We start from the raw sequence: 46,407 nt of genomic DNA on the forward strand, positions 1-46,407 counted from the left end.
ATAAAAAATCAAAGGTTCGGAAATAGATAGTTTCGGGTAAAGGGGAGTTGATAGTGATGGAAGCGAGGGCAGTTGCGCGATATGTTAGGGTTTCGCCACAAAAGGCGCGACTCGTGATAGACTTGATTAGGGGTAAGCGGGTTGAGGAGGCCCAGCGGATACTTACCTTTACCAGAAAACGGGTAGCACCGATTATAAAGAAACTGTTAAATTCTGCTGTTTCTAATGCTAAGCAGAACCCTAACATAGACAAGGATATACTGTTTGTTAAGGAGGCTTATGTTGATCAAGGTCCTACTCTTAAAAGATGGAGAGCTAGGGCTCTTGGAAGGGCAGTGGCTATTAGAAAGAGGACAAGTCACATCACAATAGTGTTGGACGAGTTGCAATAACAGCGGAGGTGAGAGGTTGGGTCAGAAGGTTCATCCCATTGGTTTTCGATTGGGTTTTATAAAACGATGGCAGTCGTTGTGGTATGCGGAACGAAATTATGCTGATTTGCTGCACGAGGATATTAGGATAAGGTCTCATCTGAAACAAAAACTCTATCATGCTGGTATTTCTAGGATTGAAATAGAGAGGGCTGCCAATAAGGCTAAGGTAAACATATATACTGCTCGTCCGGGTATCATAATTGGAAGGAAAGGTGCGGAGATTGAAAGAATAAAAAAGGAATTGGAAAGGATAAGCCAAAGCGAAATTATAATTAACATATTGGAAGTTAGAAAACCTGAAGTAGATGCACAGTTGGTGGCAGAGAACGTAGCCATGCAGTTGGAACGGCGAATCTCGTTTCGAAGGGCAATGAAGAAGTGTGTAAGCGCTGCGCTTAAATTCGGTGCTAAAGGTATAAAGATCTGTTGTTCGGGGCGACTTGGTGGTGCGGAAATCGCTCGGTCGGAGTGGTATCGGGAAGGACGCGTACCTCTTCATACTTTGAGAGCGGATATCGATTACGGATTTGCGGAAGCGAGGACAACATACGGACAAATTGGGGTTAAAGTTTGGATTTTCCACGGGGAAGTGTTGCCTTCAAGGGCTGAAGCAGTAATTAAACAGCGTTAGCGAGGAATTTAGCTATGTTGGCTCCAAAAAGGGTTAAGTATAGGAAAGTACAGCGGGGTCGAATGGGAGGAAAAGCCATTCGTGGTAGTACTATTGCCTTTGGTGAGTATGGTCTTCAGGCGTTAGAATGCGGATGGATCACATCTCAGCAGATAGAGGCGGCCCGTATTGCGATAACCCGGCACATGAAGAGGGGTGGAAAGGTGTGGATTAGAATATTTCCTCACAAGCCAATCACAAGAAAACCTGCGGAAACCCGTATGGGTAAAGGAAAGGGTTCTCCTGAGGGTTGGGTGGCTGTAGTGAGACCAGGAACCGTTCTTTATGAGGTTAAAGGGGTGCCTAAGGATGTCGCACAGGAGGCTTTACGCTTGGCGTCTCATAAACTGCCGATTAAAACTCGTTTCATGACGAGAGGTTTGTCCGATGAAGGCTGATGAGTTGAGGGAACTCGCTAACGATGAGCTCCAGCGCAAAGAACGGGAGCTCAGGGAAGAGTTATTCAGACTTCGTTTACGTAAACACACTGGTCAACTTACCTCTCCGGCCCTCATTGGCAAGATCCGTCGGGATATTGCGCGGATCAAAACGGTGTTACGGGAAAGGGGGATAAAGTAGAGCGTGGAAACAAGGGGTAAGCGAAAAACATTGCAGGGTGTGGTTGTTAGCAACAAGATGGATAAGACCATTGTGGTGAAAGTTGAACGGCTTACGAAGCACCCTGTATTTCATAAATACGTTCGACGTTATAAGAAGTATAAGGCCCATGATGAGAAAAATGAGTGTAACATTGGGGATAGGGTGCTCATTGTGGAATCGCGACCCTTAAGTAAAGAGAAACGTTGGCGACTCCGTGCTATTCTCGAAAAAGCGAAGTAAAAGTGAGGTGAGGTTCCTATGATTCAAATGCAGACTATTCTCAACGTTGCTGATAATTCTGGTGCCACGAAGGTAATGTGTATTAAGGTGCTTGGTGGGACCAGGAGAAGATATGCTCGTGTGGGAGATGTTATCGTGGTATCAGTTAAGGAGGCGCTTCCTAATTCGAAGGTAAAAAAGGGTGATGTAATGAAAGCAGTTGTGGTACGCACAGTTAAGGAAGTTCGCCGTGCTGATGGTACTTATCTCAAGTTTGACGATAATTCCGCGGTATTGATATCGAATCAATTGGATCCAATTGGTACGAGGATTTTTGGACCGGTGGCGCGGGAGCTTAGGGCCAAGCAATTTATGAAGATAGTTTCTTTAGCTCCAGAGGTGATATGAGATGCGTGTGACAAAGTTGAAGAAAGGGGATATGGTGAAGGTTCTCGCTGGTAAGGAAAAGGGTAAAACGGGAAAAATTCTAAAGGTGATACCGGAGAAGTGCCGAGTGATAGTGGAAAAGGTAAATATTGTTAAGAAGCACAAACGTCCGGATGTTCATGGAAAAGGCGGGATTTTGGAGAAGGAGGCATCTATTCACCTGTCGAATGTGGCCTACTTGTGTAGTAAGTGTAATACAGGAGTTCGTATAGGGTATAAGGTACTGGAGGACGGCAAAAAGGTTCGTATCTGTAAAAAATGTAACGAAGTTTTGGATACATAGGCTTGAGCAATGGCGAGATTAAAAGAGTATTACAGAAGAGAAGTGGTTCCAGCTCTTATAAAAAAGTTTGGTTATAAGAACCCCATGGAGGTTCCTCGTTTGGAGAAAATAGTGATCAACATGGGGTTAGGTGAGGCAATCCAAAATCCTAAGGTGCTGGACATAGCATCTCAAGAATTGGCAAGTATAACTGGGCAAAAGCCGATCATTACGAAAGCCAAAAAATCGATATCAACTTTTAAGCTTCGGAAAGGTATGTCAATTGGATGCTGTGTTACATTGAGGCGCGACAGGATGTATGAATTTTTCGACCGTCTTGTTAACTTTAGTCTGCCACGGGTTAGGGACTTCAGGGGTATTTCTCCTCGTTCCTTTGATGGGAGAGGTAGTTTCGCAATGGGAATCAGGGAGCAGATAATTTTCCCAGAAATTGACTATGATAAGGTCGACAAAATCAGGGGTATGAATATAGTGGTTGTTACTACGGCTAAAACAGACGAGGAGGCACGAGAGTTACTCCGTCTGTTGGGTATGCCTTTCAGAGGCATGTGAGCATCTCTTTTGTGAGGGGAGGCTTTAAACTGTGGCGAAAAAATCATTGATAGCAAAGGCAAAGAGAAAACCTAAGTTTTCGGTTCGAGCTTATAATAGATGTCCTTTGTGTGGAAGACCTCGGGCTTACTACAGGAAGTTTAAGATGTGTCGAATTTGTCTTAGGCAACGTGCACTAAAAGGTGAAATACCTGGGGTAATTAAGGCTAGTTGGTGATTAAGTGGGGGTTTACGTATGGCAGTTACTGATCCTATCGCGGATATGTTGACAAGAATTCGCAATGCGAATCGGGCGTTTTTTAAGAGTGTGGATGTGCAAATGTCGAGAATGAATTGTTCAATTGCTGATGCTCTGAAACGTAGTGGTTTCATTGACGGTTATGAAAAATGCCTGGACGAAAAGAAACACGAGATGCTTAGGATATATCTCAGGTACTATAATGGTAAAAAGCAGGTTATCAGTGGTCTGAAGCGCATAAGCAAACCTGGTAGAAGAATCTACGTGAGATGTGATGAGATTCCGAGGGTCATGAACGGCTTAGGCATAGCTATATTGTCTACATCCAAAGGGATTTTGACCGATGATGAGGCTAGAAAGGCACGCGTAGGTGGTGAGCTCTTATGCCAGGTTTGGTGATGGAGGAAATTTGATATGTCCAGAATTGGTAAAAAACCAATTGAGTTACCACCGGGAGTTCAAGTTACTAGACAGAATGGATGTATAAAGGTAGCGGGGCCTAAAGGTACTTTGCACTATAATATTCCCCGTGGCATAGAAGTTAGACAGGAGGATAACAAACTTGTGGTGGAATGTGTCACCTCGGACAGGAAGGGAAAGGCGCTACACGGGCTAGCTAGAACCTTGATTGCAAATATGGTTACCGGAGTGACTGTGGGTTATGAGAAGGCTTTGGAAATTTCAGGGGTGGGGTACAGAGCTGAACTGGGGCAAGGTGTGTTGAAGTTGAGCCTGGGTTATTCCCATCCTATTGAGTACCGGATCCCCGAGGGAATTAGTATTCGTATTGATAGACAGGTAAATATTGTCGTCTCGGGGATTGACAAGGAGCTGGTTGGGCGTGTAGCTGCAGAAATACGGGCTTTTAAGGAGCCTGAGCCTTACAAAGGTAAGGGTATAAAGTATGTAGGTGAAAAGATAATACGCAAGGCAGGAAAAACTGCGGGCTCGAGGTAATTTTTTAAAAAGAGGGTGTAAGGTTGGCAACGAAAAGGTTGGAAAAGGTTAGAAAGATTAGAGAAAAGAGAGAAGCGCGAGTTAGAAGTAAAATACGGGGAACTGTTTTGCGTCCAAGATTATCTGTTTTTCGGAGTGCGAAACATATTTATGTTCAGGCTATTGCGGATGATATAGGCAATACACTTGCCGCGGCTTCCACCCTCAGCAAGGAGTTGAGGGATAGGATTGTGGGTTTGAAGAAAACTGAAGCGGCGAGGGAAGTGGGACGCCTGGTAGCGGAGAAGTTATTGGCACGGGGTATTGAAAAGGTGGTTTTTGACAGAGGTCGTTTTAAGTATCACGGAAGAGTAAAGGCCTTAGCTGAGGGAGCACGACAAGGAGGGCTTAAATTTTGAGGTGTGGTTCTGACAATGGAAATAAGAGACTTTGAAGAGAGCATACTGATCGATAGGGTGATCGCCATAAAGAGGACTGCGAAGGTTGTGAAGGGAGGTCGCAGATTCCGTTTCAGTGCAGTCGTTGTGGTGGGCGATGGTAAGGGTTCGGTTGGAATTGGTTTGGGTAAAGCTCATGAGGTACCGGAGGCTATTCGCAAGGGTATGGAAAAGGCCAAGAGGAGTATGCGGAAAGTTGCGATAGTGAACCGTACAATTCCTCATGAGATAATCGGTGAATGGGGAGCTGGTAAAGTTCTTTTGAAACCTGCCTCGGAAGGCACGGGCTTGATAGCAGGTGGTGCGGTGCGGGCTGTACTTGAAGCTGCTGGGATTCAAAATGTTCTTACTAAGTGTCTTGGTTCTCATAACCCCCACAATCTGGTGAAGGCAACACTAGATGGTCTTATGAAATTGAGGGATCCCGACGAGGTTGCGATGCTGCGTGGTTTAAAGAAGACAACGAGTCTCGACTAAGGGGGGACGAGAGGGTGAGTAAAATTAGGATAACTCTTATAAGAAGTTATATTGGTAGACCGGAGAAACAGAGGAGGATTCTTCGGGGATTAGGTTTGTTACGCAGAGAGCGGTCAGTTGTCCTGCCTGATACACCTGAGATACGGGGTATGGCGGAGAAGGTTGCCCATCTTGTTAAAGTTGAAAGGGTTGAGGAATAAGGATATGGATCTTTCTTCATTGAGATGTCCCTTGGGTGCCAAAAAGAAGAAGAAACGTGTCGGTAGAGGGGATGGCTCTGGCCATGGGGGAACAGCTTGTCGTGGACATAAGGGTCAAAATGCGCGATCAGGTGGGGGTGTTTCCCCTGGATTTGAAGGTGGTCAGATGCCTCTCGTTCGGCGAGTACCTAAGAGAGGTTTTCGCAATCCGTTCCGCAAGAAGATCCTTATAGTGAATCTTGAACAGTTGAAAGATTTTGAGGCACACAGTGTAGTGGATGAAAACTCCCTGAGGGCAAAGGGAATTGTCAGTAAAAAAGGAGACGTTATAAAACTCCTTGGCCGGGGTGAAGTTAAGGTTCCGCTAAAAGTGAGATTGCAACATGTAAGCGAAGGTGCTCGTCGAAAGATAGAGTCTGCTGGCGGTACCGTGGAGTAAGGTGAGGAACATTGCTGGACGGCGTATCCAATATACCGAAGATTCCCGAACTTCAAAAACGGATATTGATGACCTTTTTGTTGTTAGTGGTGTACCGTATCGGTGCCCACATACCTACACCTGGTATAGATGCCCATGCGTTAGCAGCGTATTTTGATCAGGCACGGGGATCGCTCCTCGGGTTATTCGACATGTTTGCTGGGGGAGCACTGAGTAATCTATCAGTGTTTGCTCTGGGTATAATGCCATACATAAGTGCTTCCATTATTCTGCAGTTGCTAACCATAGCGGTTCCTTATTTGGAACAGCTGTCCAAAGAGGGAGAGCTAGGGCGGAGGAAAATTACTCAGTACACAAGATATGGTACAGTGATTCTGAGTCTTATTCAGGGTTTCGGAATAGCTGTGGGAATGGAGAATATGGCAGGACCGACGGGTGCACCCATTGTAATCGAAGGGGGATGGAGTTTCCGCTTTATGACGATGATTACCCTCGCAGCAGGGACGGCGTTTTTAATGTGGTTAGGAGAGCAGATAACAGAGAGAGGTATAGGAAACGGAATATCTTTGATTATATTTGCTGGTATTGTGTCTAGGGCACCGGAAGCCATATTCAATACATTTAGGTTACTCTCCGCAGGAGAAATGGGTATATTCTTTATTTTGATTCTTTCTATCATGATGGTCGCTGTGGTGGGTATTATAGTATTTGTTGAGGGAGCTCAGAGGAGAATTCCGGTGCAGTATGCTAAACGTATTGTGGGACGGCGAATTTATGGTGGTCAGACTACGCATTTACCGTTGAAGATAAACACCGCGGGGGTGATACCACCTATCTTTGCCTCGTCTATAATAATGTTCCCTGCAACCATCGCTAATTTTATTCCTCATCCATGGATGAAAGGAGTAGCCGATGTTCTGGTTCCGGGGCGATTGATTTATGAAGTTCTTTATGTTATTTTTATCATTTTCTTCTGTTATTTTTACACCGCTGTTGTTTTTAACCCTGTAGATGTAGCGGATAACATGAGAAAATACGGAGGTTATGTGCCAGGGATCAGACCGGGGAGGAAAACTGCGGAATACATTGACACTGTTCTTTCGCGGTTAACATTCAGTGGAGCTATCTACGTTTCCGCTATTTGTGTTTTGCCGAGTATTCTTATAAGTTACTTTAATGTACCATTTTATTTTGGGGGTACTGCTCTTCTGATTGTTGTGGGTGTTGCATTGGATACAGCGGCACAGATAGAAACTCATCTTCTGGCTAGGCAATATGAAGGCTTTATGAAAAAAGGAAAAATTGCAAGAAGACGGTAATGGTTGCCGAGAGTAACGGGAGCTATGATTTTTCTTAGGCAGCCAGACGAAATAGAGAAAATTAGGGCTAGTAATATAATAGTGGCGGAAATCCTGCAGGAACTTAGAGGAATGGTAGTTGAGGGAATTCAGACAAGGGAACTGGATCGTATTTCTGAGGAGTTGGCGGTAAAAAAAGGGGCAAAACCAGCTTTTAAGGGATATCGTGGTTATCCATTTTCGCTGTGTGTATCTGTTAATGAAGAAGTTGTCCACGGTTTGCCTTCGTCTCGTGTGCTAACCAGTGGGGATATAGTTAGTCTTGATTTCGGAATTCTCTATCGAGGATATTATGGCGATGCTGCTATTACTGTGGGGGTGGGGACAATATCTGAAGAGGCTTCTCGCTTGATCAAAGTGACGGAGGAAGCGCTGTATATTGGTATAGAAGAGGCAAGAGTTGGAAATCGATTGGGAGATATATCTGCGGCCATCCAGGAACATGTGGAGAGTGCAGGATTTTCTGTGGTAAGGGAATTTGTAGGGCATGGGATAGGTCGTAGTATGCATGAGGATCCGCAGATACCAAACCATGGCACAAGGGGTAGGGGCATACTGCTAAAAGCGGGTATGGTATTTGCGATTGAGCCAATGGTGAATGCGGGTACGTATCATGTAAAGGTGTTGCCCGACGGTTGGACTGTGGTTACCGCCGATGGCAAACTATCGGCTCATTTTGAGCATACCATTGCCATTACAGAAAATGGACCTGTCATTTTGAGTAAATGCTGATTATTGGAAGAGTAAGTTTTTATGCCGAAAGAAGCACCTATTGAAGTAGAAGGCACGGTAATTGAGCCTTTACCGAATGCAATGTTTCGTGTTGAACTTCCCAATGGCCATAGGGTACTTGCCCACATTTCTGGGAAGATGAGAATGCATTATATTAAAATTTTGCCTGGTGATAAAGTGATCGTTGAGCTCTCGCCATATGATTTGACAAGAGGGAGAATTGTCTACAGAGAGAGTAAATAGCTGAGGAAGAGTGTTATGAAGGTCAGGGCATCTGTGAAGAAGATATGTGATAAGTGTAAGATTATAAAAAGAAAAGGGGTATTGCGGGTCATCTGTGAAAACCCAAAGCATAAACAGCGTCAGGGATAATAAGATCTTTGTTTGAACATAGGGAGGTAAAAAGTGGCCAGGATTGCGGGGGTTGATTTGCCCAAAAACAAGAGGATGGAAATAGCTCTTACGTATATTTATGGTATTGGACGTTCCAAAGCTCGGCAGATTCTCACTGAGGCTGGGGTGAGTTTTGATAAAAAAACGGATGATCTGACGGATGAAGAGATCTCTACCATAAGGGATATTATTGACAAGAAGCATAAAGTGGAGGGTGATCTGCGCAGAGAAGTGGCTATGTCTATAAAGAGGCTTATGGACATGGGATGTTACCGCGGGTTGCGTCATAGAAGAGGTCTTCCCGTAAGGGGTCAGAGAACCCATACCAACGCTAGGACGAGAAAGGGACCCAGAAGGGCGATTGGTCGTAAGAAGTAGATCGGTTAGGAGGAATGAATGGCAAAAAGGGTTAGCAGGACGGGTAAAAAGAAGGAGAGGAAAAATGTGCCGGAGGGTATTGCCCACATACAGTCCACGTTTAACAATACAATAGTTACAATTACCGATTTAAGTGGTAATGTTATAGCATGGTCATCTGCTGGTGTTCAGGGGTTCAAGGGTTCGAGGAAGGGAACCCCATTTGCAGCGCAGATGGCAGCAGAAGATGCAGTGAAAAAAGCAAAAGAACATGGTATGCGCAGTGTTCAGGTTTATATAAAAGGTCCTGGTGCCGGCAGGGAGTCAGCTCTGCGGGCTCTGCAGGCTGCAGGGTTAACAATCACGCTAATAAGGGATGTGACACCCATACCGCACGATGGTTGTCGTCCCCCTAAACGTAGACGGGTTTAACATATAACAAAACGTAAGGAGGCGATTTTTTGGCAAGTTATCGTGGTCCAGTTTGTAGGATTTGTCGTAGAGAGGGTTTAAAACTCTTCTTGAAAGGTGAGCGTTGCTATACAGACAAATGCTCATTTGAGCGACGGGATTATGTTCCCGGTGATCATGGGCACGTAAGAAGGAAATTGTCTGATTACGGAGTCCAGCTCAGGGAAAAGCAAAAGCTGAAGAGAATTTACGGTTTGCAGGAAAGGCAATTCCGGAGATATTTTGAGGAAGCTGATCGCCAGAAAGGTATAACGGGAACGAATCTTTTACTCCTTTTGGAGCGTAGGCTCGACAACATAGTGTTTCGTTTGGGTTTTGCCACTTCCAGGAGGGAGGCACGACAGTTGGTGAGACATAACCATTTCCTGGTCAATGGCAAGAAGGTTAATATTCCATCATACCTAATTAAGGTGGGTGATGAAATACAGGTACGTGAGCGGAGCAGGTCTATCGCCAGAATTAGTGAAGCTATGGAGGCAGTTGAACGAAGAGGTATTCCTCATTGGTTGGAGTTGGACAGAGATAATTTCCGGGGGTATGTTAGATCGTTGCCCACTCGTGAAGATTTGACAATGCCCGTTAAGGAGCAGCTTGTCGTAGAGTTCTATTCAAAGTAAATTTTTAGCAAATCAGAGGAAAATTAGAATATGCAGAGAAATTGGCGTAGTTTGATACGACCTAAACGCATAGAAATTAATGAGAGCACACGCACACGGTTTTACGGGGAATTTGTTTGTCAGCCCCTGGAGCGAGGAATGGGTATAACGCTGGGAAATGCTCTAAGAAGAATACTCCTCTCCTCCATACCTGGTGCTGCTATAGTATCAGTTCGTTTTGATGGGGCGCTTCATGAATTTACTTATTTGCCAGGCGTTAAAGAAGACATAACCGACATAATCCTTAACCTTAAGGGTGTGCGTATAAAACTACATCAGGGTGGACCGAGGACGTTGAGGCTGGATGTGGCCCGCGAAGGAGAGGTGAAGGCGGGGGATATTATTGCTGATCCTACGGTGGAGATCTTAAATCCCGATCACCACATTGCGACTCTTTCCGCTCATGGAGTGCTTAGGGCGGAGATGCAGGTTCGCATGGAGAGGGGATATGTGCCGGCAAAGCGGGAAAGGGACCCTGACCAGCCAGAAGGTACTATAAATATAGATGCCCTTTTTTCGCCCATCAAGAAGGTTAATTATACGGTTACATATGCCCGTGTAGGCCAGATAACTGATTACGACCGCCTCGTCCTTGAGGTGTGGACCGATGGGAGTATTAAGCCGGAGGAGGCTGTATCGTATGCTGCGAAAATATTGAAGGATCAACTGGAGATATTTGTAAACTTTACTCATGTTGATGTTGGGGAGGAGGCAGAAGAGGAGGTCAAACCCAAAGTGGATACAATTAGTGCGTTAAATGAGATACTGTTGAGACATGTTGATGATCTAGAGTTATCGGTGAGGTCTGCGAATTGCCTGAAGAATGCAGGCATCAATCTCATAGGTGAGTTGGTCCAAAAAACAGAGGCGGATATGTTGAAGACGAAGAATTTTGGGCGCAAATCTCTTAATGAAATCAAAGAGGTTCTTGCAGAACAAGGACTCAGTTTAGGTATGAAACTTGACTTCCCTCCCTGGAACACGAAATCTCAAGGGGAAGGGTGAAAATAATGAGATCTACTTGAACGTTTTGGAAGAGAGGTATTTTTTATGCGACACTTAAAGGCGACATGCAAGCTGGGGAGAACGACGAGTCATAGAATAGCGATGTTCCGTAATATGGTAACATCTCTGTTAATGACGGAACGGATAAAGACAACAGATGCGAAGGCTAAAGAATTGCGCCGGATTGCAGATCGTATGGTTACTCTAGGTAAGCGGGGAGATCTTCACGCGAGGAGGATTGCACTGTCATACGTGCGTAATAAAAGAGCTGTGAAGAAACTTTTTGAAGAACTGGCAGTGAGGTATAAGGATCGGGCTGGTGGTTATACCCGCGTTGTGAAGCTTGGATACCGTCGGGGGGACAACGCTCCAATATCAATTGTGGAATTCATTCAGGAAGGTGCCGAGAAGAAGATTAAGAAAAAGACCCCCGTGACTAAATAGAGAAAATTTTTTCAGAGGGAGGCCGACGTTTTAAGTCGGCCTTTTTTTATTCTTGAGTTTTTCCGGAAAAGAGAGTAAATTCGCGTTGAAAGTGTAACTCCAATGAGGAGGTTGGATTATGGCTGAACAGAAGGTAGGTGAGGTTGTAAAGTTTTTTGCAAAACCAAGTGTTGCAGCTGTCAAGATCACAGAGGGTGAACTAAGTCTCGGGGATACAATAAAAATAACAGGACATACAACGGATTTCACACTGAAGATCGAGTCGATGGAAATAAACAACGCTAAAGTGGAAAAGGCAGTAGTGGGAGATTATGTGGGAATAAAGGTGTCAGATCGAGTCCGTCCCGGGGATGAAGTATTCAAAGTAATTCCGGATTAATCTGTAAGAGTTGATGGTTGATTTTGGCCATGGATCCAGCAGTGATAGGGCCCATGGCTTTTTTGTGTTAAGAGAAATGGATTACAGGGGAGCGCTTGCTTATCTGGATCGTCTTGAGAGGAAAGGTATTCATCTAGGTCTCTCCGAGTTGATGCAAGTATTGGCAAGGCTGGGAAATCCTCAGGAGGGTTTTCCCTCCGTTTTAATTGGTGGTACAAATGGCAAGGGGTCCATCGCCTCGCTAATGACTTCAGTTTTACGGCAGGAAGGATATCAAGTGGGGTTGTATACATCCCCTCATCTGGAAGATATTCGGGAACGTATAAAGATCAACGGTGAGGATATCTCTCAGGATGATTTTACGGCATGCGTTGAGCTTGTTTGTGACGCTGACTCAGAGAGAAGTCTGAGTTACTTTGAATTTCTCACCGCCTGTGCTTTTGTTCATTTTTTCCATGAAAAGGTGGACATTGCCGTCGTTGAGGTAGGAATGGGAGGGCGTTTTGATGCCACCAATGTGTTGAATCCATTGGTCTCAGTTATATCGAATGTATTTTCTGAACACCGTGAATTTCTAGGTCGAACCATTGCTCAGATAGCGAGAGAGAAGGCGGGTATAATCAAACAAGGGGGTGTTTGTGTAACATCTACTAATCAGAGACAGGTGGTGGAAATTTTCGAAAGGATTTGCAGAGAAAAGGATTCATCTTTTTTTCGTGTGGGTCGTGACTTTAAGTATCGGTGCTTTAAAGATGGTTCATTTCATTATTGGGGTTTACATAGAAGCTTCAAAAATTTGTACTGTTCCCTAACTGGGGATCATCAGGTGAGAAATGCCGTTACCGCTTTAGGAGCCTTGGAGATTCTTGCTGAGCGTGAGGGGTTTGTGCTTAGCGAACGGGGAATACGGGAAGGTTTGATTGGGACTTTTTGGCCGGGCAGACTGGAATCATTCCAGACTGATCTATCCTTCATTCTCGATGGAGCACATAATCCTGCAGGTATCCGTGCACTCTGTCGTTATTTAAAAAAAGCTTATCCGGAAAAGAATATAGTCATGGTGTTTGGAGTGCTTTCCGATAAAGACTACAAGGCAATGCTTAGGTCTATTAGGACTGTGACAAAAAGTATAGTGCTTACGAAACCGGAAGTTGAAAGGGCCCGGGATCCTGAGGAGATGGTATCGACGGCTCGTTTGCTTTTTCCCATGGTTCAATTAACACGCACCCCTGAGGAGGCCCTCAATGTCGTGAGAGAAGTTGCTGCGCCTGAAGACATAGTTGTCGTAACTGGGTCTCTTTATCTTGTAGGAAAGATGCGTGGCATACTTAGAGAAACATGAAGAGATATTTTTTGCAAATGTTCTTCTTAGTTTTTCTGTTTTTTCCCGGAAATATCCTCTCCGCTGAGAAGGGTGAAGTAAGGGGTCGTGTTGTTGATCCTTCAGGTAAAGGACTCGCTGGTGTGGAGTTGTTACTTGTTGAGGATCAACCTCTCACAAGCGAGACAGATTCAGAGGGGTTTTTCACCATTCATGTATTTCGGGAAGGCACGTTTAATCTGCTGATTAATAAAGTAGGATACTTTCCTCTTTTTAGGGAAGTTCGTCCTACACCCGAAGGAGAGTTACCTCTTTATGTGCTTTCTCCCCTTCCCATGGAACCTGTTGAGGTAGGAAAAGGGGATAGAGTACCGGTTATGGTTGAGGCTCTTGTTCTTATGTCCGAGCAGGATTCAGATACATATTATGGAGAGGGGCAGGTTAAGGTCATCTATGAGGATGCTGTGTTAACAGCGGATAAGGCAAAGCTTAATTTACAAACAAACAGAGGGGAAGCATCGGGAAATGTTGTTTTTAAAAGTGGTGGTGATTTCCTCGAGGGTGAAAGTCTTGTGTGGAATATCAAAGAGAAAACAGGGGTGGTGGAAAATGGAAAGGTGTTTGTGTTGCGTACCCATGTCTATGTTCGGGGAGATAGGATTGAAAAACTCTCAGGGGATACGTATCATGTGATTAATCCTAAACTGACTACTTGCGACGGGGAAAAACCTGATTGGAAGGTGAAAGGTGATGAATTGAAGGTAACCCTTGAGGGATACGGTATATTGAAGAAAGGGGTTTTCTGTGCGGCGGATATTCCCATTTTGTACAGTCCATATTTAGTGTTCCCGGTTAAAACTAAAAGACAGTCAGGGTTTCTCTTACCGCGTTTTTCTTACTCCCGTGATAAACTGGGGTTTGACGTTACTGTCCCATATTTTTTCGCAATATCGGAGGATAAAGATGCTACACTCTATCCCCGGTATATGAGTCAACGGGGATTTCAAACCGGGCTTGAGTTCAGATATGCCCCTTCCGAAACAGTTAAAGGGGTGATCTATGGAGATTTTTTGAACGATAGAAAGAAGGTGAAGGAGGAGGTAGGAGATATTTCAAGGAATTGGCAAGATCCTCATAGGCGTTGGTCCTTTTATTTTCATCACGAGCAGCAGTTTGACCCTTCCCTCGGGTTGAGAGTAGATGTCGTGCGAGTTTCCGACCCGTTCTATTTCCGTGATTTCTCGTCGTACAACTACTTTTTGGAGAATTACTCGAAAGATAAACAGCAACCCTTCAAAAACATATCCTTTCTAGCTGACGAGACTTTGCGGTTAATCGATTCTACAGTGCGACTTGTTAAGGTAAATCCGTTTGTAAATTCAACGATATTGATTAAACGAACGGAAAATCTCATGGCGAATTCCAATGAGAATACTTTACAACGCTATCCTGAGGTAAAGATAACAGCGTCGAAAACCCCTCTTTTTTCTTCGTTTTTATTCGGTGAGGGCACAGTAACGTATGATTATTTTTACAGACAAAAGGGGCAGAAGGGACACTATCTGGATGTCAATCCTACGATTTCTCTACCTTTTGATGTGGGAGATATTGGCAGTGCAATAGCGTATGCGGGTTTCAGAGCTTCGTTATGGAGTAGGGATGACTCGGATAAGTCGGAAAATTCAAGGAGTGGTGAGAGGGAGGTGTATTCCACTGGTATTTCTATTTACAGAGACATGTGCAGGGTATTCGATATTGATGGCAAGGAGATTAAGAAACTTTTTCATGTTATAAGACCAGAGTTGACCTATGAGTACACCCAGCATTTTCATCAACGCACTTCTCTTCCCGATTATGTTGAGCGTGTTCAGAATACGAACTTAATAAAATACGGGATATCAAACACATTGAATGCAAAGATAATCGATGGAAAAGATCGGTTCCGATATGATGAGATTTTTCGACTGAAAATAACGCAGACGTACGATGTTAAAGAGGCGCAACGGGATAACGGAGAAGAGAAGCCTAAACGGCCTTTTGGAGAGATAGTAATGGAAATGGATGCCCATCCTTTTAAATACGTTTCTTTCTCTGCAAGGAACAATTTTAATGTTTATGAAAAAAACTTATCTCAAGCGAATTACGATGCTTCGGTTCAGGATAACAGAGGAGATCTTGTAAAAATCTCCTACCGGTACACGAAAGACAAGGTTGAGCAAACCAACCTTTCTGTTAAGGCGGTTATGACAAAAGAACTTAACTTCAACTTCTCCGCAAGATGGGACCATCTAAACGACCGCTCTGTGGAGAAGATTTACGGGATTATGTATTCCAGGCAGTGTTGGTCATTGGGTATAGATGTGGCGGATCGCCACAACGATAGGGCCTTTTCTCTGAAATTTTCAATCTTTGGACTGTAATGGGTACAGGGTTTGATGCCTAAATGATTCTTTATTTCTGTTCTATTGAGAAGTTGAACTTCGTAAGTTCTCTAGTAATTTCAATTGCTTTGGCAGTATTCATCGCTGAAATAACGGCGCCTGCTTTGTCTCTCTTCATGTTCATTGCAATACCTGCCGCTGTTTTAGTGTCGAGTTTTTCTAGAATTGCGGCGGCTTTTACTGGTGATGCTGATTCGTATATTTTGGCAAGTTGCTTGTACCGTTTAGTTTCCTCTTCTTTTTCAACCTCTAATTTTTGTTCAATGCGTTTTTCTAAATTCATAAGCTGGTCAATTTTCCCCTCAATTTCCCTTTTTAAGGCCAAAAGTGCTTGTTCTTGAGCTCTAAGGTTAGCTTCCCTATCTTCAACCTCTTTTAATTTCTTCTCAAGAACGTTGTAAAGTTCCCGTTCCTTCGTGATATTGATGTCTAGCAGGTCTTTAGGTTGTTCCGCAGAGAAACCTTTATGCTCCGTAGATTTCAAGCCCTTGGACTCGTTCATTGAAGAGAGTGTTTTGCCAAATAGATGTCCCCCGATGGCTACTTTGAGGATTAAAAGGGTGATTAAAGCTATCTGAATGATTAAAAGACGCTTATTCATGCTCATTTTTTGTAAATCTTAGAATAGCTGATTCGTCAAAGAAGTTTTTTTCTTTTGTCTCATGGTGTTGTTTGAATTCCTTAAAATGTTTTTCTTTAAGTTTCTCCAGCATCTTTCGTTCTTTCATTACAGAAAGTAGATCCTTGCGTTTTTTTTCAGCGAGTGCTTTCATCTCCTCAATTTGTCTTTCTTTCTCTCTTATCTCTCTGCTTAATTGTCTTATAAATTTGTAACTGATAGCAATTTCGTCCGTTGTAATCGGACAACTCTGGAGTTTGCGTAGTTTGTCAATCATCCCCTTTTTCTCCTCTTTCATCTCATTCAGGGTATACTGTGCTTTCTGTATTTCCTGGAGGTAGCTGTGGTACTCCATAAGAACCTTTTCTTCTTTCGCTTTTTTCGCGTTTAGAACTGACTGCAATTTAAATACAAACATTGAAACTATTCTTCAAAAATTTCGAAAAGATTTTTCTTTGTTGTTTCAAAATCAATTTTTTCATCGATGTCCTGTCTGAGGAAGTCGTTAACCTTATCTATCATTGCGATTGCGTAGTCTATTTCGGGATTTGAACCTTTTACGTAAGCTCCAATGTTTATAAGGTCCTCTGCTTTTCTGTAAGTGGCAAGGATATTTTGAAGTTTCGTCGCTTTTTTCATGTGTTCTTCATCCACTATGTCTATCATTACTCGACTTACACTCTGGAGGACATCAATAGCGGGATAGTGCCCTCTGTTAGCCAGTTCTCTGCTCAGGACAACATGTCCGTCTAGAATTGATCTGGTAGCATCGGATATGGGTTCGTTGAAGTCATCTCCCTCAACGAGGATAGTGTAAAGACCTGTAATGCTGCCTTTGCCCTCAATCCTCCCTGTTCTCTCCAGAAGCTTTGGAAGTAGACTGAAGACCGAGGGTGTATATCCCTTTGTAGTGGGTGGTTCACCCACGGAAAGACCTACCTCCCTTTGGGCCATAGCGAATCGGGTTAGGGAGTCTACCATTAGAAGAACATCTTTCCCCAAATCTCGGAAGTATTCAGAGATGGTCGTTGCCACGTATGCAGCCCTCATTCTTATCAGTGGGTGACGATCCGAAGTTGCAACAACTACAATAGATCGTTTGAGACCTTCCTTACCAAGATTTTTCTCGAGGAATTCTCTGACCTCTCTACCCCGCTCTCCGATTAGTCCGATTACGTTTACATCCGCCTGCGAATTTCTAGCCATCATTCCCAAAAGGACGCTTTTCCCTACGCCGGTTCCTGCGAAGATTCCCATACGTTGTCCTTTTCCACATGTAAGCACTCCATTTATAGAACGTATACCCAGGTCAATTGGCTCGGTTATCCTGGCCCTTTTCAGAGGGTTTATAGGGTCAGCGTATATTGGGTATTCTTTCTCAGCGGATATTGTTCCTTTTTCATCAAGTGGGTGCCCAAGACCATCTATAATTCTCCCCAATAGTTGGGGTCCTACGCCGATACTGGCTTTTTTTCCTAGAGAGACAATGCGGCACCCCGGACCGAGCCCCTGAATGGAGTCCAGAGGCATGAGTAAAACTCTGCCGTTTTTGAATCCTACCACCTCTGCCATGATCGGATTTACGCTATCCGTCGGGTAAATAGCGCATAATTCTCCCAGTGATGCCACCGGTCCATGTCCTTCCACGACAAGTCCGACTATTTCACTTATTTTACCGTAGACCTGAATGAACCTCTTTTCTCTGATTAACGTGGAGTACTTTGCTAAATCGATCATAATTTCTTACTATTTCAATTACTCTTTTAGGCTTTGTAGCGTGTTTTTCATGGCTTGTAACTGCTGTTCAATTCTGGCATCTATTTCCCCGGATTTTGTCACTATGAGTGCGCCTCCGCGGCCAACGGAGATGTCTTCCTTAAATACGGGGTTTCTAAGGCCATCGAACTGGCTGAAGAATTCGTTCTTTATTTCCATAAGGAAACGATAATCTTCTGGGTGCAGATGTATGATTAGATTATCCCGTTCAAGTGTCGTATTTATAGCTGCCTTCAGCGTGTGGCAAATTGTCTCTCTTTGCGTTTCGATTTCGTGATGGATGATCTTTTCCGCCATTGTGAGGGATAGATCCACGATGTCTGCTTCTGTTTGTTTGATTAGGTTATGTCTCAACATCGAAAGTTCTTTTACAATGGATGCCAGCTCGTCGATTTTTCTTTTCAGCTGTTGCTGGTATCTTTCTTCCGTTTCCCTTTTGCCTTTTTCGTAGCCCAGTTCAAAGGCTCTTCTTTCTCTGAGGGGTATCTCTTCCTCGTAAATCTTGTTTATCCTCTCCTCCCATTCTTTTTGGAGAGTGCTCTTTTTCCTTGACCCATGAGGAGTTTCATCAGTACAAGTTTCCCCATCCTTTGATTGCAGATCTATAATTTTAACTGTATGGCTTTTAATGATTCTCGTTTTATACAAACTCATCCTCTCCCGCACCCCGGGCAATCACAACACGGCCTTCTTCTTCGAGTTTCCTCGCCGTTTCCACGATTGTTTTCTGTGCCGCCTCTACCTCCGAAACACGGATTGGAGGCATCATCTCCAGCTCCTCTTTGAGCATTTCGGCAGCTCTCTTAGACATATTTTTGTAAAATTTTTGTCTCCCCGATTCGTCTACGAGCTTCAATGCTTTTGCAAGTACTTCTGAAGATATTTCTTTTAGAATTTCCTGGATGCTTCTGTCGTCCAGTTTAAGGATATCGTCGAATGTAAACATGAGACTTCTTATTGAGCTTGCAAGTTCTGGATCGGTTTCTTCAAGGGTGTTTATTATACTGTTTTCAGTGTTGCGGGAGAGACGGTTGAGTATTTCCGCCGTCACTTTGATTCCTCCAACTTGCTGCTCTGATATGGATGCCACAAGGAGTTCTTTTTCTAAAGTTTGGGCTATCTCTTCTATGATCTCATGAGGAACGGTCTTCAGGTTAGCAATCCTCCTTATGATTTCACACTGCATCTCTAACGAGAAGTTATCCAGGATCTGTGCTGCCTGTTCAGGTTTCAAATGTGAAACAATGAGAGCAATGGTTTGAGGATGCTCGTTCTTTGTAAATTCCATAAGTACCTGTGGATTTATGTCTCTGAGCTTCTCAACGATGGGATTTTCGGTGTTTTTTGCTTTGTCTACCTCAGCCAGTATAGGTAGGGCATCTTTCTCCCCTAGGGCTTTTACGACAATTTTTTTTGCTGCATCTTCAGTAACGGCAATTGTGCCTCCTGTCTCTTTCGCCAGTTGGAGAAATTCCCTGGCTACACTTTTTATCACCTCTGCGGGGATGATTGATATGCGATTCATGTACTTTCCTAAACGGCGAATCTCTTGGGGACGAAGATTTTTCATCACCTCCGCTGCCAGATCTTCTCCAAGGGCAAGTAACATTATTGCGGCCTTTTCCTCGTTTGTCATCGCACCCAGTTCCTCAGAATTTCAGCAAATTTTTTTGCATCGGTGCTTGCCAAATGTCGGATGATTTCTGTTTCAGTTTTCCCAGAGAGATCTTCTACTGCAATTTGAAGTGGTGCTTCTCTACCTTCTAAGATTTTTTGAGAAGGTTGACTGAAGCTTGTCGGAACAGGCTCAACCTTCTCCGTTAACACTTTGACGAGAGGTCGAATAGCTAGGAAGAGGACACTGACAAAAGCAACTAGTAGTATGACATATTTTACCACTGACATTGCAGGGTTTAATATAGAATACCAGTCAAAACCCGAGGGTGAACTGTCGACCTCTACTTTACTTAACGGCAAACATGAAACAACTACCTGATCACCACGATTTGCATCAAACCCTGCAGATTTTCTGACCAATTCCTCAAGAACCTCGATTTCTTTCTTTGATCTTTCCTGGAAGGTTTCTTTCCCCTTTTCATCCTTTACGTATGTCCCATCTACGACTACTGCGATAGAAAGTTTCTTTATATCGCCAACGGGCAGAATGGTTTTCTGCGACACTCTATTGATCTCGTAATTTATGGTCTCTTCTGCCCGCTGTTGTTCCTGACTCCCTGATGCAGATCTGGCTGCGCCTGTGGTATTTTTGCTTTCGTGTTTTTGTATGCTTCTCACTACGGCAGATTCTGGGTCAAATAGTTCTTCTGTTTTTTCTGTAACCCGAAAGTCGAGATCTGCGGCTACTCTCACTATTGCCTTTCCCTTTCCTACCACTTTTTCCAGCATACTTTGTATTTGGTTGGCAATTTCTCTTTCGAGATTTTTCTGGTACTCTACCTGTGTAGCCGATAATCTTGAGAGGCGATTGTCTGCGGGATTTCTGGAGAGGATGTTACCCCTACTGTCGATGACGATTACATCTTCTGGGGTCATGCCTTCCACGCTTTTAGCTACAAGATTAACTATGCCGTCGACCTGGTCGGGACGCAAGCTTCGACCAGGTTTCAATTTAAGTGTGACTGAAGCTGACGGTCTTTTCTGCTGGTCAACGAATAAGGATTCCTTTGGTATGGCTATGTGAACCCTGCTTTGTTGGACACCTTCAATACTGTTTATGGTTCTGGATAGTTCTCCCTGTAATGCTCGCCGGTAGTTCACCTGTTGTTCGAATTCCGTTGCTCCGAATGTCTTGTTGTCAAATAGTTCAAAACCAACAGTCCCTCCCCGTAGCGCCCCTGATGAAGCCAGCTCGATCCTCAATTCCGGGACTCTACTGGACGGTGCGTATATGGTATCCCCTGAGGGTGATAAGCGGTACGGAGTTTTTTTCTCCTGAAGTTTCGCCACGACCGATGCGGCATCTTCACTGGAAAGACCGGAGAACAATACCTGATACTCAACCCTGTTCACCATGTAGACGAATATAAGTAGAAGTAGAAGTGTCCCTATGCCGGAGGCGATTATTATCATTTTCCTGCTTTTGGACAGTGTGTTAAAGTTACCGCGAAGTTGGTTTATAATTTTTAGTGCATTCATAACGTTTGCGCGTTATATTGTCATTCTCATTATTTCTTGATAGGCTTCTATAAGCTTGTTTCTTATCTGCAACATGGCGCGAAGAGAAATGTCAGCTTTTTCTAGCGCGATGATTGTTTCGTGTAAGCTTCCTTCGTTTCTCAATTGTAGTGCTACAATCGCTTCTTCTGCTTTAGTCTGCGCATTGCTGACCTCGTTTATTGCACCGATCAACGCCTCTTTGAAGGATAAATTTTTAGGGTCCTTTTTTAGTCCTTCGGTTGATTTGCTCACCGGGGATGTGTGGTATAGGTTCGGCTCAATTTTCATTGCTTTATACCTCCATATCTGAAAGCACCGACATCATTTACCTATGTCTAGGGACTTAAGAAGCATATTTTTGGTGGCGTCAAAAGCCGTAACACTTGCTTCAAAAGACCTGCTCGCCGCGATCATTTCAGCCATCTCTTGAATCACGTTTATATTTGGTAGTTTGACCATTCCTTGACTATCCGCGTCAGGGTGTTGGGGGTCGTAAATGGTTTTGAAACTGTTCGTTGAATCTTCAAGGATTTCCACTTTCACAGTTTTTAGTGTTTCTTTGAAGTTCTTCTTATCCGTTGTTTGCACCTCCGTAGATGAGAAGACAGGGATCTTTCTCCTGTATGGTTCGCCACTTGGGGTTTTTGTGGTGTTGATGTTGGCTAAGTTGCTAGTAACTACATCGAGCCTCACTCTCTGAGCGGTCATGGCATCGGCACAAATCTTGAAAGTTGAGTTGATATCCATTTTCATTTGACCTCCTTGAGAACATTATTAAGCTGGCGGAATTTTCTCGCCAGCATTTCTATGGTGGCGTTGTATATAAGTTGGTTCTCCGCAAGATTGGCCATGTGAGTGTCCAAAGTTACGTTTTCTAGGGTTATTACTTCGTAATCTATAAGGGGATCGTAAGTACTTTTTTCACTTGCGATGTGCCGGGGATGCGTCACACGAACGTCCAGTCTGGTAGGAGTCCCGACACCATCGTTTTTTTTAAGTCTCAGATCAGAAGAAATCCAGTCAGGGACATCGAGATTTGCTATGTTGCTCACGATAATCTCATGTTTTTTTGCCCTGTAGTTTAGCATTGTTTCTAAGATGCTAATCGTCCTGTTGAATAACCGGATCATTTTTGTACCCCTAATATAAATCCTGCAATCATCGTTCCAGGTTCAGATATTTTTTAGGTTGTATTCGTGAATTTTGTTACGCATAGTTCTAACGCTAATTCCGAGTAGTTGAGCTGCTTTCGTTCTGTTTCCACCAACTTTTTGCAGGGTTTCGAGGATCATTATCCTTTCCATATCGCGAAGGGTTAGGTTTTCTATCCTGGATGTTAAGGATTTGCCTAAGTCAATTTCTAGGTCATTACTACCGACGATGGGTTGGCGATCTTCAGAAATGCCCAGGTGTTCCACACTGATGAGTCTACCTTCACAGATCAAGACAGCCCTTTCAATGGTGTTTTCCAATTCACGAATGTTACCTGGCCAGTTGTATTCGTGCAGTTTTTTTTGGGCTTCTGGTGTAAGAGTGAGATGTTCTTTCCCCATAGCGCTCGAAAATTTCTTTATGAAGTGATTCGCGAGTAACAGTATATCCTTTCGTCTTTCTCTCAGAGGAGGAATATAAACAGGTATAACATTCAGTCTGTAGTAAAGATCTTCACGGAATTTACGGGCTTCTATCGCTGCTTTTAAATCTGTATTCGTGGTTGCTATTATTCTTACATCAACGGGAATTGGTTTCGTTCCTCCAATACGATCAATTTCACCCTCTTGGAGCACTCGAAGGAGTTTTGCCTGGAGTTGCACATCCATTTCACTGACTTCATCTAGGAGAAGAGTTCCCCCGTTTGCCAGTTCGAATTTGCCTATTTTTCTCTGTATTGCGCCTGTGAAGGCTCCTTTTTCATATCCAAACATCTCACTTTCAAGAAGATTGTGGGGTATTGCAGCACAATTAACTGCCACAAAAGGTTTCCCCCACCTGGTGGAGTGCATATAGATGTAGCGGGCAATGAGCTCTTTTCCTGTGCCACTTTCTCCTTGTATAAGGACACTGGAGTTGCTCTTCGCCACTCTTTTAAGCATGGCTAGGAGTTTTAGCATGTATGGGTCTTCAGTGATTATTTCTTTGACGAACCGACCTTTGGATGTTTCTCCAGTCGAATGTTTTTTTGTCATCTGATGGGCCATTACGTTTTTTACGGTGAATTCTAACTCTTCAATGTTGAAAGGTTTTGTTAGATAATCAGCGGCGCCTTCCTTAATGGCTTCCACGGCGCTTTTGACCGTTCCGTAAGCTGTGATGAGTATCACTGGGGTTTCCGGTGAAATTTGTTTTATGTGCTTCAGTACATCCATGCCGTTCATGCGGGGCATGCGCACATCGGAGATCACAACTGAAAAAGAGTCTTTACTGAAGATCCTCACAGCTTCTTCCCCATCCTTTGCAGTCTCAACCTCATAACCCGAACTCGTAAGTGCATCGGCAAGGGCGAATCTCATAGTATCCTCATCATCGACGATAAGAATTTTTCCTTTTATTCGATTTGTCCCTCTAGTCATTCTTGCTCTGATCCTCCTGTTGCAGGGAATGAAATGCTGAAACGAATGGAGTTATCATTATCTGCTTCGAAATTTATTATTCCGTTGTGGATATCAACTATTGTGTAAAGGATTGTAAAGGCGAGACCTGAATTTTTTCCGTGTTCGTAGATGAAATATTCAAATGGAGAGACCCGTTCCTGAAGGGCACTGTTTCCTCTTTCTACAAGGTTCAATACCACATGGGATACAGTTTTTGATGAATAATTTGTTTGCGCTTTTTTGACCTCTGTTGATACAAATAGATGTTCCTCTTCTGTAAGGTAACGAATGGCTGTATATATGATGGTAATCAAGAGGAATCTCAGCATCTCTCTGTTGCCTAGAATGGGAGGCACATTACTTGTGTAATTAAGCACCAGGTAGGGTTTACCCTGATCAGTAAAGAGTAAATTATCGCCAGTGATTTCTTTAAGGAGATCGTTAAGATTTAGGGGTTCAAAGGGTATCTGCAGCAGTTTACTCGTTCGGACAAGACCCATGAGGCTCTGATTGATGGACTTAACTGCTGAAAGAATCTGTTCAACCCTTCTTCTATTTATGTCTTTCTTCTGTTCTCTAAGTAGGAGAGAAGCGAGCAATTCTATGCTTCCCAAAGGATTCCTGATTTGGTGAACAATTTCATTGCTTACATGATGGATTAATCTTATCGATTCTTCGGAAAGCTTTCCCTTTATGTTTTCGGTGATAAACCCGTATCCTCTATGGTTTGTCATCTCTATTTCCTGTAAAGGTCAGGATGTTTTTTCATTCGGTGCATCGTCACTAATGTATAATCGGCCAGCTTAATCCAAAAGGTCTGAGGGGTACCCTCTTTAATCTTTTCTGTAATCTCTGCGACTTTTTTTTGATCGTTTTCTTTCATGAATATGCGAGCAAGAGCATAAAGAAGCCATCTTTTCGACTCTTCATCTGCGCTGTTTATGGCTTTGCTTATTTCGTCCGGATCGGGGGTGGTTTTATTTTCCAAGCTTGCCACCACAGGAATCAGAGGAGACACCTTTTCGCTTTTGCTCAACCGGGAGTAGATATCTTCAACCTCACGGATGACGTTTCTGTTTGTGCTTGTGTATTTAATGAAATCGAGTATTTTTTTGGATTCACCGTGAAGTGCAAGCTTCTCCAAACTCTGTGCGACTTTTAATAGAGTTTGAGGATTCTCGGGACCGAATACCCCGCGGGATGCTGACATATAGTAAATGTAAAGGACCGCTAAAGTGTCTCCCTCTGCGTAGAATCTATCGATGAGACTTGTGCTGAGTCCAGCCGCTTTGATAAGGGTATCAGTCCTGATGCTTCCCTCAGGTTTTTTGTCTAAAAGTAACAGGCATGTTTTTAGAGATTCTATCTCGTATCCCATTTTTCTTAAACCATCCGCTTTTTCGAGTAGAAGCAGGTCCTCTTTTTCCTTCGGTGGTTTCGGCGTAGTGTTTAAAAGAAGGTCGTAGGAATGAATGGGATCGTAAAAATACTGTGCAGCGGCTAGGTGATATGGGATTTTCTGATCTCTCTCCCTTATTCCTATAAGTGCCGCAGTGTGAATGCTCTCCCATGCCTCTTCACTTTGGGGAAAACGTTCGAGAATGAGTGAAAGGATATGTAGAGCAGCCTTTGTCTTGTTAATGGACAGCAGGGACCGAGCCGATATGAGTAGGGCTTTAGAAGTCAGAGGATCGTTAGGATGTAAAGATGCAAATGCCATGAGGAGACGGAGCGCTACCCGGTGATTATTACACATATGGGCTGATACTCCTGCTTGAAAAAGGTGCTCTTTTGAGACATCTATGAACGGTGGCCATTTGTTGGCGATTGTTTCGTATGCCTCGTGGGCATGTTGGTACTTGTTCAGTTTGAAGTAAGATGCTGCAAGCCCTAACCAGGCGGTTTTCTCTTCGTTTGATTTTTGATGGGTATTTATAAAGTTTCGGTACGCTTCCACAGCTTTTTCATAACGTCCAACACGGTAAAAATCATGGGCTATATGAATAAGGGCGTTTATTTTTAAAGGAGAGGAGCTGTATCCGTTTATGAGTTTTTCCCACGAAGCTATGGCTTCGTGAAAGAAGTTTAGGCCCTCATAGCTGATTGCAAGATTGTGGTAGATTGCATCGTTTCCTTCTTGGGGATCAGGATACTCCTTAAGTAACTGCTTATAGATTTGAACAGCCTGAAATAAATGGTGGTGAGATACCCTTTTGCCGAGTTCGAAGTGAGTATCTGCTAGTTTTTTCAATGCCTCTTTTCTTTCCATACCTTGGAGTTTGGATGGATCTGTGAGACTTTTAAGCTTTAAAAGGTTATCTTCTTGGTCGTTATCCGCAGAACTTGCGCTTACCATTCCAAAGGATATCCCCTGAACGTCTGTTGACGTTTCCTTATCTTTAGACCCCAATTTTTCTGTTGAATAGCCAATTATTTGACTATCGCTATCTGAAGACGCTGGTACTTTGACGTAATGTGATCTTGTGTTCATGAGAGGGGTTATACTGTCGTTTTCAGTTGTAGTAGTGCCGTCCGTGATTTTGGGTAAATAGAGAATCACGACTAGCAATGTGGAAAAAACCATTAAAAAGACATTTTTTTTCATCATTGTGACCGAACTATCAAATTGCAATTCCCGTACCACGTAAGTGGATAGCGGTTGGAGGTGGCACTGCATTTGCAGGATTGTCGAAGCATGAAAGGAGGCTGCAGACAGATGGAATCATCTATCAATAATAATAGAGAGTATTCCCGAGTTTATGCCTATATACCACTTAAGTATCGCGTTGTTCCTTCCGATGAATTTCACGGGTTGTGTAGTCACATAGCAGTTGAGCCTTTTTATTTTGATACATCAATTTTGCCAGAGGTGGAAAATGCGCAGTTAGAAACATGGTTTAATCTGATCAACGAAAAATTGGATTTAATAATTAGGCTTTTAAGGGCTCAGGCAGATGGGTTTCAATCACTGCCTTATAAGGCCGTAAATATAAGTGGGAGTGGTATCAGTTTTTCAGTTCACGAGGAGGTTCGGGTAGGTGACATTTTGGAAATAAAGATGGTTCTTTCCGATTGTAACTTTCATCCGGTATACCTGTGTGTGTATGGAGAGGTTGTCAGGGTGGAGCATCTGACCTCTGGTTATGTTATTGCTGTCAGGTTCGTTAAAATGGATGATAGGATAAGGGATGAGATAGTGCGTTTTGTCTTTGAGCGAGAAAGGCAAATTCTCAGGGAAAGAAGAAAAGGTTAAACGGGGAAAAGTACAGTGGTTGTGTCCATAGGTTTTGTTGTTGTTATTGTTTCTGTTGTGGGTGGTTTTCTTCTAGAGAAGGGTAATCTTTATGTGCTATTCCAGCCAGCGGAATTTCTGATAATTGGTGGCGCGGCGGTTGGGTCTTTTATCATTGCATCCCCCAAAAAAGTTATAAAGGGGGTGCTGGAGCATACAAAGAGGATCTTCAAAAAGACAAGTTATGATAAAAATGATTACCTGGAGGCATTGCTTTTCCTCAATGGTGTGTTCTACAAGATAAGAAAGCAAGGACTTGTGGCGATTGAGAGTGATGTGGATAACCCTGCAGGTAGTCCTCTGTTTAACCGTTACAGCTCCATAATGGGAAATGAAAGGGTCTTACATTTAGTTTCTGATACCCTCCGAATGGTTATGAGCACCACAATTGCCCCTCATGAGTTGGAGTCACTTATCGACAGTGAGATAGAAAGTCATTATGAGGAGTTGATCTTACCTTCGAAAAGTGTGAACAGTGTTGCTGATAGCTTGCCCGGACTCGGTATAGTAGCAGCGGTGCTCGGAGTTGTGCTTACCATGGGTAAGATGGGAGAACCACCAGAGGTGCTAGGTCACAGTATAGGTGCTGCCCTGGTGGGAACATTTTTAGGTGTTCTCCTCTGTTACGGTTTTGTAGGACCAGTGGGGCGTCATATGGAGCATATAGCCCGTGAGGAGATACGTTTTCTCACCGTTTTTAAGGTAGCACTACTCGCTTTTGTCCAGGGAGCGGCACCGAAAGTAGCACTTGAGTTTGGCAGGCGGGTTATTCCCAAAGAGGTGAAACCCACCTTCACCGAAGTGGAGGAACTCCTGCGTAAGAGTAAGTGACGAATGGCTGAGCGCACCCCAATAATAATAAAAAAAATGAAAAAATCCCATCATGAGGAACACCACGGCAGTTCGTGGAAAGTTGCCTACGCTGATTTTGTTACGGCTATGATGGCCTTCTTTCTCCTCCTGTGGCTTCTTGCCATGATCTCCCCGGAGAAGAGGGCGGCAATGTCAGAATATTTCAGAAATTTTAATTTATTTAGAGATGTAACTACTGCAGGCTCCAAGGGTATGATGAATAAGGAAGGTCTCCTGGGCGATAAGCAGAACAGTTTGGTAAAATCGACTAATGCGATGACTGGAAGGGTGAATTCGAGGGGTGAGAAGGAGATTATTGCTGAACGGTTGAAGAAGGCGATTGATGAGAAGTTGAGGGCATACAGTGACCAAATTTACGTTGATATAGTGGAGGGTGGTGTCCGCATTCAACTCGTGGATGCTGAGGGAAAGGAAATGTTTGCCCTAGGAAGTGCGGAACCAACGCCAAGGGCTAAGCAGATACTGAGTGTTATTGCAGAAAATATCCAAGACCTCCAGAATAAAGTCGCTATAGAGGGTCATACAGACGCGGCACCTTTCAAGAGTTCCCAGATAACTAATTGGGAACTATCCACTGCACGGGCGTCAGCGGCGAGAAGGGAACTAGAATCTAAGGGGCTTGACCCCCAAAGGATAGCCCGTGTTGTGGGTTTTGCAGATCAGGAACTATTCATTAAAGATAACCCCCGAGATCCAAGGAACAGAAGAATTAGTGTTACCATTCTAACTGGTAATCAGGGAATGGTTCCGCGATCCTCTATGAGGAATTTTTAGCTTCATTTGGTGTCATCCCGATTTATGCACACATCCACGACAAAGGATCCAGCTTCTGTTTCGAAAGGTATTATGATACTTGGTCCTCCCAACACATGACGGATGGAGTGGTTCCTACCGGATACAACTGTTGGTATTGCTGCCATTATACTGTAACCTGCTTTTTCCAGTTTCTTTCGTGCTACCCCGGAAATCATGTTGGTAATTTCACCGACTGCGTCTCTAATGTCACCGTTCATGTTATTTATTTCTTCTCCGAGCATGTTACTTACAATGCGTAGTATCGCACTCTCGCTGAAGCTTAAAGCCAAGGATCCCCGGGCATCTCCTGCCAATCCTATGATACCGGAGATGTCACCCTGGGCTAAATTGTCTTTTTTTAGGAAGGGTTTTCCCGGTTTTGGCTCTATAAAGGCCATTGTTTTTAGAACCTCAATCGTCGCTTCCAGGAAAGGATTGATGAATTCTACGTTCATGATGCACCTCTATAAAATTTATGGATTCAGCCGAGTATTTTGGCAATTTTTTCCTGAAGTGTCTCTGCAGTGAAGGGCTTAACGATGTAATTATTCACTCCTGCTTTAACTGCTGCGATCACGTTTTCCTGCAAGGCCTCTGCAGTTACCATAAGAAAGGGAGTTTTGCTGAGTGTAGCATCTGACCTTACTGCCTTTAATAATTCCAATCCTGTCATGTTCGGCATGTTCCAATCCGCAATTATGAAGTCGATCTGCTGGGACTTTAGGATTCTTAATGCTGAAAGTCCGTCTTCTGCTTCTACAATATTTTCGAAGCCAATCTGTCTTAGGATGTTTCTTATAACTTTCCGCATGGTGGCAAAATCATCGACCACAAGAATCTTGATATTTTTGTCCATTTTGTGGACCTCCTTCGATTTGTATTATTGCCTTTAGATAGGCTCCACGCCCTCCGTTGAGAAATAGACAAGATTCTCCTCTGCTTTCTTCTATGTCGGTCTTTTTTACCTCTGGAAGAGAGAAAATCACTCTGGTTCGGGGAGATAAGTCTTTCAGAAACCTACCACACACCATGTTAAGTGTTTCCTTTAAACAATCCTCGATGATCGGTTCCAGTATGTCTTGGGCTTCGATGTTTATAGAATTTTCCAACATCTGTTCCACAAGTGGGCGATTACACAGCAAAGTGATGTGTCCCTGGAAAGCGCCTGAAAAGGAAATGGTCGCTTCGTACGGTAATTCTGTGTCTACTAGAGAATTCACTGTATCTTCTAGAGAGATGAAAAATGCCGTATTAAATACCTCGCGAACAGACTTTGCCAGAATTTTTGAAATAGCACTATTTAAACAGATGCTCTCCATAAATCGTGCTTTCCCGTAGGTAGATCTTTCTGCGTCTAAATCAACCATCGTCTATAACACCTCGAATAGTTCCTGGGCCTTCGTTAATTCCTCTGCAATTTGAAGCATACACTTTTCAAGATCTTCACCAGTGAAGTTCCATGCGCGAATAATACTTTCCTCGTTTTGGTGGGCCAGTCCATCCATGCCTCCATCGATCCCCATGAGAAGACAGATTTGGTCGGCAAGATGAACAAACGCAGGTAGCTTGGAATTTGCTTTTTTTGCTTTTTCAGGTCTGTGGTGGTAAGCGATGGCATCGTGTAGATCGGGATGAAAGTTCCAATAGATAGCGATGCGAGCACCCACTTCTGCATGGTTTATCCCTATTACATCTTCTTCAGCTGTGAGGAATGAACACTTGTTTTTCTTTATGTAATCGAATATCTTCGCCGCTGCATCCTGAATATACTGGCCAATTACCAGTTTTCCTACATCGTGGAGAAGAGCAGCTGTGTAAAGAGACTCATCTTCCTTTCCCTGAATTCTTCTGCTTATGACCTGAGAGGCAATTGCCACGGCTACGGCATGCTTCCAGAGGTCCTTTGCCTTGACACCATACCCTCCCTTCGATTTTGAGTAGATACTGGCTGCAGAAGCAGTCTGGATAGCACGCAGAAGATTCTTCTGCCCCAGGAAAATTATAGCATCCTTTAGGGAAGTGATCTTTTGGTGTGTTCCAAAATAAGCGGAATTGCTAATTTTTAGTATGTTTGCCGCAATGGCCTGATCGTATTTCACAAGTTCAACCACCTCGTGTACAGAGAAATCTTCGTCACTTAACATAATGGCAACCTTGTTTGCCACGGCAGGATACGGAGGGAGTTTTTTGATGGATAGGAGGATTTTTTCCAACATAATTAGATCTCCTTAGTTTTGCCGTTTGATGAACGTATGTAACAACGACCATCGGATATATAAAGTCTCACACTCCTATTGATATTGAGTCCTGTATCCTCGGCCGCAATTAATACGTTGTTTTTCCAGAATATTCTCCTTGCCGCATTTATGTTTTTCTGACCTATCTGGAATAAGTTGTCATCGTTTATTATACTTGCACCCCCTACAATCCTGACTATCATCCTCCTTTTTTCAGCGCCAAGTTCGTAACAGGACTTAAAAAGCATAGGAATTCCCGTGTCGGCGAACATGGCTGGAGAATCCTTTGCTTTTTCTGCATTTATTGTGGAATCCGGTAACATGTAGTGGAGAAGCCCTCCGACGCGCATCAATGGATCATAAACCACAACGGCCACACATGATCCTAGGGCATATGTGACAAGGACATCTTCCGGTTTATTACTTATTTTCATATCACCCATGCCTACAATGATGTCGCCCATTTTCCCGAAGTTTATGCGTACCAAAAGAAAAAGTAGCAAATTTTTCCATGTGATTATGCAAAACGTGGGCCACAAATTGCGTAAGTTGCAACCTCAAAAGCTTAGTGTATAGTTTTACTGAGGTGATTTAGAAACGTTTTATCTTTTCCACGAGGGTGGTTCGTTTGATGTTCAGCAATTTGGCGGCCTTATTTTTGACACCTTTACACTTTTCCAGTGCCTCGAGTATGAGGGCCTTCTCGTATTCCTGGACCGTTTTTTGGAGGTCTATACCCTCTTCAGGGATGGAAAAATCTTTTATTGTGGTTTTTTCAGTTGCCGTGGAATGAAACTTCTCCGGTAGATCTTCCAGTGTGATGCTTCCCGTTTCTTTCATAACCACCAGCATCTCAATGAGGTTTTCCAGTTCTCTGACATTACCTGGCCAGGGGTAAGACATAAGGGCTTCCATTGCCCTGGGTTCTATATGTTTCACGTTTTTCTTCTTCTGCTGGTTGAATTTTTTTAGGAAGTGGTTTGCTAGAATTGCGATATCTGTACCGCGTTCCCTCAATGGTGGGAGATGTATGGGTATAACGTTTATGCGGTAAAATAGGTCTTCACGAAAACGCTTCTGTCTCACAAGTTCGGCAAGATCCTGATTCGTGGCAGCTATTATGCGGACATCAACGGTCATTGTTTTTATACCACCGATGCGTTCAAACTGCTTTTCCTGTAATACTCGGAGGATTTTCACCTGAAGGGCTGGGCTCATATCTCCTATTTCGTCGAGAAATATGGTTCCACCGTCCGCAATCTCGAATCTCCCGGGTCTCGATCTTATGGCACCTGTGAAAGCCCCTTTCTCGTGACCGAATAGTTCGCTTTCCAGAAGATCCTGAGGTATTGCCGCGCAGTTGACGGTTACAAGGGGTTTATTTTTCCTATCACTGTTGTAATGAATAGCTCGGGCAACTAGTTCCTTACCCGTACCACTTTCACCCTGTATGAGAACGGTGGAGTCGGTTAGGGCTACTTTTTGAATCTTTTCAAAAATTTTTTTCATGGGTTCGCTGTAGCCTATTAGTTTTCCAAAGTCGAACTTTTCTCTGAGAGAGTCCCTTAAGAGAACGTTTTCTTCTTTCAACTGGGCATAAGATACAGCTCTGGAGAGGGTTATTTTTACTAAGTCTTCCTTGAGAGGTTTGGTGATAAAGTCAAAAGCACCCATCTTCATAGCATCAACAGCTGTCTGAATACTACCGTAACCCGTAACTACAATTACGATCTGGTCGCTTTTTGTATCTTTTATGACTTTTAGGAGCTCCAACCCATCCATGTGGGGCATTCTTAGGTCTGTGACAACTACATCAAAATTGTCCCTAAAGAAAACGTCAATGGCTTCCTTTCCATCTGCGCAAGCTAACACCCTGTAACCCCACGACTCTAGCATCTCTTTCAAGTTGTTACGGTTCAATTCGTCGTCTTCCACGACTAGTACACTTGCCCTCTTCATTCCATTCCCCCTTATTTTCCCCGTCAACATTATGACATAATTCGTCAAGATTGTATGTGTCAAGGGAAAATTTGTGTTTTTTTTTGGCGTTGAGTCTGCGTGTATCCTTCTGTTTGAGTGATGAAAAGGTATGTGGTCTAAGTATTGCATATGGACGGAGCATCGACTCAAAATTTCGGCAGGGAGGTTGAATTATGTTTTCTAAAATGTCTCTTGGATCGAGGATTATGGTTGGAGTTTTTCTGCTTGTGCTCATTCCGCTGATTGTTGTGGGGGGATTTTCTATTTTTAAAAGTTCAGAGATAGTGGAGAAGTTAACATCAGAGAGATCACTCGTTGCAGCAAAGAGTGTGTCCGAAACGGTTGATCGTTACCTTACTGGAGAGATAAAGCTACTCGAGAGTTACTCCTCTGATCCGAATATCCGTATGGCAGCTGCGGGTGGTTCTGTGGATGCGGCGGATAGCATCCTAACCAATGTCATGCAAAAGGTGGGTAAGGACTACGAGACCATCTTTGTGGCGGATAGCTCAGGGATTATAAGGGCAGATGGAGTTGGAGGAAAGTACAAAGGGATAAATATAGGGGACAGGGAATATTTTAGCAAGGCAAAGGCGGGGAAGCCCAATGTGGGCACACCGGTGAGATCTAAGGGAACGGGCAATCCTGTTTCAGTTGTTGCAGTTCCCATCTATGAAAGCGGTGGTGGTTTCGTTGGTATACTAGCTGCTGCTTTAAAAATTGATAAACTCATCGAACACGTTACGAGTGTTAGATACGGTCAGACGGGTTTCGCCTTCATGGTGGACGAGAACGGAACTTTCATAGCTCATCCTCGGAAAGAGCTGATCCTGGAGGCGAATGTAAATAAAGCCAAAGGGATGGAGACAGTTGCAGAAAAGATCAAAGGTAAAAAAGATGCCATAGTGTCATATTCGTTCGAGGGGATAAGGAAGATTGCTGGTTTATCACCTGTTGATGTCACTGGTTGGACGGTTATAGCCACGCAGAACGAGGATGAGATCTTTGCACCTTCGCGGGCAATCCGCAATGCAGTTGCCATCTCAGCCTTGGTGATACTCGTATTGTCTATTGGAGCTGCCTTTTACTTTTCTCGCACTCTATCCCGTCCTATAACGAACTCTGTTCATAAACTATCCGAGGCAACTTCCCAGATGGCTTTGGCTTCTAGTCAGGTGAACACTTCAAGCCAGTCCCTTGCTGAAGGGGCTTCAGAGCAGGCATCGTCATTGGAAGAGACCTCTGCCTCTCTGGAGGAGATGGCAGCTATGACAAGACAGAATGCCGATAACGCCAGCCAAACCAAGGTGATGATGGATGAGGCTCGTAAAATCGTGCAGCGTGTCAATGCCCACATGGAGGAAATGGGAACGGCAATTGCGGAGATCAAGCGCACCAGTGAGGAAACCTCAAAGATAATCAAGACCATTGATGAAATCGCATTTCAGACGAACCTTTTGGCTCTCAACGCAGCTGTGGAGGCTGCGCGCGCTGGAGAGGCAGGTGCTGGTTTTGCTGTGGTGGCAGATGAGGTGAGGAATCTTGCCCTCAGGGCTGCAGAAGCGGCTAAAAATACGAGTAACCTCATAGAGAATACTGTCAAAGCGGTGAAGAGAGGAAGCGAGCTTACAGCTGCAACGAAGGAGGCCTTTGAAGAAAATATGGCTATCGCTAACAAAATTGGTCAACTGATTGACGAAATTGCAACGGCCTCACAGGAACAGGCGCAGGGTATCGAGCAGGTATCAAAAGCTGTAGTGGAGATGGATAAGGTGACACAGCAGACCGCTGCTCAAGCGGAAGAAACTGCATCCGCTGCGGAGGAGATGAACGCTCAGATCATGCAGGTGAAAAATGTTTCTGAAGAGCTTATGCGCTTAGTTGGGGGACGACAAAATGGGTTAGGTGAGAGTTTGCCGCTTCTCACACAAGATCAATTCTCCGTCAAGAAAAAGGTTTTCTCTCTGCCGGGTGTGAAGAGAAGTAAGGATGAAGGTTTAAAGTCTGTGACAGTTGCGGCACCTTCAACGGGTGAATTTCGTGATTTCCATTGATTTGTGAGGGTTTGAATGTTCAACATTGAGCTTTCCGATAGTGATTTCGAAAAGATCAGTCGTTTTGTTTACGACTACTGTGGGATCTATTTGCATGAGGGAAAACGGGAGTTAATAAAAACTCGGCTGGGTAAAAGGTTGAGGGCGGGAAATTTCAAGTCTTTTGCGGAGTACTACAGATATGTAACTTCCCCACAGGGAGCGGATGAACTGATTGCGATGATCGATGCCATATCGACGAATCTTACCTATTTCTTCAGGGAAGAGAGGCATTTTCAGAAATTAATGACGATAGTTACCTCCCTTTATCTAAATGGTGGACGTAGCTGGGGGATAAAGATATGGAGTGCTGGCTGCTCTACGGGTGAAGAGGCTTACACCATTGCCATCTGTTTGAAGGAGTGTTTGGGGCTAAAACCGGTAAGCATAAAGATTTTAGCTACGGATATATCCACCCAGGCTTTGAAAACAGCGGTAACAGGTATCTACCCTATGGAAAAAGTGCAGAAAGTGCCCCACGAGATACTGCGCCGTTACTTTCAGTACGGTCAGGGCAGCTTCGAGGGGTACGTTCGTGTGAAGGATGAGATAAAGAATCTTGTGGAATTCCGTCGCTTTAACCTCATAGATGAGCCCCCTTCTGACTTTAGGTTCGATATCATCTTCTGTCGGAACGTAATGATTTATTTCGATCGGGAAACACAGGCTACCCTTGTTAGTAGATTGCATCGTTGCTTGAATAAAGGGGGATTCCTTTTTGTTGGACATTCGGAGAGCCTATCGGGTCTAAAGCACCCATTTCGTTATGTGGAACCAGGTGTCTACAAAAAGGATCGTTAAAGGAGGATTATCGACACGGAAGGAGATTGTTAATGTCCTTCAACGTAATGGTGATTGAGGATTCCATAACCATGCGCAGCATTATCAGAAAGGTACTTACGCTTTCCCGCATACCTGTGGATAAATACCTTGAAACCGAGAGTGCCAAGGAAGCACTGACCCTATTGTCTAAGTATTGGGTGGATCTAATTATAACAGATTTGAATCTGCCCGGAATGAGCGGAATTGAAATGATAAGAGTCATTAAGAGCCAGGAAGAAACTCGGGATATACCGGTGATTGTAGTCTCTGCAAGTTGCAGCGAAGAACAGATTTCCGAGGCGATCAACCTCGGTGTTGATGGATTTCTCAACAAACCTTTCCGCCCTGAAGCGTTGTGTTCACTGGTTAGAGAAGTTTTGAACGTGAATGCGGAAAGTTACTTTGCCGATATAGATGAGAGGAGCGATTTTTAATGGGCGTTGGAGTTAGTTCATCCATGAGGAAGATCAAGGTTTTGATTATCGACGACTCCGCCATTGTGAGAAAAATACTATCCGAGGAACTCTCAAAATACTCCGATATCGAGATAGTAGGCACTGCCCCAGACCCTTTTGTTGCCAGGGATAAGATATTGAGATTGAAGCCGGACGTTATAACCCTGGATATTGAGATGCCTCGTATGGATGGTCTGACTTTTCTGAGAAAACTTATGAAACACTATCCTTTGCCCACTATAATTGTCAGTTCTTTGACGCCTCAGGGTAGCAAATTGTCATTGGAAGCTCTAGATCTGGGGGCTGTGGATGTTCTTGCTAAGCCGGGGGGGCCTTACAGTGTGGGTGATATGAGTGTTCAGCTCGTGGAGAAGATACGGGCGGCTTCAAGGGCAAAGTTGAGGATACCTATTGTAAAGAACGATGAAAAGGTCGAGACGAAAGAGGAACCCACTGCTCTCACTCGGACTTCAAACAAGGTTATTGCCATTGGTGCTTCCACGGGGGGAACGGAGGCGCTCAAGGTCATTCTTTCCAAGTTGCCCCACAATGTGCCAGGTATTGTTATTGTCCAGCATATGCCAGCCACGTTTACGGCGGCTTTTGCGGAGCGTCTTAACAGCATCTGCAACATTTCTGTAAAGGAGGCAAAAGACAATGACTCCGTGTTGCCGGGAACAGCTCTAGTAGCCCCTGGTAATTACCATATGTTACTTAGGCGTAGTGGGGCTAGGTATTATGTGGAGATCAAAGACGGTCCCCTTGTTCATCACCAACGTCCAGCTGTGGATGTCCTGTTCAAGTCAACGGCGAAGTACGCTGGACCCAACGCTGTGGGTGTTATCCTTACAGGTATGGGATCCGACGGTGCAGAAGGTTTGAAGGAGATGAAAGAGAAAGGGGCATTCACTATAGCTCAGGATGAGGAAACTTGTGTGGTTTTTGGGATGCCCAAAGAGGCCATTAAACTTGGCTGTGTAGATAAAGTGGTTCCCTTGGATCGTATAGCAGCCGAAATTTTAAAGGTGGTGTAGTTATGGAACTTAAGAATCTCCTGAGCCTTATAAATGGTTTGGTTGCGGACTTTCTCTGCTTGAACGGGAGGGAAATAGATATTCCGTCTTCCGGCAGATTTCTCAATGTGTTGGAAGAGATGTCAAAAATTGCAAGGGAGATGCGATATAGCACCTTAAACAGAGTTTCTGAGTTGTTAATACATCTCCTGGAGAGGCTCATTTTAGAAGAGGTCAAAGAAAAACAGAGAGGTTTTGAGGTATTTGAAAAAGGGGTTTCTCTACTGCAGGAGATAGGACAGGTTCTTGAAAGGGGCGAGGATTTTGCGGATGAGGAAAGGATCAGGACGTATGTAAATTCTGTTAAAGAGCTTACGGGTGGTATTGCTGAAGTTGAGGAGCCCAGTCACTGCGACAGAGCTTTTGATGAGGGTGGTTCTGAGGTGAGAACGGAACCCCTCCATTCCTACATTCACCAGGACACGACCCTTTTGAGTGATTTTATCACGGAAGCTCTGGAATACATAGGGAATATCGAGATAAGTATTTTGGATCTGGAACAGAATCCTCACGATAAAGATTGCATTAACGCTATCTTTCGTCCTTTTCATTCCATAAAAGGTGTAGCAGGATTCCTTGGTCTGGCCAACATTCGTGATCTTGCCCATTCTCTGGAGAATCTACTGGATAAGGCAAGAAATGATGAGCTCACTATTACACCCTCAGTAATAGATGTTGTGCTTGATGGAACAGATTTATTGAAGGGTTTGATTCTCAAATTACGGGATGAAATGAGCGGAAAGGCTTTCTCGGGTGGTGAGGACGTTGGAGACTTCCAGGAGATCATGGAGCGCATCAGGAGTGTGGAAAATGGCATGGTGGAACCTGCCGGTGCGAAAAGGCTGGGAGAGATACTACTGGAGGAAGGTGTAATAGATCAAGAAAAGTTGGATGTCGGACTGAAAAAGCAGAGTGTGAGTCCCGGTAAGAAAATAGGAGAAGTGCTCATTGAAGAAAAATTGGTGACACCCAAACAGGTTTCCCGTGCTTTACGAAAACAGGCCGAGTATTCTGAAGATATGTCCACCATTCGTGTGGATACGAGAAAGCTGGATGACGTTATTGATTTGGTTGGCGAGCTTGTAATCACTAAAACTATGCTTGAACAAGACCTGAGGCATTTGCTCACTACAGATAGAAACATCATACGAGATATGGGACAGCTCAATCGCATTACCTCTGGGTTGCAGAGGATGACAACGGGTCTACGGATGGTACCAATCAGGCAGTCTTTTCAGAGGATGGCGAGGTTGATTCGTGATTTGGCGAGGGAGAGTGGGAAAAGAGTCACGGTAGAACTGGAAGGTGAGGATACAGAGATAGATCGTCACATGGTGGAGGAGATCTATAATCCTCTGGTTCATCTTGTCCGTAATGCTGTTGATCACGGGTTGGAAGATCCGGAAGAGAGGCTTACAAAAGGTAAGCTTCCAGAGGGTCACGTAAAACTTAAAGCGTACCACAGAGGTGGGAATATAGTCATTGAGATAAGTGATGATGGTCGCGGGCTTGATAGAGAGAGGATTCTGAATAAGGCGCTTTCCAAAAATCTAATAAGCGGGACGGAACATCTCACCGATCAAGAAGTCTACCGGTTGATTTTTCTTCCTGGTTTCTCTACGGCGGATCAGGTTACAGAGATCTCCGGTCGAGGTGTGGGAATGGATGTGGTGAAACAGTCAGTGGAGAAATTGCGTGGTAAAATAGATATTGAAACGTCCCCTGATGAAGGAACAACCTTCATCATAAGTTTGCCACTTACTATGGCCATTATTGATGGAATAATCGTGAGGGTAGGGGAGGAGCGTTACATTCTTCCCACTGTTTCTATCCGCCAGGCTTTACGACCACAGAGGGAGAGTTGCAGTGTGGTTGTTGGTCGTGGTGAAATGGTGAATGTGCTTGGAAGACTGATGCCCCTTGTGCGTCTGGGAAGTCTCTTTGGGGTTAAGGGAAAGGCTTTACATCCTTGGGAATCCATTGTTGTGGTTATGGAAAGCGATGGTCATGTGAAGGCGGTAATGGTGGATGAAATCGTCGGCAAAGCAGAGGTGGTGATTAAGGGGCTTGGGGACTCTTTAAAAAATGTGAAGGGTGTCGCAGGGGGGGCCATACTTGGGGATGGTCAGGTTGGTCTCATAATAGATGCAGCTGGGCTTTTTGCTCTGAGTGAGTCGGTTAAAACTAATTAAAATTTCGGGAGGTAGGACTATGGTAGATGAGGCATTGGGAAAAAAAGGAAATACCGTCAAGGATCGGGAAGGGAAATACCTCACTTTCACCCTTGATGGAGAGGAATACGGTATTGGGATACTTAAGGTGAGGGAAATTATTGGTATGATGCCTATTACCTCCGTTCCTCGGACGCCTGATTATGTGAAGGGCGTGATCAATCTTAGGGGTAAGGTTATACCTGTAATTGACCTCCGTTTGAAATTCGGTATGCAACCAATGGATTATACAGAGAGAACATGTATCATTGTTGTGGAAATTTCAGGTGAAGGAAAGAAGATCCCCATGGGGATTGTGGTAGACGCTGTATCTGAGGTTCTGAACATAAAAGGTGTGGATATCGAGGATACTCCCAACTTTGGCACCAGGTTACGTACGGATTACATCATGGGCATGGCGAAGATGAGCGGTGGTGTCAAGATCCTCTTGGATATCGATAAGGTACTTGGAGCGGAGGAAATTGCTGCAATAGAAAGAGCAGCGTGAAGTAAAGGTTGGGAGGAGGGGATGTATATGAGCCTAAAAGGTAAAATAATGCTTGCGAGTTTCATAGGAGCTGTTCTTATTGCGATTGGTGGAACTATTGGTTGTGTCGCCGCTATGGGTTATCTAAACGGTATTCTGGGGACCGAAAGGGTAGTTCTGGTACTTGCCTCAGGAACAATTGTGGCTATTGTCCTCTGTTTAGGTGGAGGTTATGGGATAGTTCACACTTTTAGAAGGGATATTTCTGAAACGGTACGGGGATTATCCGATATGACTGCTCAGGTGGCAGAAGCAGCGGAACAATTTTCAACTTCAAGCACTAGTATTGCGGAAGGTTCGGCAAGAGCGGCTTCAGCGATAGAGGAAACATCATCCTCAGTAGAAGAAATAGCCTCTATGGCTAAGAAGACACTGGAAAATGCCTCTCATCTTACTGCCTCTGGGGATAAAACATATATTGCAATGAAGAATTCCCATAAGTCTCTGCGCGAGACTAATGAATGCATGAAACGTATAGGTGAGTCCAGTGAACGGGCGGCAAAAATAATAAAAACAAGTGATGAAATAGCCTTTCAAATAAATTTGCTGGCCCTCAACGCTGCGGTGGAAGCTGCACGTGCTGGTGAAGCTGGGGCTGGATTTTCCGTTGTAGCCGATGAAGTGCGCAATCTGGCCATGCGATCAGCTGAAGCGGCTCGGAACACAGAACAGATCATCGGGGAGATGACGAGGGAAATTAAAGAGGCCTTGTCACTGATCGAGAAAACTCTGGAAGAGTTTTATACCATGGGTGAGGAGGGGAAGAAAACGAATAGTTTAATTAAGGATATTGATCAGGCTGTGCATGAAATTACTCAGGGCATTGACCAGATAAACAGGGCCATTGCGGAACTGGACAACGTTACTCAGAGTACAGCATCGGGTGCGGAACAGATGGCTAATTCTGCGATGGCGCTTGCTTCGAATGCGACGTATTTGAGGTCGTACGTGGGTACTATTAACAAGCTTGTGGGTGTTAATGGTCAGGCAATGGAACTAACTGTGAAGAGTAAAGAACGAACAGGTGAATTGGTGAATGTGGGTGTTAGAAAAAATCTGCCATTTCCAGTGGAAAGGTCCCGAGTAACACCTACATCAGGAAAAATTAGGTCAGAGGAGATCATACCTTTGGAGGAGGCGAAGTGACGGTTTTTTAATTGAGGAGACTGTATGTCCTTTAAGGTTCCTGTGGATGAGTTGAGAGTAGGTATGTTTGTGGAGATACCCCTCCCTTGGCATCGCCATCCCTTTATTAAAAATGCTTTTCTGATATCTTCGCTGGAAGATTTGAGAAAGATCAAAAAACTAGGTATTCACGAGGTAATAGTTGATCCAGAACGGAGTAGAGTTTTAGAAGCTGAAGAGGGGGCGTTACAAGATGAGGAGATAGTAGAAGAACGTACCCCTGGAGTTCTTCCAGAACTTCCTCAAGTTATACGGGATCCAAGCTTGAAACCTGAGAAAAAGGCGGATCTAATGTATACATATACCCTTCAAATGATGGATAGTCTTTTCAAAACACCCACGGTATCGCGAATCAGAGAGATAAAGAGCGGCATCATTAGAGTTGTCGATATTATACTGAAAGATGGAGAGACAACGCGCTATCTAATTAACATGACTTCTCATGACTGGTACACTTACACCCATTGTACTAATGTAGGAATCCTTGGTGTGGCTTTGGCTAAAGCGGTTTTTGGTTTAGATTCTGAACATGACCTCTATGCTTTGGGGGTTGGTTTTTTTCTCCATGATCTGGGGAAGGTAAGGATAGCAGACTCCATACTCAATAAAAACGGTCCCCTTACGGAGGGTGAGATGAAAGAGATTCGCAAACACCCGTACTACGGGTTTGCGATGCTTACAGAAGCACGACAGTTGACCGAGGAATCCAAAATTATTGTCCTCCAACATCATGAAAGGTACGATGGTAGTGGGTATCCAAGAGGTTTAAAGGGTAACGAAATTCACCTTTATGGCCGCTTATGCGCTCTGGTGGATGTTTTCGATGCGTTGACATCGGATCGCCCTTACAGAAAGGGCATGAGCTCCTTCGAGGCACTGAAGCTTATGCGTGATGAAATGCTTCACCATTTCCAGGCGTCACTTTTTGAAAAGATGGTGAACATGCTTAAAGTTTAACTTACTAAATGTTGCTATGGGTGACAAAGTTCTAATTGTTGATGATGAAATCCATGTTAGGGAAACCCTGAAGGAACTTCTGGAGGGTTCCGGTTGTGAAGTCCTCCTTGCGGCGGGGGCTGAGGAAGCTATGGATCATGTGTCCCGTGAGGATTTGGTTGCTGTTTTTCTGGATTTGAAACTCTTCGGTATGAATGGGTTGGATTTATGCAGAAAGATAAGAAAGCTGAGACCTTTAACGGTAATTTATGCAATGACTGGATGGCTTGGTCTTTTTGATGTAGAGGAATGTCGGGAGGTGGGTTTTGACGATTTTTTCCCAAAACCCTTAACCCAGGAGGTACTTATTCGCGCTGTAAAAGAGGCATGTGAGAAGAAGAAGAGATGGAATAGAGTACATAAAAATTTGTAAATTTTGCATGTTATGGATGTGCGATTGATAAATTCTTTTCTACTTGCAACTCAGGAAGTGTTAAAGAGTATGGCCGCTCTGGAGGTAATGACCGGTAAACCCTGTGTGAAGAGAAGTGAGAATGCGCTTGGTGATGTGTCGGGTGTTATTGGCTTAACGGGTGATGCCATTGGTTCTCTCGCTATCAGTTTCTCCATTACTTCTATATGCGAAATTGCGGGGCGCATTTTGGGGGAATTCTACCAGAACCTAAACGGAGATGTTCTGGACTGTGTGGGAGAACTTACAAACATGATTTGTGGCGTGGCAAGGACGAAGGTGGAAAAAGAAGGATTACGGGTGTACGCTTCTATTCCTTCTGTTGTGTATGGCAGTGCTCACACAGTAAAACACATATTGGATGGGCCAAGCATTGTGATTCCTTTTTCCAGTGAAGTGGGAAGTTTTGTCCTTGACATGTGTGTACGCAGAGTGGTTAATCCTATTTTGAACGTAGCAAAAAATGAACATCTCAATGCGCGTAAGGCTGCCCGGATATCTGTTGGGGACAATAGAAAAGAAGATACGGTTGAAGGGGTAAGTGTAAGAGAAGATCTAAAAGATTCTCCGCTAACAAGGAGAGATAAAATTGAGTTGATGAGAGCAAAGCTTAAAGAAATGTCGTTGACCAGGGAAGCTTTGATCAAGCAGCTTAATGATAATCCGCTTTTAAGCTACGAGAAAAGAAAAACGTACAAAAAAGCCCTCGAGGTTTGCGACCAGAGGATAAGACGACTGAAATTGGATATTGCTGCATTGGAGATGATAGAAAAAATGTCACCAGAGGAACTGGAAAATCCCAAGATTGTGAGCCACTATCAACATTACACCAAGAGGAAATAGCTATGATCTTGAGAGTTGGTTGTTCGATTTTATTATTCTTGATTTTCTCTTTTTCTGCTTTTTCTGGTGATGTCTCTGCCCTTACCTGGGAACAGGTGGTAGCCCTTAAAAAGCATGGTGTAGATGACAGAACCATCCAGATGATGATAATGCAGGAAGAGGCAGCTAGGAAAAGCGCTGAAGTTGGGGTATGTGAAATAAGGGATAGCGAGGGGAGGGTTATTACTGTTTATTCCGCTGGAACCACTTATGACTCTATGGGGGATGAAGAAAGAGAAAGGCTCAATAAAGCGTGGGAAATGCTGAAACACATAATAATCAATGGCAGGGGGCATTGATTATGATGGTTTTGGGTGTTGTTAGTTCCTGGAAAGTGGGGTGGTGCCCATGAAACCTACACTCAATAAATTTAGGTATCTGAAGGAGATCATAGATTTTATACCTGATGCCACACTGGTTATTGACCGCGATGGTGTAGTCGTCGCTTGGAACCCTGCTATAGAAGAGATGACAGGGGTTAAAGCTGAGGATATGTTGGGGAAGGGTAATTACGAGTACGCTTTACCCTTCTATGGAGAGAGACGTCCCATACTTGTGGATTTCGTTTTTCGGTACCATGAAGAGGTGGCGAATAGGTACCGCTTCATCCGTAGAGAGGGTGATATGCTTGTCACGGAAACGGAGGTGCCTAAGGTAAAAGGCAAGAGCTGTATTCTCTGGGGTAAAGCGGCGCCTATTTACGACGAAGATGGTAATGTTGTGGGAGCCATTGAAGTTATAAGGGATGTTACGGACAAATGGGAATTAACCGAAAGATTGCAAAGAAGTGAGGAAAAATACCGCGAGATTTTTGAAAAGGCTATATGTGGTATCTTTCAGTGCACCTCGGAGGGCAATTTTATCACTGTAAATCCAGCCATGGCGGCAATGTGCGGTTACGATTCGCCAGAGGAGATGGTTAGCACGGTTACTGAGGTATCCACCCAGTTTTTTGAAGATTATTCGAGATGGAAGGCTTTTATAGAAGTCTTGAAAGAGCAAAACCAGATAAACAACTTTGTGTGCCAGGTTCTCTCCAAGAAAGGAGAAAAAATCTGGGTTTCTGTTGATGCTCGCGCTGTTATCGATAGAGAAAGCAAAAAAGTGTTCTTTGAAGGGTTTGTGAGTGATATTACCAAGTTAAGGGAAGCACAGGAAAATCTTCTGAAAAATGAAGCACGTTACAGGGAGATTCTAGACAGCATAGGAGAAGTGTACTTTGAAACTGACCTTAGGGGAAACTTTGTTTTCGTCAATAAGACGATTAAAGAAGTTGCAGGATACGATGTTGAAGAGATGATCGGAAGAAATTTTAAAGAGTTCCTTAACAAGGACGATGTGGAGAAGGTTTACGAGGTCTTTGGGAAAGTATATAGAACAGGATCGCCGGGTCTCCTTAATGTGTGCAGGTTTTACGATAAATCTGGTAATGCAAAGTTTTTAGAAGCAAGGGCTTCTATTATGAAGAACGATGATGGAAAGCCAGTGGGTTTTAGGGGATTGGTGCGTGATATCACAGAACATGTAAAGACGGAGGAGGAGAAGAGACAGTTACACGCCCAGTTCCTGGAGGCTCAAAAACTGGAAGCAATAGGATCGCTGGCTGGGGGAATTGCCCATGATTTTAACAACCTTCTCATGGGGATGCTTGGATGTATATCCATTATGAAACTGGATCTGTCGGACGATCATCCTTACATGGAAAAAATTAATATTTTAGAGAGGTTGATCCAGAATGGGTCTGATCTTACGAGGCAGCTCCTAGGTTTCGCCCGGGGTGGTCGGTACGAGATAACAACTGTTAATATAAATGAGGTTATTAAGTTCTGCGCTGATGTCTTTGCACGTACAAGGAAGGATATTTCCGTATCGTTGGATCTGGAAGCGTTTCCTTCTAGTGTGGAGGCTGATAAAGGTCAAATAGAACAGGTGCTATTTAATCTCTTGGTCAATGCTGGTGAGGCCATGCCTTTAGGAGGCGAACTTTACATTCGTAGCTTTAATGCTGTTCTTAATGAGGAAAAGGCAGGAGAATTACTCGTCTCTCCTGGTTTATACATCGGTGTATCTGTACAGGATACAGGGGTGGGTATTGCTGAATCTGATATTAACAGGATTTTTGAACCTTTTTTCACAACCAAGAAGGACAGGAAAAGTTCGGGGTTGGGTCTTGCATCTGTCTACGGTATTCTCAGGAGCCACCAGGGTGGGATAACAGTGTCAAGCAGGTTGGGGGAAGGAAGTACCTTTACCTTTTATCTACCGGAATCTTTTAAGGAAGCGGTTGAAACGGTCACTTCTTGGCCTGACGAGATATCCTTTGGGCAGGGGAACATCCTCCTCGTCGATGATGAAGATATGAATATACAGGTGGTTAGAGAGATGTTAGAATTTCTCGGCTACCGTGTTTTCACAGCGGGTAGTGGACAAGAAGCTCTGGCTGTCTTCGCTGAAAAGGGTTCTTTAATTGATCTGGTGATACTTGACATGATTATGCCTGGAATCAGTGGTAAAGTTACATACGAGAGACTCAGGGCGATGAGACCAGATGTGAAAGTTTTACTATGCAGCGGTTATAGCATGAATGGACAAGCCCAAGAGATGTTGAGAATGGGTTGTCAAGGTTTCATCCAGAAGCCGTTCTCCATTGAAGAGCTTTCACGTAAGCTCAGCCTTATTATTAAAGGCTGTTAAGGATAAGAAGATCTTTCAATATAATTTGCATGTTTTTTTAAAATAGTTGAAAGAAATTTTTAAAAAATCAAGATTTTTGAAAAAAATTTTAATTTTTAGAAATTCTTATAAAGATTAATTTTTTTATCTATTTATTTCAATCAGATTAAAAAATACTATAACATCTCGCAATGACAGAACATTCCATC

At 43.9% G+C, this 46,407-nt stretch carries 61 protein-coding genes (1 of these 61 running past the window's edge); 43 read left to right on the plus strand and 18 right to left on the minus strand.

Annotated elements, in window-relative coordinates:
• From rpsS to lptD, 28 genes are all read left to right on the plus strand, one after another.
• Window positions 1-26, plus strand: partial view of a 30S ribosomal protein S19 gene (gene rpsS, locus N2317_03600; GenBank protein MCX7816581.1) — the final stretch only. The gene continues 256 nt to the left of window position 1, outside the view; 26 of the gene's 282 nt are visible here — the last part of the coding sequence; its start codon lies beyond the left edge, outside the window; the stop codon is at window positions 24-26.
• 30 nt (window positions 27-56) lie between these two features.
• On the plus strand, window positions 57-392 hold the full coding sequence (rplV, locus tag N2317_03605) for a 50S ribosomal protein L22 (protein MCX7816582.1): 336 nt from the start codon (window positions 57-59) through the stop codon (window positions 390-392).
• A gap of 16 nt (window positions 393-408) precedes the next feature.
• Window positions 409-1,065: a 30S ribosomal protein S3 gene (gene rpsC, locus N2317_03610; protein ID MCX7816583.1), complete on the plus strand. Its 657-nt coding sequence runs from the start codon at window positions 409-411 to the stop codon at window positions 1,063-1,065.
• 14 nt (window positions 1,066-1,079) lie between these two features.
• The gene (gene rplP, locus N2317_03615) at window positions 1,080-1,502 is read left to right on the plus strand and encodes a 50S ribosomal protein L16 (GenBank protein MCX7816584.1); all 423 of its coding nucleotides are present in this window, start codon (window positions 1,080-1,082) and stop codon (window positions 1,500-1,502) included.
• Window positions 1,492-1,683 (plus strand): 50S ribosomal protein L29, encoded by a 192-nt coding sequence (rpmC, locus tag N2317_03620; protein ID MCX7816585.1) that lies wholly within the window; start codon window positions 1,492-1,494, stop codon window positions 1,681-1,683. Before rplP ends, rpmC begins: the two co-directional genes overlap by 11 nt.
• A 3-nt stretch (window positions 1,684-1,686) precedes the next feature.
• Window positions 1,687-1,944 (plus strand): 30S ribosomal protein S17, encoded by a 258-nt coding sequence (gene rpsQ / locus N2317_03625; GenBank protein MCX7816586.1) that lies wholly within the window; start codon window positions 1,687-1,689, stop codon window positions 1,942-1,944.
• A gap of 18 nt (window positions 1,945-1,962) precedes the next feature.
• A complete protein-coding gene (gene rplN, locus N2317_03630; GenBank protein MCX7816587.1) occupies window positions 1,963-2,331 on the plus strand; it encodes a 50S ribosomal protein L14 in 369 nt (122 codons plus the stop codon).
• Window position 2,332: 1 nt separating this feature from the next.
• A complete protein-coding gene (gene rplX / locus N2317_03635) occupies window positions 2,333-2,653 on the plus strand; it encodes a 50S ribosomal protein L24 (protein MCX7816588.1) in 321 nt (106 codons plus the stop codon).
• Window positions 2,654-2,662: 9 nt separating this feature from the next.
• Window positions 2,663-3,205 carry a 50S ribosomal protein L5 gene (rplE, locus tag N2317_03640; protein MCX7816589.1) on the plus strand — a complete coding sequence of 181 codons (543 nt, stop codon included), beginning with the start codon at window positions 2,663-2,665 and terminating at the stop codon, window positions 3,203-3,205.
• Between the two features lie 31 nt (window positions 3,206-3,236).
• Window positions 3,237-3,422: a type Z 30S ribosomal protein S14 gene (locus N2317_03645; protein MCX7816590.1), complete on the plus strand. Its 186-nt coding sequence runs from the start codon at window positions 3,237-3,239 to the stop codon at window positions 3,420-3,422.
• Between the two features lie 18 nt (window positions 3,423-3,440).
• Window positions 3,441-3,842, plus strand: a complete 402-nt coding sequence (rpsH, locus tag N2317_03650) for a 30S ribosomal protein S8 (protein MCX7816591.1) — start codon at window positions 3,441-3,443, stop codon at window positions 3,840-3,842.
• Window positions 3,843-3,857: 15 nt separating this feature from the next.
• On the plus strand, window positions 3,858-4,400 hold the full coding sequence (gene rplF, locus N2317_03655) for a 50S ribosomal protein L6 (protein ID MCX7816592.1): 543 nt from the start codon (window positions 3,858-3,860) through the stop codon (window positions 4,398-4,400).
• 23 nt (window positions 4,401-4,423) lie between these two features.
• Window positions 4,424-4,798: a 50S ribosomal protein L18 gene (gene rplR, locus N2317_03660; protein ID MCX7816593.1), complete on the plus strand. Its 375-nt coding sequence runs from the start codon at window positions 4,424-4,426 to the stop codon at window positions 4,796-4,798.
• Window positions 4,799-4,813: 15 nt separating this feature from the next.
• Window positions 4,814-5,314, plus strand: a complete 501-nt coding sequence (gene rpsE / locus N2317_03665) for a 30S ribosomal protein S5 (protein MCX7816594.1) — start codon at window positions 4,814-4,816, stop codon at window positions 5,312-5,314.
• Window positions 5,315-5,328: 14 nt separating this feature from the next.
• Entirely contained in the window at window positions 5,329-5,514 is a 186-nt protein-coding gene (rpmD, locus tag N2317_03670; GenBank protein ID MCX7816595.1) for a 50S ribosomal protein L30, read from the plus strand.
• A gap of 4 nt (window positions 5,515-5,518) precedes the next feature.
• Complete coding sequence (rplO, locus tag N2317_03675) at window positions 5,519-5,953, plus strand: 50S ribosomal protein L15 (GenBank protein MCX7816596.1); 435 nt, start codon at window positions 5,519-5,521, stop codon at window positions 5,951-5,953.
• A gap of 68 nt (window positions 5,954-6,021) precedes the next feature.
• Window positions 6,022-7,272: a preprotein translocase subunit SecY gene (secY, locus tag N2317_03680; GenBank protein ID MCX7816597.1), complete on the plus strand. Its 1,251-nt coding sequence runs from the start codon at window positions 6,022-6,024 to the stop codon at window positions 7,270-7,272.
• A 3-nt stretch (window positions 7,273-7,275) separates the two neighbouring features.
• Window positions 7,276-8,043 (plus strand): type I methionyl aminopeptidase, encoded by a 768-nt coding sequence (map, locus tag N2317_03685; GenBank protein ID MCX7816598.1) that lies wholly within the window; start codon window positions 7,276-7,278, stop codon window positions 8,041-8,043.
• A 21-nt stretch (window positions 8,044-8,064) separates the two neighbouring features.
• Complete coding sequence (gene infA, locus N2317_03690) at window positions 8,065-8,286, plus strand: translation initiation factor IF-1 (GenBank protein ID MCX7816599.1); 222 nt, start codon at window positions 8,065-8,067, stop codon at window positions 8,284-8,286.
• A 15-nt stretch (window positions 8,287-8,301) separates the two neighbouring features.
• On the plus strand, window positions 8,302-8,415 hold the full coding sequence (rpmJ, locus tag N2317_03695) for a 50S ribosomal protein L36 (GenBank protein MCX7816600.1): 114 nt from the start codon (window positions 8,302-8,304) through the stop codon (window positions 8,413-8,415).
• 33 nt (window positions 8,416-8,448) lie between these two features.
• Entirely contained in the window at window positions 8,449-8,814 is a 366-nt protein-coding gene (gene rpsM, locus N2317_03700) for a 30S ribosomal protein S13 (protein MCX7816601.1), read from the plus strand.
• Between the two features lie 18 nt (window positions 8,815-8,832).
• On the plus strand, window positions 8,833-9,225 hold the full coding sequence (rpsK, locus tag N2317_03705) for a 30S ribosomal protein S11 (protein ID MCX7816602.1): 393 nt from the start codon (window positions 8,833-8,835) through the stop codon (window positions 9,223-9,225).
• Between the two features lie 29 nt (window positions 9,226-9,254).
• Window positions 9,255-9,881 carry a 30S ribosomal protein S4 gene (gene rpsD / locus N2317_03710; protein ID MCX7816603.1) on the plus strand — a complete coding sequence of 209 codons (627 nt, stop codon included), beginning with the start codon at window positions 9,255-9,257 and terminating at the stop codon, window positions 9,879-9,881.
• Window positions 9,882-9,911: 30 nt separating this feature from the next.
• Window positions 9,912-10,925 carry a DNA-directed RNA polymerase subunit alpha gene (locus N2317_03715; protein MCX7816604.1) on the plus strand — a complete coding sequence of 338 codons (1,014 nt, stop codon included), beginning with the start codon at window positions 9,912-9,914 and terminating at the stop codon, window positions 10,923-10,925.
• Window positions 10,926-10,970: 45 nt separating this feature from the next.
• Window positions 10,971-11,369 carry a 50S ribosomal protein L17 gene (gene rplQ, locus N2317_03720; GenBank protein MCX7816605.1) on the plus strand — a complete coding sequence of 133 codons (399 nt, stop codon included), beginning with the start codon at window positions 10,971-10,973 and terminating at the stop codon, window positions 11,367-11,369.
• Between the two features lie 118 nt (window positions 11,370-11,487).
• Window positions 11,488-11,748: an EF-Tu/IF-2/RF-3 family GTPase gene (locus tag N2317_03725; protein ID MCX7816606.1), complete on the plus strand. Its 261-nt coding sequence runs from the start codon at window positions 11,488-11,490 to the stop codon at window positions 11,746-11,748.
• Window positions 11,749-11,761: 13 nt separating this feature from the next.
• Window positions 11,762-13,090 carry a bifunctional folylpolyglutamate synthase/dihydrofolate synthase gene (locus tag N2317_03730; protein MCX7816607.1) on the plus strand — a complete coding sequence of 443 codons (1,329 nt, stop codon included), beginning with the start codon at window positions 11,762-11,764 and terminating at the stop codon, window positions 13,088-13,090.
• Between the two features lie 17 nt (window positions 13,091-13,107).
• Entirely contained in the window at window positions 13,108-15,489 is a 2,382-nt protein-coding gene (gene lptD, locus N2317_03735; protein ID MCX7816608.1) for an LPS assembly protein LptD, read from the plus strand.
• Between the two features lie 31 nt (window positions 15,490-15,520).
• Here the strand turns inward: lptD and N2317_03740 are convergent, their stop codons facing one another.
• From N2317_03740 to N2317_03795, 12 genes are read right to left on the minus strand one after another with little or no spacing between them, the layout of a single operon-like run.
• Window positions 15,521-16,117 (minus strand): hypothetical protein, encoded by a 597-nt coding sequence (locus N2317_03740; protein ID MCX7816609.1) that lies wholly within the window; start codon window positions 16,115-16,117, stop codon window positions 15,521-15,523.
• Entirely contained in the window at window positions 16,104-16,547 is a 444-nt protein-coding gene (gene fliJ, locus N2317_03745) for a flagellar export protein FliJ (GenBank protein MCX7816610.1), read from the minus strand. The genes N2317_03740 and fliJ overlap by 14 nt, the downstream gene beginning before the upstream one ends.
• A gap of 5 nt (window positions 16,548-16,552) precedes the next feature.
• Window positions 16,553-17,866: a flagellar protein export ATPase FliI gene (fliI, locus tag N2317_03750; protein MCX7816611.1), complete on the minus strand. Its 1,314-nt coding sequence runs from the start codon at window positions 17,864-17,866 to the stop codon at window positions 16,553-16,555.
• An 18-nt stretch (window positions 17,867-17,884) separates the two neighbouring features.
• Window positions 17,885-18,559: a FliH/SctL family protein gene (locus N2317_03755; GenBank protein MCX7816612.1), complete on the minus strand. Its 675-nt coding sequence runs from the start codon at window positions 18,557-18,559 to the stop codon at window positions 17,885-17,887.
• Window positions 18,546-19,541, minus strand: coding sequence for a flagellar motor switch protein FliG (gene fliG / locus N2317_03760; protein ID MCX7816613.1), 996 nt, complete (start codon window positions 19,539-19,541; stop codon window positions 18,546-18,548). The genes N2317_03755 and fliG overlap by 14 nt, the downstream gene beginning before the upstream one ends.
• Window positions 19,538-21,061, minus strand: coding sequence for a flagellar basal-body MS-ring/collar protein FliF (gene fliF / locus N2317_03765; protein ID MCX7816614.1), 1,524 nt, complete (start codon window positions 21,059-21,061; stop codon window positions 19,538-19,540). Before fliF ends, fliG begins: the two co-directional genes overlap by 4 nt.
• 12 nt (window positions 21,062-21,073) lie before the next feature.
• Complete coding sequence (gene fliE / locus N2317_03770) at window positions 21,074-21,370, minus strand: flagellar hook-basal body complex protein FliE (GenBank protein ID MCX7816615.1); 297 nt, start codon at window positions 21,368-21,370, stop codon at window positions 21,074-21,076.
• Between the two features lie 33 nt (window positions 21,371-21,403).
• Window positions 21,404-21,835, minus strand: coding sequence for a flagellar basal body rod protein FlgC (flgC, locus tag N2317_03775; protein MCX7816616.1), 432 nt, complete (start codon window positions 21,833-21,835; stop codon window positions 21,404-21,406).
• Window positions 21,832-22,212 (minus strand): flagellar basal body rod protein FlgB, encoded by a 381-nt coding sequence (gene flgB, locus N2317_03780; GenBank protein ID MCX7816617.1) that lies wholly within the window; start codon window positions 22,210-22,212, stop codon window positions 21,832-21,834. The genes flgC and flgB overlap by 4 nt, the downstream gene beginning before the upstream one ends.
• A gap of 42 nt (window positions 22,213-22,254) precedes the next feature.
• A complete protein-coding gene (locus N2317_03785; protein ID MCX7816618.1) occupies window positions 22,255-23,652 on the minus strand; it encodes a sigma-54 dependent transcriptional regulator in 1,398 nt (465 codons plus the stop codon).
• Window positions 23,649-24,407 carry a hypothetical protein gene (locus N2317_03790; GenBank protein MCX7816619.1) on the minus strand — a complete coding sequence of 253 codons (759 nt, stop codon included), beginning with the start codon at window positions 24,405-24,407 and terminating at the stop codon, window positions 23,649-23,651. Before N2317_03790 ends, N2317_03785 begins: the two co-directional genes overlap by 4 nt.
• 2 nt (window positions 24,408-24,409) lie before the next feature.
• On the minus strand, window positions 24,410-26,164 hold the full coding sequence (locus tag N2317_03795) for a tetratricopeptide repeat protein (protein MCX7816620.1): 1,755 nt from the start codon (window positions 26,162-26,164) through the stop codon (window positions 24,410-24,412).
• A 225-nt stretch (window positions 26,165-26,389) separates the two neighbouring features.
• Here N2317_03795 and N2317_03800 point away from each other — a divergent pair, with 225 nt between their 5' ends.
• Genes N2317_03800 through N2317_03810 form a run of 3 tightly spaced genes read left to right on the plus strand, consistent with a single transcriptional unit; the run spans window position 26,390 to window position 28,612 of the window.
• A complete protein-coding gene (locus tag N2317_03800; GenBank protein ID MCX7816621.1) occupies window positions 26,390-26,926 on the plus strand; it encodes a PilZ domain-containing protein in 537 nt (178 codons plus the stop codon).
• Between the two features lie 15 nt (window positions 26,927-26,941).
• Window positions 26,942-27,796, plus strand: coding sequence for a flagellar motor stator protein MotA (motA, locus tag N2317_03805; GenBank protein ID MCX7816622.1), 855 nt, complete (start codon window positions 26,942-26,944; stop codon window positions 27,794-27,796).
• Window positions 27,797-27,799: 3 nt separating this feature from the next.
• Window positions 27,800-28,612: an OmpA family protein gene (locus N2317_03810; GenBank protein ID MCX7816623.1), complete on the plus strand. Its 813-nt coding sequence runs from the start codon at window positions 27,800-27,802 to the stop codon at window positions 28,610-28,612.
• A gap of 2 nt (window positions 28,613-28,614) precedes the next feature.
• On the opposite strand, the gene N2317_03815 is transcribed toward N2317_03810, so the two are convergent.
• The 6 genes from N2317_03815 to N2317_03840 form a co-directional block, all read right to left on the minus strand.
• Window positions 28,615-29,088 carry a chemotaxis protein CheX gene (locus N2317_03815; protein MCX7816624.1) on the minus strand — a complete coding sequence of 158 codons (474 nt, stop codon included), beginning with the start codon at window positions 29,086-29,088 and terminating at the stop codon, window positions 28,615-28,617.
• Between the two features lie 26 nt (window positions 29,089-29,114).
• Window positions 29,115-29,489, minus strand: coding sequence for a chemotaxis response regulator CheY (locus N2317_03820; GenBank protein ID MCX7816625.1), 375 nt, complete (start codon window positions 29,487-29,489; stop codon window positions 29,115-29,117).
• Window positions 29,455-30,000 carry a chemotaxis protein CheX gene (locus tag N2317_03825; protein MCX7816626.1) on the minus strand — a complete coding sequence of 182 codons (546 nt, stop codon included), beginning with the start codon at window positions 29,998-30,000 and terminating at the stop codon, window positions 29,455-29,457. Before N2317_03825 ends, N2317_03820 begins: the two co-directional genes overlap by 35 nt.
• A gap of 3 nt (window positions 30,001-30,003) precedes the next feature.
• Window positions 30,004-30,849 carry an HDOD domain-containing protein gene (locus N2317_03830; protein ID MCX7816627.1) on the minus strand — a complete coding sequence of 282 codons (846 nt, stop codon included), beginning with the start codon at window positions 30,847-30,849 and terminating at the stop codon, window positions 30,004-30,006.
• Between the two features lie 2 nt (window positions 30,850-30,851).
• A complete protein-coding gene (locus N2317_03835; protein MCX7816628.1) occupies window positions 30,852-31,334 on the minus strand; it encodes a chemotaxis protein CheD in 483 nt (160 codons plus the stop codon).
• Between the two features lie 127 nt (window positions 31,335-31,461).
• Complete coding sequence (locus N2317_03840; protein ID MCX7816629.1) at window positions 31,462-32,829, minus strand: sigma-54 dependent transcriptional regulator; 1,368 nt, start codon at window positions 32,827-32,829, stop codon at window positions 31,462-31,464.
• 194 nt (window positions 32,830-33,023) lie between these two features.
• Here N2317_03840 and N2317_03845 point away from each other — a divergent pair, with 194 nt between their 5' ends.
• From N2317_03845 to N2317_03900, 12 genes are read left to right on the plus strand one after another with little or no spacing between them, the layout of a single operon-like run.
• The gene (locus N2317_03845; protein MCX7816630.1) at window positions 33,024-34,904 is read left to right on the plus strand and encodes a methyl-accepting chemotaxis protein; all 1,881 of its coding nucleotides are present in this window, start codon (window positions 33,024-33,026) and stop codon (window positions 34,902-34,904) included.
• Between the two features lie 15 nt (window positions 34,905-34,919).
• Complete coding sequence (locus N2317_03850; protein ID MCX7816631.1) at window positions 34,920-35,744, plus strand: protein-glutamate O-methyltransferase CheR; 825 nt, start codon at window positions 34,920-34,922, stop codon at window positions 35,742-35,744.
• A 32-nt stretch (window positions 35,745-35,776) separates the two neighbouring features.
• Complete coding sequence (locus N2317_03855) at window positions 35,777-36,199, plus strand: response regulator (GenBank protein ID MCX7816632.1); 423 nt, start codon at window positions 35,777-35,779, stop codon at window positions 36,197-36,199.
• On the plus strand, window positions 36,199-37,254 hold the full coding sequence (locus N2317_03860; GenBank protein MCX7816633.1) for a chemotaxis response regulator protein-glutamate methylesterase: 1,056 nt from the start codon (window positions 36,199-36,201) through the stop codon (window positions 37,252-37,254). Before N2317_03855 ends, N2317_03860 begins: the two co-directional genes overlap by 1 nt.
• Before the next feature lie 2 nt (window positions 37,255-37,256).
• Window positions 37,257-39,485, plus strand: a complete 2,229-nt coding sequence (locus tag N2317_03865) for a chemotaxis protein CheA (protein ID MCX7816634.1) — start codon at window positions 37,257-37,259, stop codon at window positions 39,483-39,485.
• A 19-nt stretch (window positions 39,486-39,504) separates the two neighbouring features.
• Window positions 39,505-40,011 carry a chemotaxis protein CheW gene (locus tag N2317_03870; GenBank protein ID MCX7816635.1) on the plus strand — a complete coding sequence of 169 codons (507 nt, stop codon included), beginning with the start codon at window positions 39,505-39,507 and terminating at the stop codon, window positions 40,009-40,011.
• Between the two features lie 27 nt (window positions 40,012-40,038).
• Window positions 40,039-41,196 carry a methyl-accepting chemotaxis protein gene (locus N2317_03875; GenBank protein ID MCX7816636.1) on the plus strand — a complete coding sequence of 386 codons (1,158 nt, stop codon included), beginning with the start codon at window positions 40,039-40,041 and terminating at the stop codon, window positions 41,194-41,196.
• 24 nt (window positions 41,197-41,220) lie between these two features.
• Window positions 41,221-42,192: an HD-GYP domain-containing protein gene (locus N2317_03880; protein ID MCX7816637.1), complete on the plus strand. Its 972-nt coding sequence runs from the start codon at window positions 41,221-41,223 to the stop codon at window positions 42,190-42,192.
• A 16-nt stretch (window positions 42,193-42,208) separates the two neighbouring features.
• On the plus strand, window positions 42,209-42,604 hold the full coding sequence (locus N2317_03885) for a response regulator (GenBank protein ID MCX7816638.1): 396 nt from the start codon (window positions 42,209-42,211) through the stop codon (window positions 42,602-42,604).
• Between the two features lie 24 nt (window positions 42,605-42,628).
• Window positions 42,629-43,486 carry a chemotaxis protein CheX gene (locus tag N2317_03890; GenBank protein MCX7816639.1) on the plus strand — a complete coding sequence of 286 codons (858 nt, stop codon included), beginning with the start codon at window positions 42,629-42,631 and terminating at the stop codon, window positions 43,484-43,486.
• A gap of 2 nt (window positions 43,487-43,488) precedes the next feature.
• Entirely contained in the window at window positions 43,489-43,824 is a 336-nt protein-coding gene (locus N2317_03895) for a hypothetical protein (GenBank protein MCX7816640.1), read from the plus strand.
• 49 nt (window positions 43,825-43,873) lie between these two features.
• A complete protein-coding gene (locus N2317_03900; GenBank protein MCX7816641.1) occupies window positions 43,874-46,219 on the plus strand; it encodes a PAS domain S-box protein in 2,346 nt (781 codons plus the stop codon).
• The last annotated feature ends 188 nt before the right edge of the window (window positions 46,220-46,407 follow it).

It is taken from the genome of Syntrophales bacterium (assembly GCA_026417625.1).
GTDB lineage: Bacteria > Desulfobacterota > Syntrophia > Syntrophales > UBA8958 > JAOACW01.

What these genes read in the sequence shown, in the direction of transcription:
- rplO (MCX7816596.1), top strand. Translation starts at nt 5,519, where the DNA reads ATGGATCTTTCTTCATTGAGATGTCCCTTGGGTGCCAAAAAGAAGAAG.
- rplP (MCX7816584.1), top strand. Translation starts at nt 1,080, where the DNA reads ATGTTGGCTCCAAAAAGGGTTAAGTATAGGAAAGTACAGCGGGGTCGA.
- fliI (MCX7816611.1), bottom strand. Translation starts at nt 17,866, where the DNA reads ATGATCGATTTAGCAAAGTACTCCACGTTAATCAGAGAAAAGAGGTTC.
- N2317_03820 (MCX7816625.1), bottom strand. Translation starts at nt 29,489, where the DNA reads ATGGACAAAAATATCAAGATTCTTGTGGTCGATGATTTTGCCACCATG.
- N2317_03810 (MCX7816623.1), top strand. Translation starts at nt 27,800, where the DNA reads ATGGCTGAGCGCACCCCAATAATAATAAAAAAAATGAAAAAATCCCAT.
- flgB (MCX7816617.1), bottom strand. Translation starts at nt 22,212, where the DNA reads ATGATCCGGTTATTCAACAGGACGATTAGCATCTTAGAAACAATGCTA.
- rplQ (MCX7816605.1), top strand. Translation starts at nt 10,971, where the DNA reads ATGCGACACTTAAAGGCGACATGCAAGCTGGGGAGAACGACGAGTCAT.
- rplN (MCX7816587.1), top strand. Translation starts at nt 1,963, where the DNA reads ATGATTCAAATGCAGACTATTCTCAACGTTGCTGATAATTCTGGTGCC.
- N2317_03815 (MCX7816624.1), bottom strand. Translation starts at nt 29,088, where the DNA reads ATGAACGTAGAATTCATCAATCCTTTCCTGGAAGCGACGATTGAGGTT.
- N2317_03880 (MCX7816637.1), top strand. Translation starts at nt 41,221, where the DNA reads ATGTCCTTTAAGGTTCCTGTGGATGAGTTGAGAGTAGGTATGTTTGTG.
- N2317_03865 (MCX7816634.1), top strand. Translation starts at nt 37,257, where the DNA reads ATGGAACTTAAGAATCTCCTGAGCCTTATAAATGGTTTGGTTGCGGAC.
- fliJ (MCX7816610.1), bottom strand. Translation starts at nt 16,547, where the DNA reads ATGTTTGTATTTAAATTGCAGTCAGTTCTAAACGCGAAAAAAGCGAAA.
- flgC (MCX7816616.1), bottom strand. Translation starts at nt 21,835, where the DNA reads ATGAAAATGGATATCAACTCAACTTTCAAGATTTGTGCCGATGCCATG.
- rplV (MCX7816582.1), top strand. Translation starts at nt 57, where the DNA reads ATGGAAGCGAGGGCAGTTGCGCGATATGTTAGGGTTTCGCCACAAAAG.
- N2317_03895 (MCX7816640.1), top strand. Translation starts at nt 43,489, where the DNA reads ATGATCTTGAGAGTTGGTTGTTCGATTTTATTATTCTTGATTTTCTCT.
- rplF (MCX7816592.1), top strand. Translation starts at nt 3,858, where the DNA reads ATGTCCAGAATTGGTAAAAAACCAATTGAGTTACCACCGGGAGTTCAA.
- fliG (MCX7816613.1), bottom strand. Translation starts at nt 19,541, where the DNA reads ATGACAAACGAGGAAAAGGCCGCAATAATGTTACTTGCCCTTGGAGAA.
- rpsK (MCX7816602.1), top strand. Translation starts at nt 8,833, where the DNA reads ATGGCAAAAAGGGTTAGCAGGACGGGTAAAAAGAAGGAGAGGAAAAAT.
- fliE (MCX7816615.1), bottom strand. Translation starts at nt 21,370, where the DNA reads ATGAAAATTGAGCCGAACCTATACCACACATCCCCGGTGAGCAAATCA.
- fliF (MCX7816614.1), bottom strand. Translation starts at nt 21,061, where the DNA reads ATGAATGCACTAAAAATTATAAACCAACTTCGCGGTAACTTTAACACA.
- lptD (MCX7816608.1), top strand. Translation starts at nt 13,108, where the DNA reads ATGTTCTTCTTAGTTTTTCTGTTTTTTCCCGGAAATATCCTCTCCGCT.
- N2317_03740 (MCX7816609.1), bottom strand. Translation starts at nt 16,117, where the DNA reads ATGAGCATGAATAAGCGTCTTTTAATCATTCAGATAGCTTTAATCACC.
- rpmJ (MCX7816600.1), top strand. Translation starts at nt 8,302, where the DNA reads ATGAAGGTCAGGGCATCTGTGAAGAAGATATGTGATAAGTGTAAGATT.
- secY (MCX7816597.1), top strand. Translation starts at nt 6,022, where the DNA reads ATGACCTTTTTGTTGTTAGTGGTGTACCGTATCGGTGCCCACATACCT.
- N2317_03755 (MCX7816612.1), bottom strand. Translation starts at nt 18,559, where the DNA reads ATGAGTTTGTATAAAACGAGAATCATTAAAAGCCATACAGTTAAAATT.
- N2317_03715 (MCX7816604.1), top strand. Translation starts at nt 9,912, where the DNA reads ATGCAGAGAAATTGGCGTAGTTTGATACGACCTAAACGCATAGAAATT.
- N2317_03900 (MCX7816641.1), top strand. Translation starts at nt 43,874, where the DNA reads ATGAAACCTACACTCAATAAATTTAGGTATCTGAAGGAGATCATAGAT.
- N2317_03830 (MCX7816627.1), bottom strand. Translation starts at nt 30,849, where the DNA reads ATGTTGGAAAAAATCCTCCTATCCATCAAAAAACTCCCTCCGTATCCT.
- N2317_03800 (MCX7816621.1), top strand. Translation starts at nt 26,390, where the DNA reads ATGGAATCATCTATCAATAATAATAGAGAGTATTCCCGAGTTTATGCC.
- N2317_03730 (MCX7816607.1), top strand. Translation starts at nt 11,762, where the DNA reads ATGGTTGATTTTGGCCATGGATCCAGCAGTGATAGGGCCCATGGCTTT.
- N2317_03835 (MCX7816628.1), bottom strand. Translation starts at nt 31,334, where the DNA reads ATGGGCGACATCATTGTAGGCATGGGTGATATGAAAATAAGTAATAAA.
- N2317_03790 (MCX7816619.1), bottom strand. Translation starts at nt 24,407, where the DNA reads ATGACAAACCATAGAGGATACGGGTTTATCACCGAAAACATAAAGGGA.
- infA (MCX7816599.1), top strand. Translation starts at nt 8,065, where the DNA reads ATGCCGAAAGAAGCACCTATTGAAGTAGAAGGCACGGTAATTGAGCCT.
- N2317_03875 (MCX7816636.1), top strand. Translation starts at nt 40,039, where the DNA reads ATGAGCCTAAAAGGTAAAATAATGCTTGCGAGTTTCATAGGAGCTGTT.
- rplE (MCX7816589.1), top strand. Translation starts at nt 2,663, where the DNA reads ATGGCGAGATTAAAAGAGTATTACAGAAGAGAAGTGGTTCCAGCTCTT.
- N2317_03855 (MCX7816632.1), top strand. Translation starts at nt 35,777, where the DNA reads ATGTCCTTCAACGTAATGGTGATTGAGGATTCCATAACCATGCGCAGC.
- N2317_03725 (MCX7816606.1), top strand. Translation starts at nt 11,488, where the DNA reads ATGGCTGAACAGAAGGTAGGTGAGGTTGTAAAGTTTTTTGCAAAACCA.
- N2317_03885 (MCX7816638.1), top strand. Translation starts at nt 42,209, where the DNA reads ATGGGTGACAAAGTTCTAATTGTTGATGATGAAATCCATGTTAGGGAA.
- rplX (MCX7816588.1), top strand. Translation starts at nt 2,333, where the DNA reads ATGCGTGTGACAAAGTTGAAGAAAGGGGATATGGTGAAGGTTCTCGCT.
- N2317_03850 (MCX7816631.1), top strand. Translation starts at nt 34,920, where the DNA reads ATGTTCAACATTGAGCTTTCCGATAGTGATTTCGAAAAGATCAGTCGT.
- rpmC (MCX7816585.1), top strand. Translation starts at nt 1,492, where the DNA reads ATGAAGGCTGATGAGTTGAGGGAACTCGCTAACGATGAGCTCCAGCGC.
- N2317_03825 (MCX7816626.1), bottom strand. Translation starts at nt 30,000, where the DNA reads ATGGTTGATTTAGACGCAGAAAGATCTACCTACGGGAAAGCACGATTT.
- rpsH (MCX7816591.1), top strand. Translation starts at nt 3,441, where the DNA reads ATGGCAGTTACTGATCCTATCGCGGATATGTTGACAAGAATTCGCAAT.
- N2317_03785 (MCX7816618.1), bottom strand. Translation starts at nt 23,652, where the DNA reads ATGACTAGAGGGACAAATCGAATAAAAGGAAAAATTCTTATCGTCGAT.
- rpsE (MCX7816594.1), top strand. Translation starts at nt 4,814, where the DNA reads ATGGAAATAAGAGACTTTGAAGAGAGCATACTGATCGATAGGGTGATC.
- N2317_03795 (MCX7816620.1), bottom strand. Translation starts at nt 26,164, where the DNA reads ATGAACACAAGATCACATTACGTCAAAGTACCAGCGTCTTCAGATAGC.
- N2317_03840 (MCX7816629.1), bottom strand. Translation starts at nt 32,829, where the DNA reads ATGAAGAGGGCAAGTGTACTAGTCGTGGAAGACGACGAATTGAACCGT.
- N2317_03860 (MCX7816633.1), top strand. Translation starts at nt 36,199, where the DNA reads ATGGGCGTTGGAGTTAGTTCATCCATGAGGAAGATCAAGGTTTTGATT.
- N2317_03870 (MCX7816635.1), top strand. Translation starts at nt 39,505, where the DNA reads ATGGTAGATGAGGCATTGGGAAAAAAAGGAAATACCGTCAAGGATCGG.
- N2317_03845 (MCX7816630.1), top strand. Translation starts at nt 33,024, where the DNA reads ATGTTTTCTAAAATGTCTCTTGGATCGAGGATTATGGTTGGAGTTTTT.